The following is a 55,313-nucleotide window of genomic DNA, read 5'->3' as shown; positions in this document are numbered from 1 at the left end:
ATCGAGCCGCAGTTCGACTTCGGTGGCTCGCGCAAGGCGTCGGTGGGGCAGTTGACGCCCGAGGAGGCCGGCACCCGGATGTACACCTACGGCCAGGAGCTGATCGCCGCGAAGCGAGCAGCCCCGACCGACGACATGTTGTCTGTGGTGGCGAACGCTGGTGGCCTGTCTGATCTGGAGCTGTATCTATTCTTCAGTCTGCTGTTCAGTGCTGGCGCAGAGACGACGCGCAATTCCATCGCGGGCGGGCTGCTGGCACTGGCTGAGCATCCTTCCCAGCTAGCACTGTTGCGTTCGGATTTGTCGTTGTTGCCGGTAGCGATCGAGGAGATGGTGCGTTGGACGTCGCCGTCGCCGTCCAAGCGGCGCACCGCCACGCGCGACGTCGAGTTGGGTGGGTGTGCCATCAAGGCCGGGCAGAAGGTGCAGATCTGGGAAGGTTCGGCCAACCGCGACTCGTTGGTCTTCGCGGATGCCGATACCTTCGATATCGCGCGTAAACCGAATCCGCACTTGGGGTTTGGTCAGGGCGTGCACTACTGCCTCGGCGCTAACCTGGCCAGACTCGAACTGCGGGTATTGTTCGAGGAGCTACTTGGCCGGTTCTCTTCGGTGCAGGTGGTCAAGCCGGTCGAGTGGACGCGAAGCAACCGTCACACCGGCATCCGGCATTTGGAGGTCGCACTTCGATGACATTTGAGCAGCGCGTCTCCGAACTCGGCTTGCAGCTTCCGCCGGAGCCGTTGCTTCCACCGGGAGTCCGGATTCCGTTCGAGTGGGTGCGGGTGGTGGGTTCGCGGTGCGTGCTCAGTGGCCACGGTGCTCTTGGCTCGGATGGTGCACCCGTGGGCCCGTTCGGTCGGGTGCCGAGCGAGGTGTCGTTGGAGGATGCGCAGGAGTCCGCGCGGTTAACCGTGCTGGCGATGCTGAGCGCTATCCGTATGGCGTTGGGATCGCTTGACCGGGTGGATGATTGGGTGACGCTGAGCGGATTCGTCAACGCCGACCCGGGCTATCCCCAGACGACAGCGGTGCTCAATCCGGCGTCGGATCTACTGCTCGATGTGTTCGGCGAGCACGGCAGACACGCGCGGACCGCGATAGGCGCGGCGGCATTACCGCTGAATCTGCCCGTGATCATGTCAGCTGAGGTGATCGTTACGCCGTGAAGCCGGATTCGTTCGCGGCGGTCATGGCGACCGGCATCGTGTCGATTGCGGCTGCAGATCATGGCTTTGACGTCATCAGCGGGGTGTTGATCGTACTGGCGGCCGTCGCGTTGCCGGTGCTGATCGTCGGGGCCGCGGTTGCCTGGCGGCGAGCGTCGTGGAAGCTCACGGACCTCGATGTGTCGCTTCGGCTGTGCACCTATGTCGCGGCGTGTGCGGTGGTCGGCGCGCGACTTGCCGAGCACAGATGGGTGCTGTGGGCGCTCGCGGGAATGGCGCTGCAGGGATGGGTTTCGCTGGCGCCGATGATCGCGCGGCGCATGTGGTGCGACCGTAGGACGTTGCGCTTTCGCGCGCGTGGGGGTTGGGAACTGGCGAGCGTCGCGACGTCGGGGGTGGCAATCCTGATGGCGGACCTCAGGATCTTGTTCTGGGCCTTGGTGTTATGGGCCGTAGCCATCGTCGTCTACCTGCTGATGACGGGACTGATCGGTTGGCGGGCGGTTCACGATTCGGCCGCCCCGGAGTTGGCGCAACCGGACATCTGGATTCTGATGGGCGGCGCGGCGATTGCGACGCTGGCGGGCGATCACATTCACAAAGCCGGGTTGACGTTTGTGTGGCCCGTGACGGTGGCGACGTGGTTTGTTGCTACGGCATGGATCCCGGTGCTGATCTATGTGGTGCTGCGGCGGCGAGTCGGCCTGGCGTGGCCGGCGGTGTTCCCGCTGGGAATGTATGCGTCGGCCACCTTTGCAACTGCCGTCGAGACCGGTTGGCGGTGGCTGACGACGGTGTCACTGGTGTTCTTCTTGATCGCCCTTGCGGCGTGGGTGTTTACTGCGCTGCAAGCCCTCTCGCGAATCGGATCTCCGCCACCACCCGCTGGGGGTACTCGGTTAGATCTAGCCACGTGAATCGCAGCACCTTCCAGCCGAGCAGCGCGATCTTGTTCTGTCGTTCGCGATCTGTTTGGAAGTCTTCCTGGCTGCTGTGAAAGGCCCACCCGTCGGTCTCGACGGCGACCTTCTCGCCAGGAAACGCGACGTCGATTTTGAACCCGGCGAGCGGATGGTTGGCTTTCCATTCGGTTATGTTGTTGTCGCGCAACAGCTTGATCAGCAGGCGCTCGGCTTCTGATCGCGCACCGTCGGATGCGGCGTCCAGCAGTCGCCGCGCGGCGGGTGAGCCGTGGCGGCCCTTGTTGCGCAAGTGCGCATTCCACAGCTGTGGGAGCTCGACATGACGCTGGAGCGCCGAGTCCATCAGCTTCGCGCCGCCGCCGCGTCGCGCGGCGGCCTCGACGACCGTCAGCGGCAGCGCTGTCACCCTCAGCCCGTTCCGCTCGACAATGTCCTTGGGCGCCAGGTCGCGCCGACGCAGCTTTGTGCCGTACTTGCGTCGTAGGCGTGCAGTACGGGGAACGGTTACTTCAACGATCTCGGGCGGAAACCGTGTCAGGCCCTGCCACCAAGCTGCCGCGAGACCGCTGGCCACCGATTGAGGGCCATAGCTTCAAACGCCGACGCGGACACGCGCCTCCTCGGTGAACGGTCTGTCATCGACGAAATAAACGCCACGTGAGCACCGCAGCCATTGACTGGACCTGAGCCGCCGATTGATCGCGTCTTGACTCAGACCCGCGCACAGGGCCTGCGCATGTGTGATCACGCCGTCTTGTCGGCGCAAGTAATCGTCTAGCACATCGAGAGTGGACGCGTCGCGTCTCCAGACGGTTCCAATGCTCACGATTTCGGGAGCCACACCGGCGGTGACCGACGCTAGGACTCCACAAATCGCGGGTTAGCGGCGGCGGCGGACGCCGGCTGCGCGGAGTTCCAGCGCCGCCAGGCCCTGGATCGCGGCGCTGTCCTGGCTGCGCCAGGCACCGACGGGGTCGGAATGGATGGCCGCGAGCTTGGCCAGTGGCCGATTGGCCAGCGCGCGCAGCGCGAGCAGCTGTTCGCCGGCGGGCGTGGCCGCCAACGTCAACGCCGTCCACTTGCGACGGAAGAACCGCACCCGCACAAACAGCCAGGGCAGCGCGACGAAGAGGATCGGCGGCGCGGCCACCGCGATGGCCAGCACCCACGCCAGCCACGACGCCGTGGTGTCCAAGGTGTGTCCGCCGCCGGCGATGTCGAGCGCGGCGTCGCTGGCCGCACGCAGCGGCTTGCTCAGTGCATCGCCGATGAGCGGGATATGGCCGGTGCGGTCTCCAGCCGAGTCGAGATTGTGGGCCACGCCGTTGGCCCCGGTCTCGACCTGGCGACCGACTTCGGCGATGCTCGCAACGGCGGTGTGTACCGCGATCCCGACCAGCACCCACACGGTTGTCCAGACGATCACCACAACGTCGCTGATCAGCTGCCGGACCAGTCGCGTCGGGGTGGTGGCATAAGGCACGTAACGGGACGTCATGGGATTGATCCCAGCAGATAGGCTGGCCCGATGCGCCCGTCTCTGTCGGACTACGAACATCTGGCCAGCGGCAAGGTTCGCGAGCTGTACCGCATCGACGACGAGACCCTGCTGTTCGTCGCCACGGACCGAATCTCGGCATACGACTACATCCTCGACTCCGAGATACCCGACAAGGGCCGCATCCTGACCGCGATGAGCGTCTTTTTCTTCGACCACGTCGCGGCGCCCAACCACCTGGCAGGGCCGCCCGACGACGAGCGCATTCCGCAGGAGGTGCTCGGCCGCGCACTGGTCGTCCAGGAGCTCGAGATGCTGCCCGTCGAGGCCGTCGCCCGCGGCTACCTGACCGGCTCGGGCCTGACCGATTACCAGAAGACCGGGAAGGTGTGCGGCATCGCGCTGCCGCCTGGACTGTCGGAGGCCAGCAAGTTCCTCCAGCCCCTGTTCACCCCGGCCACCAAAGCCGAACTGGGACAACACGATGAGAACATCACGTTCAATGACGTGATCGAACTGGTCGGTGCGGTCAGGGCCAACCAGCTTCGCGAAAAGACCTTGCAGACCTATATCCAGGGCGCCGATCACGCGCTGACGAAAGGCATTATCGTCGCCGACACCAAGTTCGAGTTCGGCGTGGACAAGCACGGAAATCTTCGACTGGCCGACGAGGTCTTCACGCCCGACTCCAGCCGATACTGGCGCGCCGACGAATACCAGGAAGGCGTGGTCCAGCAGAGCTTCGACAAGCAGTTCGTCCGCAACTGGCTCACCGGCCCGGAGTCCGGCTGGGACCGCAACGGCGACAAGCCGCCACCACCGCTGCCACCCGACATCGTCGACGCCACCCGTGCCCGCTATATCGAGGCCTACGAACGCATCTCGGGCCGCAAGTTCAGCGACTGGATCAAGCCGTGAAACCACCCGAAGCCAAGAGAATCGACACTCGTCGCGAACATCACGGCGACGTGTTCATCGACCCCTACGAGTGGCTGCGCGACAAGGACAACCCCGAAGTCATCGACTACCTGAAGGCCGAGAACGACTACACCGAACACGCGACCGAGGGCCTGGCCCCGTTGCGGCAGAAGATCTTCGACGAGATCAAGGCCCGCACCAAGGAAACCGATCTGTCGGTACCGACCCGACGCGGCGAGTGGTGGTACTACGGCAGAAGCTTCGAGGGCAAGCAGTACAGCGTGCAATGCCGTTGCCCCGTCACCGATCCCGACGACTGGGTTCCGCCGCTGCTCGACGAGGACACCGAGATTCCTGGTGAGCAGATCCTGCTGGACGAGAACGTCGAGGCCGAAGGGCATGACTTCTTCGCACTCGGCGCAGCCAGCGTCAGCCTGGACGGCAACATCCTGGCCTACTCGGTGGACGTCAAGGGTGACGAGCGATACACGTTGCGGTTCAAAGACTTACGAACCGGATTGCTATACGACGACGAGATCGTAGGGATCGCCGCCGGTGCCACCTGGGCCGCGGACAACCGCACCGTCTACTACGTGACAGTCGACGAGGCGTGGCGCCCAGACACCGTATGGCGGCACCGACTCGGCGCAGGCCTGCCCGCCCAGAGGGTCTACCACGAGCCCGACGAGAAGTTCTGGCTCGCGGTCGGGCGTACCCGAAGCAACAAATACCTCATCATCGCGGCGGGCAGCGCCGTCACCACCGAAATGCGTTATGGCGACGCCGCCGACGGTGAGGCCGAGTTCACTACCATCTGGCCGCGCCGTGAGCTGGTCGAGTATTCCGTCGAGCACGCGATCGTGGGCGGCGAGGACCGGTTCCTGATCCTGCACAACGACGGTGCCGAGAACTTCACGCTCGTCGAGGCTCCCGTCAGTGATCCCAACACATTTCGCACGCTGATCGAGCATCGCGACGATGTGCGGCTCGACGCGGTGGACGCGTTCGAGGGCCATTTGGTAGTCAGCTACCGCAGCGAGGCACTGCCGCGGATCCAGCTGTGGCCGATCTACGCCGACGGCGACTACGGCCATCCCGAGGACATCACGTTCGACTCCGAGTTGATGTCGGCAGGGATTTCGGCCAACCCGAACTGGAGCTCACCCAAGCTGCGGATCGGCGCGACGTCATTCGTGATTCCGGTGCGCATCTATGACATCGACCTCGCCAGCGGTGAACGCACGCTGCTGCGAGAGCAGCCGGTGCTCGGCGACTACCACCCGGACGAGTATGTCGAGCGCCGAGACTGGGCCCTCGCCCCAGACGGCGCACGGGTGCCGATTTCGATCATCCACCGCATCGGCGTGCCCTATCCCGCGCCGACGCTGCTGTATGGCTACGGCGCCTACGAGTCGTGCGAGGATCCGCGGTTCTCCATTGCCCGGCTCTCGCTGCTGGACCGCGGCATGGTGTTCGCCGTCGCGCACGTGCGGGGCGGCGGAGAGCTTGGTCGGCCGTGGTACGAGCACGGCAAGCTGTTGGAGAAGCGAAACACCTTCACCGATTTCATTGTCGTGGCAAGCCATCTCATTCAGACCGACGTGACGCGGCCGGAGAACCTGGTCGCGTTTGGCGGCAGCGCGGGCGGGTTGCTGATGGGCGCCGTTGCCAACATGGCGCCGGAGTTGTTCGCGGGCATTCTGGCAGCGGTGCCCTTCGTCGACGCCCTGACGACCATCCTCGACCCGTCGCTGCCCCTGACAGTGACCGAATGGGACGAGTGGGGAAACCCGTTGGAAAACGAGGATGTCTACCACTACATGAAGTCTTACTCGCCCTACGAGAACATCGAGGCGAAGGACTATCCGGCGATTCTCGCGATGACGTCGTTGAACGACACCAGGGTGCTTTATGTCGAACCTGCGAAATGGGTTGCGGCGCTTAGGCATACCAAGACCGACGATCGCCCGGTATTGCTCAAGACCGAGATGAATGCCGGCCACGGCGGGATCAGTGGGCGCTACGAGCGCTGGAAGGAAGCCGCCTTTCAGTACGCCTGGCTACTGGATGCTGCCAAGGCAAACCACGACGGCAGCGGCTAGGTACACGACCTCCTCGACCGTGCGCACATCCAGCCGCGACGTCATCGACTTCGGCGGGTTGGGCATCCGCGCCGCGTAGATGTTGGCGGGCAACATCACCAGCATCAAGGCGAACAGGCCTACCGCCGCGGCAACGCGGGTCGGCGGGTACGCCAGTCCGGCCGCGCCGACCAGTTCGAGCACGCCGGTGATCGTGACGAGCAGGCCGGGGGCGGGCAGCCGCGGCGGCACGATCGCGATCATGTCGCGCCGAAGCGGGTTCACGAAGTGCGCGACCCCGGTCATCAGGAACATCGCGGCCATCCCGACCGCAAACGCTTGCGGCCAGCTGTCGACGTAGTCGACTCCGAACCAGCCGACCAGGCGAGCACCCAGCGTGCCGAGGACCAAAGTGACGATGACGGCCATTGCAAGTTCCTATCTAGACAATGTCAAGATGCAACGTAATCGAGCGATCTAGGCACTGTCAAGATTCCGGGTTATGATGGCGGCCATGAGCAGGGATTCTTATCACCACGGCGATCTGAAGGCCGTCATATTGGCCAAGGCCGCCACCCTGGTGGCCGAACGCGGCGCCGACGGGATCTCGCTGCGCGAACTCGCGCGTGAGGCCGGTGTCTCACACGCCGCCCCTGCGCATCACTTCACCGACCGTCGCGGCTTGTTCACCGCATTGGCTGCCGAGGGTTGGCGGCTGCTGGCTGAGGCGCTGAAGGGTGCCCGCCCGGACTTCATCGAAGCCGCGCTGGCGTATGTGCGGTTCGCGCTCGCCCATCCCGGCCACTACGCGGTGATGTTCGACAGCTCGCTGCTGAATCCAGACGACCAGGAGCTGATCGCCGCGGTGAGCGCCGCTGGGACAGAGCTTGTCCGGGGCGTCGGCACGCTCGACGATTCGCGCGCCAAAGGCGATCCACAGGCCGCGGCCTTGGCGGCATGGTCTCTGGTGCATGGCTTTTCGCTGCTGTGGCTCAACAAGGCGATAGATGACGACTCGGATCCGATCGCATTGGTGCACCGTGTCGCGGGAATGCTTTTCAAGAACGGTTAATGTGCCGGTATGACTTCGCTGAACGAAATCGCCCTGACGACGCTGGACGGGCGAGCCACCACGCTTGCCGAGCTCGCAGACGGCGCCGCGCTGGTGGTGAACGTCGCGTCGAAATGCGGCCTCACCCCGCAATACACCGCGCTGGAGCAGCTGGCGAAAGATTACGGCGACCGCGGTCTGACAGTCATCGGCGTGCCGTGCAACCAGTTCATGGGTCAGGAGCCGGGCACGGCCGAGCAGATCCAGACATTCTGTTCGACCAATTACGGCGTGACGTTCCCGCTGCTCGCCAAGACCGACGTCAACGGCGCCGACCGCCATCCGCTCTATGCGGAACTCACCAAGGCCACCGACGACAGCGGCGAGGCGGGCGACATCCAATGGAACTTCGAAAAGTTCCTGCTCGCACCGGGTGGCCAGGTGGTCAACCGGTTCCGGCCGCGCACCGCTCCCGACGCACCCGAGGTGATCGCGGCCATCGAGGCCGTCCTGCCGCGATAGATGGTCAACTGCTGACCACGTGTTGTAAACCGTTGGGACACCTGACGTTGCCACACTGAATACGTGGCTGGACAACTGATCGTCTCGATTTCCGGGATCAGCGATCGCACAGTGGCCGACGTCGATGCGTTTTGCCGCCAGCTCGACGAACGCGACGTGCCTGCTTCATTTCTGGTGGCGCCGCGAATCAAGGGCGGCTACCGACTCGACTCCGATGGGGCGACGGTCGAGTGGCTGGCGCAGCGACGTGAGCAAGGCGATGCGATCGTGTTGCACGGCTTCGACGAGGCAGCCACCAAGAAGCGACGCGGCGAGTTCGCGACATTGCCTGCGCACGAAGCCAATCTGCGGCTGATGGCGGCCGACCGGGTGCTCGAACACCTGGGGCTGCGCACCCGATTGTTCGCCGCACCGGGCTGGACCGTTTCACAAGGCACCCTGATGGCGTTGCCCCGCAATGGGTTTCGACTGCTGGCAGGGGTCAGCGGGATCACCGATTTGGTTCGTCAGACGACGGTGCGGGGCCGGGTGCTCGGTATCGGCGAGGGGTTCTTGAGCGAGCCGTGGTGGTGTCGGACGCTGGTGCTGTCGGCCGAACGCACGGCGCGCCGCGACGGTGTCGTCCGCGTCGCGGTCGCCGCTCGGCACCTGCGCAGGCCGGGACCGCGGCAGGCCATGCTCGACGCCGTCGACTTGGCGCTGATGCACCAATGTTCGCCATCCGTCTACCACTGGGATCCGTATCCCGCGCTGACAGACGCCGCCTGACCCGGGACCGCTACATTGGCGGCCATGGCTGACGCTGATGTGATAGTGGTGGGTGCCGGGCTGGCCGGCTTGGTTGCCGCCTGCGAGCTGGTCGAACGAGGACGGAGCGTACTGATCGTCGACCAGGAAAACGCCAACAACATCGGCGGTCAGGCGTTCTGGTCGTTCGGTGGGCTGTTCTTCGTCGACAGCCCCGAGCAGCGGCGGCTCGGCATCCGCGACAGCCACGAGTTGGCGCTGCAGGACTGGCTGGGCACGGCTGGTTTCGACCGGCCTGAGGACCACTGGCCCCGACAGTGGGCGCATGCGTACGTCGACTTCGCGGCGGGGGAGAAGCGCAGCTGGCTGCGCGAGCGTGGGCTGCAGACCTTTCCGCTCGTCGGCTGGGCCGAGCGTGGCGGCTATGACGCCCGCGGCCACGGCAACTCAGTGCCGCGTTTCCACATCACCTGGGGGACTGGCCCGGCGATCGTCGACGTTTTCGCGCGTCGGCTGTTGGGCAATGCGAAGGTGCGGTTCGCGCACCGTCATCGCGTCGACGAGCTGATCGTCGAAAACAACGCCGTCACCGGCGTGCGCGGCGCGGTGCTGGAGCCGACGACCGCGGCGCGCGGCGTGGCGTCGTCACGAAACACGGTCGGCGACTTCGAGTTCCGCGCGCAGGCGGTGATCGTCGCCAGCGGCGGCATCGGCGGAAACCATGACCTGGTCCGGCAGAATTGGCCGAAGCGGATGGGCAGGGTGCCCGAACAATTGTTGAGTGGTGTGCCCGCACACGTCGACGGACGGATGATCGGCATCACCGAAACCGCCGGGGCGCGCGTCATCAACGCCGACCGGATGTGGCATTACACCGAGGGCATCACCAATTACGACCCGATCTGGCCGCTGCACGGCATCCGAATCATTCCAGGGCCGTCCTCGCTGTGGCTGGACGCCCATGGCAAGCGGCTGCCGTCGCCGTTGTATCCCGGCTTCGACACGCTGGGCACGCTGGAGTACATCTCGCAGACCGGACAGGACTACACCTGGTACGTCCTCAACGCGCGCATCATCGGCAAGGAGTTCGGACTGTCCGGGCAGGAGCAGAACCCCGATCTCACCGGCCGCAGCGTGCGTGACGTGCTCTCCAGGGGGCGGGGAGGCGCGCCGGCACCGGTGCAGGCGTTCGTCGACAAGGGAGTCGACTTCGTCAACGCAAACTCGTTGCGGGACTTGGTGTCCGCGATGAACGCCGTCCCCGACGTGGTTCCGCTCGACTACACTACCGTCGAGGCCGAGGTCACCGCCCGCGACCGCGAGGTTGCCAACCGGTTCACGAAGGACACCCAGATCGCCTGGATCAGGCTGGCGCGCAACTACCTTGGCGACCGGGTCGCCCGCGTCGTCGCACCGCACCGGCTCACCGATCCGAAAGCAGGGCCGCTGATCGCGGTCAAGCTGCACATCCTGACCCGTAAGTCGTTGGGCGGCTTGGAAACCGACCTGGACTCGCGGGCACTTCGGGCCGACGGCAGTGTGTTCGGCGGGTTGTACGCGGCGGGTGAGGCTGCCGGGTTCGGTGGAGGCGGCGTGCACGGCTACCGCTCGCTGGAGGGCACGTTCCTCGGTGGATGTGTGTTCTCGGGCAGGGCGGCGGGACGGGCCGCAGCGCGCGAAACCGCTTAGAACTCTGTGCCGTCTTCCTCCGAGAGCACCTGGAAGTCGGTATCGGTCATCTCGGAGAGTCGCCCGTAGTAGATGCCGCGGGCGTTCGGCTCGATGATCGCCTGGTGGATCGGCACGGCGCGGGCGGGCGCGACGGCGCGTAGATACTCAACGGCCTCCGAGATCTTCATCCACGGCGCCGCGGCGGGCGTAGCGAGCACATCGACGGGCTCGCCCGGCGTGAACAACGCGTCGCCGGGATGCATCAACCGTGCGGCGTGCGAGCCATCCCCGACGAGGTACGAAATGTTGTCGATCACAGGGATTTCCGGGTGAATCACCGCGTGCCGACCGCCGACGCCGCGAACGGTCACGTGTCCGACGTTGAACTCGTCGCCGACATGCACGGCCTTCCAGGGCCCGCCGAGCTGCTCGGCAGTCTGCGGGTCGGCGTACAGCGCGGCCTGTGGGTTGGCATCAACGAGGGCCGGCAGGCGTTCCGTGTCGGCGTGATCGGGGTGCTGGTGGGTGATCAGGATCGCCGACAGGCCGGTGACGCCCTCGAATCCGTGGGAGAAGTTTCCTGGATCGAACAAGACAGTCGTGTCTTGACCTGATTCGCCCTTGAAATTTGCGAGTAAACATGAATGGCCGAAATGCGTCAATTGCATGCCTATATTGTGGCGCGCAAGGGGCGAGCGGGGGGAAGTTAAGACGTGCGATGGCTATTGGCGGTGGCCGTGGCGGCCTGCGGGTTGGCGATCGCGCCTGCAGGGTGGCCGGCGAGCGCGGTCCCTGGCGAATGTCCTCCAATTTGCGACGCCATCCCGGACTCGGCGTGGATCGCGCCGACGTCCATCCCGCTGTATCCGGTCTACCGTTGGCCCGGCCTGGAAGGGCTGGCGGTGACGGCGCCGTCGCCTCGGTTCGGATTCGAGGCGCTGTGCGGCAGCCCGTTGCTTGCCAACGACCCGCGTGCGTTCGCCGTCGCGGCGCGGTCGCCGGTGCTGCACGAGCAGGGCCAGTGGAACCTCCTGGTGCAGGTGCTCCATTGGCGCGGCGATACGGCGACCGGGGGCCCGACGGCGCTGACCGTGCTGGAGACGGCCAGGTCACGGCTGCAGGACTGCCAGTCGACTGCCTCGGCGGTTTCGCCGTCGATCACCACCGACGATCCCCGTCGCGTCGCTGCGGTGGTCAGCGATGCGGGTCATCAGGTCATGCATGAGTACCTGTTAGCCCACCCCGGCAGCAGCACCGTCGTCGAGTTGGCCATGTGGTCGTCGCTGCCGGCGCAAGTCGGCTGGCCCATCATTGCTGACGCGCAGGTCTTCGATGCGATGGCCGCGCCACTATGCAACGCGTACCTCGGATCGTGCCGGTCGGGCGGCTGACGCAGAGCCGCAGGTAGAGTGTTCGCCGTGGCAAGGGTGGTGGTGCACGTGATGCCCAAGGCGGAGATCCTCGACCCGCAGGGTCAGGCGATCGTCGGCGCGTTGGGCCGTCTCGGCTTCGGCGGTGTGTCAGATGTCCGGCAGGGCAAGCGATTTGAGCTCGAGGTCGACGACAGCATCGATGACGACACCCTGGCCGAAATCGCCGAATCTCTGTTGGCGAACACGGTTATCGAGGACTTCAGCGTCAGCAGGGAGCAGTCGTGACCGCGCGGGTGGGCGTGATCACATTCCCGGGCACGCTTGACGACGTCGATGCGGCGCGTGCGGTCCGGTTGGCCGGTGCCGAGGCGGTCAGCCTGTGGCATGCCGATGCCGACCTCAAGGGCGTCGACGCGGTGGTGGTGCCCGGCGGCTTTTCGTACGGCGACTATCTCCGGTGCGGTGCGATTGCGAAGTTCGCTCCGGTGATGGGCGAGGTAGTGCGAGGCGCCGCGCAGGGTCTGCCAGTGTTGGGGATTTGCAACGGTTTTCAGGTGCTGTGTGAGGCTGGGCTGCTGCCCGGTGCGTTGACGCGCAACGCGGGTCTGCACTTCGTCTGCCGCGATCTGTGGCTCGAGGTGGTGTCGAATTCGACGGCGTGGACATCGCGCTACGACGTCGGTGCCGACATCCTGGTGCCGCTGAAGTCCGGCGAGGGCCGCTACGTCGCCAGCGAGAAGATGCTCGACGAGCTCGACGGCGAGGGCCGAGTGGTGTTCCGCTACCGCGACAACCCCAACGGCTCGCAGCGCGATATCGCGGGCATCAGCTCGGCCAACGGTCGCGTCGTCGGCCTGATGCCGCATCCCGAGCACGCCACCGAGGCGCTGACCGGTCCGTCCGACGACGGCCTCGGCCTGTTTTACTCCGCGCTGGATCTGGTGCTGGCCGCTTAACCCGTACTGCCGAGCGTGCGAGTCTGCACACGACACGCCGGCAGGCGCAGCATTGCGAGAGCTGGTGCGGTGCTATTGGGAGCAATTGGAGTCGCGCGGCGAACTCACCGATGGCGGCGCGCTCAAGCGGCTCACGCGGATTCAGGCGAAGGGGTAAGGGATTCCCTCGCGCGCGCCTTCGTCATGCACTGAAACCGATTTCGGCCTCCGCAGTGAACCCGCCTGTCACAATTGGAGCACGCTGCAGAAGGGGCATGGCTGCGATGATCGTCTTGACAGACCACGTACACACCTGGGGCTGCTCCGTCACAGTCCACTACTCGCACGCACCTCATTCAGTCGTAGCCCAATCAACTCTGGCGCTGCATCTGGAGTTCAACTCGAATCTTCCGCCAAGTCCGATGTTTCGGAGTTATGCGCTCTTTCGCACTGCGGTAGTCGGGGGAGCGACCATCACCGTCAATGGACCCTCCCTTGTGGCGACGGATGTGACCGAGATGCATCTCGAGCTCATCTCCGACAACGGTGCGGCAGTCGCGGTTGTCAATCAATTCGATACCACGGGCGCCGTCGTCGGGCCGCCGAAGGAGCCCACTAGTGTGCGGACAGTTTCCTTTCATCGCCCCTCGAACGGAACCACCGCATACGCCCACACCACAAAGGTTTACGGCGGCGGCCGTGACATCAACGAGAACGAAGCCGTCCAGACGGCAATCGCTGGGCTGACCGTGCTCGGCCTCGATCCGGCCGGTCTGATCATGAAAGTGACGACAGAAGCTGCACACCTCGCGCGTCCGCAGCGCCTCGATCTGGATACCAACGAGCTTGTCGACGAGGTGACCGATCCGCGGATCGGGTAACCACTACGCGACGAGCGACCGCAAAATGCCGCCAAATTGCGGCGTGTCGGCGTGCAGACACGGTCGCTCGCGGAGAAACGGGCTAGGGAGTCAAGGCGACCGAGGCTTCGGCCGTGTAGCAGAGGAACGTCAGCGTCTCCTCCAGATACAGCTCCACACTGTCCGCATCATGCGACAGATATCCGATCGACACATCGGTTCCCAGCTGCAGATCGAAATCGCCGCCGCGCGTTGACAAGACGAACGCACCGTCAATCGCAGGCGCCCAGATGATGTCGCCGTCGACCAGCCTGTTCAGATGCTCGCGGATCGGATAGCCGTGTTCGGTCGTCTCGCTGACCTTCGTGTACACGTCGGCCGACAGCAGCACCGAGTACGGGCCGTCCACGCCAGCGAGCCGCAGTTCCGACAGCGCCTGTGCGATCACGTCGGGAATCTCGCGCGCGTCTTGCGGCAGCGCCAGCGCCGGATTCGAGCTGCATGCCCTGATGCCCTCGATGGATGCTGCGTCATAACCCTCGAAGATCGCCCGGTCCTCCACGAACGCCAACTTCTTCGCCGCGTCCTTCACCGGATCCCAATCCGAGTCCTGCGCGCCACGCTCGACATCGTCAATTGCGGTGCGCGACACCGTGAACGGCACCCGCAACCGCACCAGCGGCTTGCTCTCACGCAGATGCGCCATCACCCCGTCGCCGGGTGCAGCGACATCGGTCAGATGTCCCGTGCTGATCGCGGCGGTCACCGGTCCGCCCGGTTCGCTGACGTCGACCACCCGCCGTCCTGCGATGTGCCGCTTGAACGTTCGCGTCGCCTCCTCCTCGATTTGCGCCCACGCGCCTTCGGTGATCGGAGCCAGATCGCGATACAGGTTGTTCATTGGCCGGTTCCTTTCAGGCTGCCGATCCCCAGCGATCCGTTGGTGGCGACGGGCGCGACGGTGACTTCTGGATGCTCTTCTTCGGGTTCCGAATTCGGAAGCGGCGGTGGGTCATTGAGAAAGTCGACGATCGGCGTGAAGAACTTGCCCCCCGTGACCGCGGTCGAGAACTCGAGGATGTGATCGGTGTTGCCGGGCGGGTCGCCGATGAACATGTTGCTCAGCATCTGCTCGGTGACCGCCGCCGTCCGCGAGTAGCCGATGAAGTACGTGCCGTACTCGCCCTTACCGATCTCACCGAACGGCATGTTGTGCCGGACGATCTTCAGCTCGTTGCCGTCCTCGTCCTCGATCACGTTCAGCGCGATGTGCGAATTGGCCGGTTTGACATCGTCATCCATCTCGATGTCCTCGAGCTTGCTCCGGCCGATCACCAACTCCTGCTCGGTGACCGACAGTGCCTCCCAGGCCGACATGTCATGCAGATACTTCTGCACGTGCACATAGCAGCCCCCCGCGAAATCGGGGTCCTCATCGCCTACCTCGGTGGCGGACACCGCAAGCGGGCCGTCGGGATTTTCGGTGCCGTCGACGAAGCCGAGCAGGTCCCGGTTATCGAAGAACCGGAAACCGTGCGTCTCGTCGACGATGGTCACCGGCCCCAATGCCTTGACGATGCGACCCGCCAACTCGAAGCACATGTCCATCGACATCGCCCTGATGTGGAACAGCAGATCCCCTGCCGTCGCAGGCGCTTCGTGGCGTCCCCCGGTCAGTTCGATGAACGGCGTCAGCTCGGCGGGCCGCGGACCGGAAAACAGCCGATCCCACGCGTCCGATCCGATCGACGTCACCACCGACAACTTCTTGTCCGGGTCGCGGAAGCCGACCGCGCGGACCAGTCCGGCGATGTCGGGCAGCGCGTCGTGGACCTTTTGGACCGCCCCCTCCTCTTCATTGATGACGACAACTAGGAAGATGGCTGCGGGTGTCAACGGCGCCGTTACCGGTTGCGGTAGTGGTGCGGGCACCGTTTGACCCTAGCGAATCGTGCGTCGGCAATGATGGTGAACATGGTTCGGCGGGCAGGAGCGTAGCGACTTGGGGATTTCCGGGGCGAGTGCACAGGGGCTGTGCGAGTTCATCGACGCGTCACCGTCGCCCTTCCACGTCTGCGCGACGGCGGCCCTGCGGCTCGTCGACGCCGGATTCACCGAGCTCTCCGAAGCCGACGCCTGGCCCGCATCGGGTCGCTTCTTCACAGTGCGCGCCGGCTCGCTGGTGGCCTGGATCGCCGGCGGCGACGCGAACGCGCCCTTCCGCATCGTCGGCGCGCACACCGACAGCCCCAACCTGCGGGTCAAGCAACACCCCGACCGCTTTGTCTCCGGCTGGCAGGTCGTCGCATTGCAGCCCTACGGCGGGGCGTGGCTGAACTCGTGGCTCGACCGCGATCTCGGCGTCAGCGGGAGGCTATCGCTACGCGTCGGCAACACGCTCGACCATTGGCTGGTTCGCATCGACGAACCGATCCTGCGCGTGCCGCAGTTGGCCATCCACCTCGCCGAGGACCGCAAGGCGGTGTCCCTGGACCCGCAGCGGCACGTCAACGCCGTCTGGGGGGTGGGCAGCGGCAGCCGATCCTTCCTTCGTTACGTCGCCGAGCATGCAGGCGTCGCGGAAGCTGACGTGCTGGGCTTCGACCTGATGACGCACGACCTGACGCCGTCGCGGCTGGGCGGCGTTAACCAAGAACTTGTGAGCGCACCCCGGCTGGACAACCAGGCCACCTGCTACGCGGGGCTCGAAGCCCTGTTGGCCGTCGAACCCACCGACCACGTTCCGGTGCTCGCCCTATTCGACCACGAGGAGGTCGGCTCGCAGTCCGACCACGGCGCGCAATCCGAGCTGCTGCCGACAGTGCTGGAGCGCATCACGTTGGCGGCGCGCGGCAGCCGGGAGGACTTCCTTCGGCGGGCGTCGACGTCGATGGTGGCGTCCGGCGACATGGCCCACGCCACCCATCCGAACTATCCCGAGCGGCACGAGCCGGGCCATCTGATCGAGGTCAACGCGGGTCCGGTGGTCAAGGTGCAACCCAACCTGCGCTATGCCACCGACGGGCGCACCGCGGCTGCGTTCGCGCTGGCCTGCGCGCAGGCGGGCGTGCCGCTGCAGCGCTACGAGCATCGCGCCGATCTGCCCTGCGGTTCCACCATCGGCCCGATGACTTCGGCGCGCACCGGCATCCCGACCGTCGACGTCGGCGCCCCGCAACTCGCCATGCATTCCGCGCGTGAGGTGATGGGCGCCGCCGACGTCGCCGCCTACTCTGCGGCGCTTCAGGCTTTTTTGTCGCCCCTCTGATCTAGGGTCAGCGCCATGGCGCTCAATGTGGAATCGATCACGTTCGACACCACCGATCCGGACAAGGCCGCCGAGTGGTGGGCACAGGCCGCAGGTGGGCAGTTAACCCCTTATGTCCCCGGCGAATACGTTGCCGTCGAACGGCAACCGGGGCCCAAGCTGCTGTTTCAGAAGGTCGCCGACCCCACCCCGGGGAAGAACAAGATCCACCTCGATTTCTCGGCGGCCGATGTCGACGCCGAGGTGAAGCGGCTCGTCGATCTCGGTGCCAGCGAAGAGGGCCGGCACAGCATGGGCCCCGTCGCATGGGTGGTGCTGACCGACCCCGAGGGCAACGCGTTCTGCGTCACCGATGGTGGCTGATTGCCGGGGCCGCTGCACCTGATGGGCCTCGGACTCGGTGGCGGCGAGATCACTTGATGCGCTGTGCCAAGAGATGTTTGCCTGCCTCGGCACCCTTCCTGCTGTCGGCCTGTGCCTTGCGGACCAGTTCGGCAACCTCGTTGTCGCCCTCACGCTCGGCGTCGCTGATGTAGGTCTCATGTCGCGGCGCTCGCGCCATTCGTTTGCGTCTCAAAAGTCGCCTACCCGTCGCTTTTGGGGGACAAACCCGCACGCGTAAACAGTTCAGCCGCTTTGTTCTTCGCGAGTTCACTGACCACATGCCAGCCATTCGGATCGCCCTTGAGGATGGCCTCGGCCATCGATTTCATCTCGTCGTAGGTGGTGTGCGGCGGGATCGGGGGCACCTCCGGATCGGTCCGCACGTCGAGCACGATCGGCTCCGGCGTCGCCAGCGCCTGATCCCACGCCGGCCCCACTGCGTCGGGGTCGTCGACGGCAATCGCCTTGAGCCCCATCGTGCGGGCCACGTCGGCATAGGACACCTCGGGCAGTGCCTGCGACTCCTCGAATTTCGGGGCGCCGCCCATCGCGCGCAGCTCCCATGTCACATGCGACAAGTCGTTGTTGTGGAACACGCACACCACCAGCCGCGGGTCCGACCACTGCCGCCAATACCTGCGAACCGTAAGCAATTCGGCCAGCCCATTCATCTGCATGGCGCCATCGCCGACGAGCGCGATCACCGGCCGATCCGGATGCGCGTACTTGGCTCCGATCGCATAGGGCACCGCCGGGCCCATCGTCGCCAGCGTCCCGGAGAGCGAGCCCCGCATGTTCGCGCCGAACCGCAAGCAGCGCGCATACCAATTGGTCGACGAGCCCGAGTCGCCGGTGACGATCGCGTTCTCGGGCAGCCGGCTGGAAAGCTCCCAGACCACCCGCATCGGGTTCACCGGATCGGCCGACAGCATGACCTGCCGTTCCACCGTCTGCCACCATTGCGCGATGTTGGCCTCGACGGTGTCCCGCCACGACCGCTCGGTCTTGCGGGTCAGCAACGGAAGCAGTTCGGCCAGAGCGGTTTTCGCATCGGCGACGATGTTGACCTCGGTGGGGTAGCGCATGCCGATGTTGGCGCCGTCGATGTCGATCTGCACCGCGCGGGCCTTGCCGTACTCAGGCAGGAACTGGCTATACGGGAAGTTGGAGCCGACGATCAGCAGCGTGTCGCAGTCGCGCATCAGCTCATAGCTGGGCCTGGTGCCGAGCAGGCCGATCGCCCCCGTGACATACGGCAGGTCGTCGGACAGCACGTCCTTGCCCAGCAGTGCCTTCGCGACCCCCGCGCCGGTGCGTTCGGCCACCTCGTGGACTTCGCCCGCCGCACCCCGTGCGCCCTGGCCGACCAGAATCGCGACTCGAGATCCGCCGTTGAGGATGTCGGCGGCGAGCGCGATCGCGTCGGGATTCGCGGCGAGCATCGGCTCGACGTCGTGCGGCGCACTCGACGGCACCTGCTTGAACGCGTGGCCGGGCGGCTCGTAGGCCTCCTCCTGCAGATCCGACGGGATCACTACAGCCGTCGGGGCCCGCCGTGCCCGCGCGGTCCGGAACGCCCGATCAAGAGCGTTGGGCAGCTGGCTGGCGACGTTGACCTCGACCAGGTAGTCGCTCGCGACGTCCTTGAGTAACGACTGCAGATCGACCTCTTGCTGGTAGCTGCCGCCCATCGCGCTGCGTGCCGTCTGTCCGACGATGGCGACGACCGGCGTGTGGTCGAGTTTGGCGTCGTAGAGCCCGTTGAGCAGGTGGATTGCGCCAGGCCCGGACGTCGCCAGGCATACGCCGACGTTGCCGGAGAACTTCGCGTATCCGGTCGCAGCGAGAGCCGACATCTCCTCGTGGCGCGACTGGATGAACCTCGGCTGGTTGTCCGCGTTGCCGAACGCGGCGATCAGCCCGTTGATCCCGTCGCCGGGATAGCCGAAGACCTGGCCGACACCCCATTCACGCAGCCGGGACAAGACGTAATCGGCGACGGTTTGGCCCATACGCGTCGCGATACCCCCGATGATCGGGGCCAAACTAGACTGGCCGGGTGACGTCGGAGCTAACCCACGGCTTGAATATTGCTGACACCGTCGACCACGCCACCGCCACTCCCGATCATCCTCAGCCATTTCGTGAACTTGGCCTGAAGGATGACGAGTACCAGCGGATACGCGAGATCCTCGGCCGTCGCCCCACCGACGCCGAGCTGGCCATGTACTCGGTGATGTGGAGCGAGCACTGCTCGTACAAGTCGTCCAAGGTGCATCTGCGCTACTTCGGCGAGACCACCACCGATGCGATGCGTGCGGCGATGCTGGCCGGCATCGGCGAAAACGCGGGAGTCGTCGACATCGGCGACGGCTGGGCGGCCACCTTCAAGGTGGAGTCGCACAACCACCCGTCCTACATCGAGCCGTACCAGGGCGCGGCCACCGGTGTCGGGGGCATCGTCCGCGACATCATGGCGATGGGCGCACGCCCGGTCGCCGTCATGGACCAGCTGCGGTTCGGCGCACCCGACGCGCCCGACACCCGCCGGGTGGTCGACGGTGTGGTGCGCGGCATCGGCGGCTACGGAAACTCGCTGGGGCTGCCCAATATCGGCGGCGAGACCGTCTTCGACGCCTCCTACGCCGGTAACCCGTTGGTGAACGCGCTGTGCGTCGGGGTGCTGCGCAAGGAAGATCTGCATCTGGCCTTCGCGTCGGGCACGGGCAACAAGATCATCCTGTTCGGCGCGCGCACCGGCCTCGACGGCATCGGCGGCGTTTCGGTGCTGGCGTCAGAGACGTTCGGCGGCGACGAGAGCGGGGCGCCGGGCCGTAAGAAGCTACCTTCGGTACAAGTGGGCGATCCCTTCATGGAGAAGGTGCTCATCGAATGCTGTCTTGAGCTGTACGCCGCGGATCTGGTGGTCGGCATCCAGGACCTCGGTGGCGCTGGATTATCCTGTGCCACATCTGAACTCGCGTCGGCTGGCGACGGCGGCATGCGCATCGAATTGGACACCGTTCCGCTGCGCGCCGCCAACATGACGCCGGCCGAGATCCTGTCGAGCGAGTCGCAGGAACGGATGTGCGCGGTCGTCACGCCCGAGAATGTCGACAAGTTCATGGCGGTGTGCCGCAAGTGGGAGGTGCTGGCGACGGTCATCGGTGAGGTCACCGACGGCGACCGGCTTCAGATCACCTGGCACGGCGAGACGGTCGTCGACGTGCCACCCCGCACGGTCGCGCATGAGGGGCCGGTCTACGAGCGTCCCGTGCAGCGTCCCGACACCCAGGACGCCTTGAACTCCGACACGTCGGCCAACCTGCCGCGGCCGTCGACGGGCGACGAGCTGAAGGCGACTTTGCTTGCGCTGGTTGGCAGTCCGCACCTGTGCAGCCGGGCTTTCATCACCGAGCAATATGACCGCTACGTTCGCGGCAACACCGTGCTCGCCGAACACGCCGACGGCGGCGTGTTGCGCGTGGACGAGGCCAGTGGCCGCGGCATCGCGGTATCCACCGACGCATCGGGCCGCTACACCCAGCTCGACCCGTACACCGGCGCACAGCTCGCGCTGGCCGAGGCGTACCGCAACGTCGCCGTCACCGGCGCGAAGCCGGTGGCGGTGACCAACTGCCTCAACTTCGGTTCGCCCGAGGACCCCGGCGTCATGTGGCAGTTCAGCCAGGCCGTCCGCGGCCTCGCTGACGGCTGTGTGGCGCTTGGCATTCCGGTCACCGGTGGCAACGTCAGCTTCTACAACCAGACCGGCACCACACCGATCCTGCCGACGCCGGTGGTCGGCGTGCTCGGTGTCATCGATGACGTGAAGCGCCGCATCCCGACGGGCCTCGGCGCCGAACCGGGGGAGACTTTGATCCTGCTCGGCGAGACCCGCGACGAGTTCGACGGGTCGATCTGGGCTCAGGTCACCGCGGATCACCTCGGCGGGGTGCCTCCGCGGGTGGACCTTGAACGCGAGAAGTTGATCGCCGAGGTGCTCGCCGCCGGGTCACGCGACGGGCTGGTGTCCGCCGCACACGATCTGTCGGAGGGTGGCCTGATGCAGGCGGTCGTCGAGGCTGCCCTTGCGGGCGAAACCGGTTGCCGCATTGTGGTTCCCGAAGGCTTTGAATCAGGCACAGGTGCATTTACGTTCTTATTTTCCGAGTCCGCGGGTCGGGTGCTGATCGCTGTGCCGCGCACGGAGGAGAGCAGGTTCAGCGCGATGTGTGAAGCGCGCGGACTGCCCGCAGTGCGCATCGGCGTGGTGGACGACGGTAGCGACGCGATAGAAGTACAAGGCTTGTTCACGGTTTCCCTGGAGGACCTGCGCAGCACGTCGGAGGGCGTGCTTCCCGGTTTGTTCGGGTGACCTTCGGGTGACTGGGGCGCCTCGCGAACGACATCCGCTACTGGTCTGGGCGTGGAGCCTGGTCCACCTCGACTTCACCGGAATCGCATTCGGGGCGCTGTTTTTCTGCCTATCGCTGACCCCGTCGCTGTTGCCGCGTGACTGGCTGTTCCAGGGTTTGATCGGCGGGCTCAATGCCGCGATCGGCTACGGCATCGGCGCATTTCTGGAAAAGGTGTTGCGGCGCTTCGTATTACGTCGCCGCGAGTGGTGGCCACCCGCTAAGCGGGTGATGTACGCGGTGAAGGCGGTGATCGTTGCCGGATCCGCGACGGCGTGTGTGCTGATGATGATTCCTTCGGCGGTGTGGCAGCGTCAGGTGTCGGCGGTGATGGGCATGCAGGGCCCGACCACGCTGGGCTACATGCGCACACTGATCGTCGCGGTGTTGGTGGGTGCGGTGTGCGTCGGGGCGGCGCGGGTGCTGCTCGACCTGATCAAGGTGATGGCGCGGTTCCTCATCAGGCGCTGGCATCTGCACGACGAGATGGCGTTGTTCATCGGCACCGCGATTGTCGTGGTGCTGGCCATCACGCTGATCAACGGTGTGCTGGTGCGCGGCTTCCTGGCAGGCGCCAACCGGGTGTTCCAGCCGCAGAACACCACGACCCGCGAGGGCATCGTGCAGCCGCAACAGTCCGAACGGTCCGGCAGTCCAACGTCTTTCGCGCAGTGGGACACCCTTGGATTCCAGGGACGCAACTTCGTGGCCACCGGTCCGCACGCCGACGAGCTCACCCGTTTGAATGGCAAACCGGCCAAGGAGCCGGTGCGCGTGTATGTCGGTCTCAACACCGCAGAAGACGACGAAAGCCGAATGGCGGTGCTGCTGAGTGAACTCGAGCGCACCGGCGCCTTCGATCGCAAACTGCTCGTCATCATCCCGACGACCGGCACCGGGTGGATCAACCCGATCGCCGCACGAGCGCTGGAGATGATGTACAACGGCGACACCGCGCTGGTCGGATCGCAGTATTCGTTTCTGCCGAGCTGGATTTCGTTCCTCGGCGACAAAGCGAAGTCGATGCGATCGGGCCGGATGATGATCGACGCCATCCACGATCGATGGCTGAAGTTGCCACCCGATCATCGGCCGAAGCTGGTGCTCTACGGCGAAAGCCTCGGCTCGATGGCCGGACAGGGCGCGTTCGACTGGCTGCCGGACATCTCGCAGATGGGGTTCTCGTCGGTGCTGTGGGTGGGTCCGCCCAACGCCAGTCCGCTCTGGAGCGGAATCATCGCGCGGCGCGATCCGGGTACCACGGCGGTCGACCCACGCTACGACAACGGGCGCACTGTGCGGTTCTCGCAGGGCATCAACGCCAACGAGATTCACAACGACACCATGTCGCCGTGGGAGGGCACGCGAGTGCTGTTCCTGCAGCATCCGTCGGACCCGATCGTGTGGTGGTCGCAGGACCTGCTCCTCAATCGGCCGGACTGGCTGAAGGAGCCGCCGGGCCGCGACCGCACCGCGTCGATGCGCTGGTATCCGATCATCACGTTCTGGCAGGTTGCCGCCGACATGACGAACGCCTCGTCGGTGCCCGGCGGCCACGGCCATAACTACGGCGACTTCGTGCTCGACGGTTGGGCCGCCGTTGCCCCGCCCGACGGCTGGACGCCGCACGACACCGAACGCATCCGCGTCGCACTGGAGAAGACGGAATCCGAAGACGGGCCCGAATACTGATGCGGCCCAGCAAGTTACGCGCGGTCGGGTTGGCCGCGGCGATGGTGGGATGGAGCTTCGCGGCACCGCGCGTGCGCTGGCATCCGATTCCGAACGCGTCGCTGGGCACCGGACTGGTCGCGGTCACCCGTTCGCCGCTCGGCCTGCGGCCGCCTGCGTTGTGGTCCGGCATCCGCTACGGCGTCGTGGCAGGCGGCGCGGCGGCGCTCGGAGTCTTCGCGATCAGTACGTTGCCACCCGTACGCAGGGCGATGGCCGTGCGCGATCTGCCCGAGCACCGCGGCCGCTGGCTGCTGTTGAGCATCCCGATCGGCACCGTCTGGCCCGAGGAAGCCGCGTACCGCGCCGCGCTGGGCACCGTCGCCGAGTCGGCGTTCGGGCCCACCCGCGGCCGGTTGCTGCAAGCTGCGGCCTTCGGGCTGTGGCACATCGTCGATGCGCGAGTGACGGGCCAACCGGTGCTGGGCACCGTGGTCTTCACCGGCATTGGCGGCTGGTTGTTCGGCTGGCTGCATGCCCGGTCGGGCAGTCTGGCCGCGCCGATGCTGGCGCACCTGGCGGTGAACGAGGCCGCTGGGCTGGCCGCACTTGGCGCACAACGGCGCGCGCGGCGGCCAGGGTCGCCCGCGGACGGAAGGAGCACCGATTGACCAGGGTCAATGCTGATCGCGCGCGTTCGCGCACATTCGTCGTCACTGGAGCCGCGTCGGGCATCGGCCTTGCGACCACTCGTCGGCTATTGGCCGAGGGCGGGACCGTCGTCGGCACCGACTTGGCCGCCCCGCCAGACGATCTCGGCGCGCAGTTCGAGTTTGTGACGGCCGACATCAGCGACGAATCTGCCGTCGGCTCCGTGTTCGGCGCGGTACCTGATCGACTCGACGGCGTTGTTCACGCGGCGGGTGTGGCCGGTGGCGGTCCGGTCCACCTGCTTCCGCGCTCCGAATGGGAACGCGTGATCGCAATCAATCTGACCGGGACGTTCCTGGTAGCCAAGGCCGCGCTGGCCAGGATGATCGACCAACCGCGAGTCGACGGCGAGCGCGGTTCAATCGTCACGCTCGCCAGCGTCGAGGGCCTCGAAGGCACCGCAGGCGGCAGCGCGTATAACGCCTCGAAGGGAGGCGTTGTGTTGTTGACCAAGAACATCGCACTTGACTACGGCCCCAGCGGAATTCGGGCAAATGCCATCTGCCCCGGGTTCATCGACACTCCGATGCTGACCAACGTGATGGGCCTCGAGGGCATGGAAGGCCCGTTGCAGTCCATCACCGAGGAGCATGCGCTGGGCCGTCGTGGCCAGCCGGACGAAATCGCCGCCATGGCGGCTTTCCTTGTCTCCCTTGATGCGTCGTTCGTCACGGGCCACGCGATCGCGGTGGACGGCGGCTACACCGCGGGCCGCGATCACGGCGTCGTCAAGCTGTTCGGCTTCCCCGACTGACGTCAGACGTCGCGGCGATCCGCCTGCAGTTGATGCGGTTCGCTCACTTGATCGTCGATGCCGAAGCTGATGATGCGCCGCGGCGTCACCCGGATGATCGCGGTGTCGAGCTCGTCTCCGGCCGCCCCATGCGACGGCGGGATCTCGGCCTGTTCGGCGGTGCCGCGGATCTCCAGGCAGCGCACCCGCCACGGGTCGCGTGAGGTGATGTCGTCGACGACGAACGCCACCTTGTTGTTGTGCGCGATGTTGCGGAACTTCTGGCTCTTCGACATCCGGTAGCCCGCGATGTCGATGGTGCCCAGTTCGTCGTTGTAGGTGAAACCCACCGGGCTGTTCTGCGGCGTGCCGTCGGGCTGGATGGTGGCCAACCGGCCGAGGTCTGCCTGCTTCAGGAAATCGAGTTCATCCGATTTGAACGTCATGACCCCAACGTAAAACCTCAACAATTGTTGAAGTCAACCGTCACGGGTTGATCGTGTATTCGCCGACCTGCCTCCCCCACACGTAGTCGACGAACAATGGCTGACCGAGTCCGACGTGGTTGTACGGCGCGATCGATGCGCCGGTGTCCATCACCAGATACGGCGCAGGCCACAGGTCCCGGGTGATGTCCTGCCAGCAGCCGGGACGGCCCTCGGGACCGCCGCGCGCGTTCACCCGAGGCAGATTGTCGGGGTAGACGTAGGGATTGCCTGCGCCGGCGAGCGCCCCGGACTCCGAGGCCAGCGAGTAGCCGTTGCCGCCGAGCACCGCGGCCGAGCGCTTCTGCACATCCGAGAACTTGCGGATCGTGCAGAAGATCTCGCCCTGGTAGTCGTTGAGCAGGTGCGTCGTCGCGACGAGATCGGCGGCGCCGCGAACCAGATACGGGCCGCCGCGTTCGAAGCTGTCGGCGGCGTCGGTGGCGAAGCCGACCGCGGCCATCAGCGCCTCGTCGATATCGGCGCGGTGCTCATTGAAGGTCTGCGCGGTCCGCACCGCGTTGTCTACTCCGTTCCACAAATCCGGCGACGCGGCGGCGTACACATCGGCCAAGTCGGCCACCGCGCGGTTGTCAGCGGCGATCTGTGACATCTGCGGATTCAGGTCGCCGACGATCTGGTTGCCGTTCTCCAGCGATTCGCCGAACCGGTCGCCAAGCCCGGTCAGCGCTTCGGCCGTCGCCGTCAGCGTCTGATTGAGCTTGATCGGATCCACCTGCTCGGCGATCGCCGTGACCGTCTCGAACAACGTGTTGAACTCCGTGGTCACCGACGACGCGTCGATCACATCCTGAGACGTAATGCGTTGTGGTGAGGGATTTTTCGGCGAACTAAACGAGATGTATTTGTTGCCAAACACCGTAGTGGCCTGGATCTCGACCGCGACATTGGCCGGAATGTATTTGAGGTAGCCAGGTTTCACGTCCAGCGTCAGTTTGGCCATCGGTGTGCCGCGCTCGTCGGTCAAGCCGATACGCGTGACACGGCCGATCTGAACGCCGTTGTAGGTCACCTTCGCACCCGGTTCGACGACGAGGCCGGCGCGTGGTGACAGCAATGTCAGCTGAGTCTTCGTGTCCAGCGCCCCACGAAATTCCAAATAGCTGAACGCTGAGGTGGCCGCCACGATCAGCAGAAAGATCGCACCGGCCGTTTTGTAGGGCGGTCGGTGGCGGTCGACAAGCACTTTGAGAATCTAAGGTATGGCCGCCCGCCGCAGTATCGATCCGGCGAAGACCCGCGCCGCGGTGTCCAGCCTTGCCGAGTGGTTGCGCGACCCCGGCCGCCGCCCCGAACCGGGTCGATCCGAACTGGGCGATGCGGTGCGGTTGACCGCGCGCACACTGGCGGCCGTCGCTCCGGGGTCAAGCGTCGAGGTGCGGGTGCCACCGTTCGTTGCGGTGCAATGCATTTCGGGACCCGAGCATCGGCGGGGCAATCCGCCCAACGTCGTCGAAACCGACGCGCGCACCTGGCTGCTGCTGGCCACCGGCCTGCAGACCGTCACTGACGCCGCGGCAACCGGCGCTCTGCAGCTCTCCGGGTCACGTGCCGGCGAGATCGGGCAGTGGCTGCCGCTTGTCGCTATCGATGGCGGCTAGTGGAAATGTCGCGGCCCGACAGTTTGTTGTGGTGTCACGCGACACCCTGCCGCGATTCCGTGATTACCGGTTGGTAGCCGTAGACTGAACACGTCTACCCACCCCGCCCTGGGAGCAGCCATATTGTGACCGGCCCGCAGACCGATCCAGAACCCCGCGAAGAGTGTGGCGTATTCGGCGTCTGGGCGCCGGGCGAAGAAGTCGCCAAGCTCACTTACTACGGCCTGTACGCGCTTCAGCACCGCGGCCAAGAGGCGGCAGGCATCGCCGTCGCCGACGGCTCGCAGGTGCTCGTGTTCAAGGACCTCGGCCTCGTCAGCCAGGTTTTCGATGAGCAGACGCTGGCCGCCATGGAAGGCCACGTCGCCGTCGGCCACTGCCGCTACAGCACCACCGGCTCCACCACGTGGGAAAACGCCCAACCGGTGTTCCGCAACACCGCCGCAGGCACCGGCGTCGCGCTCGGTCACAACGGCAACCTTGTCAACGCCACCGAACTGGCCGCCCGGGCCCGCGAGGCGGGCCTGCTCGGCACCCGCGGCGCTCCCGCTGCGACGACGGACTCCGACATACTTGGCGCGCTGCTCGCCCACGGCGCTGCGGACTCCACGCTCGAGCAGGCGGCCCTGGAGCTGCTGCCGACCGTGCGCGGCGCGTTCTGCCTGACGTTCATGGACGAGAACACCCTGTACGCGGCCCGCGACCCCTACGGCGTCCGGCCGCTGTCGCTGGGCCGACTCGACCGCGGCTGGGTCGTCGCTTCGGAAACCGCCGCGCTCGACATCGTCGGCGCGTCGTTCGTCCGCGACATCGAGCCCGGCGAACTGCTGGCCATCGATGCCGACGGTGTCCGCTCCACGCGGTTTGCCAACCCCGAACCGAAGGGTTGCGTCTTCGAGTACGTCTACCTGGCCCGGCCGGACAGCACGCTGGCTGGCCGCTCGGTACACAAGACGCGCGTCGACATCGGCCGGGAACTGGCCCGAGAGCACCCGATCGAGGCCGACTTGGTGATCGGCGTGCCCGAATCCGGCACGCCCGCGGCGGTTGGTTACGCCCAGCAGTCAGGCATCCCCTACGGGCAGGGCCTGATGAAAAACGCTTACGTGGGACGGACTTTCATCCAGCCGTCGCAGACCATCCGGCAGTTGGGCATTCGGCTCAAGCTCAACCCGCTCAAGGAAGTGATCCGCGGTAAGCGGCTGATCGTCGTCGACGACTCGATCGTGCGCGGCAACACGCAGCGGGCGTTGGTGCGGATGTTGCGCGAGGCGGGAGCCGTCGAGGTGCATGTGCGGATCGCCTCGCCGCCGGTGAAGTGGCCGTGCTTCTACGGCATCGACTTCGCGACGCCGGCCGAGCTCATCGCCAACGCCGTCGAAAGCAAGGGCGAAATGCTCGAGGCCGTCCGGCACGCAATCGGCGCCGACACGCTGGGCTACATCTCTCAGCAGGGCATGATCGCCGCCACCGAGCAGCCCGCGTCGCGGTTGTGCTCCGCCTGCTTCGACGGTAACTACCCGATCGAACTGCCCGGCGAAACGGCCCTCGGCAAGAACGTCATCGAGCAGATGCTCACCACCGCGGCGCGCACCGGCATTCCGCTGCAGGTCGACAACGACAACGCCTCAGCGCTGCGCAGGCCCTAACGCCCGACGTGCGCCCACTGCGGATCGGTTGGTAATGGACCGTTCCGCAATGCGCGTGCGACGGCGTCTCGGTATCCGATGAGCCCGTCCGTCGGTGGGGGTATCACCGAGTCGATGTCGTGGTCAGCCATGACCGCATCGACTTCCAAGGATTCGATCAAAGGTCGCGCCAGGCCGGGAGGCATGGGCGTAACCAGCCCGATCCACAAACTGGCGATCGTCGGAGTCAGAAACGGTATCGCCACAATCAGCCGTCTGCGCAGGCCGGCGACCTCGGCGTAGCCCTGCATCGCGTCGCCGTACTCAAGCACATCCGGCCCGCCGATATCCCACGTGCGTGATGCCGGCACCGTGACCTCGGCTGCCTCGGCCAGATAATGCAGCACGTCGTCGATCGCAATCGGCTGAATGCGGTTGTGCACCCACTTCGGGGTCGTCATCGCTGGCAACCGGTTGGTCAGGTGCCGCATCATCTCGAATGACGCTGAGCCAGCACCGATTACGATCCCAGCCTGCAGCACCACTGTTTCGATATCTGATTCGAGCAGGATGTCACCGACCGCCGTCCGGGATTGCAGATGAGGGGACAGGTCGACGCCGGGCGGATGCAGCCCGCCCAAATACACCAGTCGCTTGACATGCGCGCGGCGCGCCGCCGTGACGACGTTGCGCGCTGAGCTGGCTTCCTCGGCCACGAAGTCCTGCGAAGTGCCCATCGAGTGCACGAGGTAGAAGACGACGTCGACACCTTCGAACGCGGCTGTCAGCGAATCCGGTTCGCCGAGATCACCGCGCATCACCTCCACGCGTTCCCGCCACGGCACTGCGGCCAGTTTGTCCGGGTTGCGTGCCAGCGCGCGCACCACATGGCCACGGTCCAGCAGCACCGGCACCAACCGGCCACCGATGTAGCCGGTTGCTCCCGTTACCAGGCAGCGGGTCTTTTCGGTCGACACCGACGCCGGATACCCAAATTCTGGTCAGGCGACGCCGCAGCCCGGATCGGGCACATCCACCGCCTGTGGGCTGCCGGCCGGCGCGATGTAGTCGATCCACAGCTTCACCGGGACGGGGCCCAGGTTGCGGCCGATGTGCACGTGATTCGGCCCGCTGTCCTCGGTGACCGCCGAGCCCTCAGGGGAGACGACATCCGTGCAGTCCGCCATGGTGCGGGTGAGCGTGCCCTCTCGGACCACGCCGAACACCCGGCCGTCGTGATAGTGCCAGCCGGTGCTGCCGCCGGGCTGGATGGTGATCTCCTTGGTGGTGTAGTCGGTTCCGTTGACGGTTGCCTGCGAGATGACGACCGCGTCGATGTTGACCCCCGGGGTCGCCGACGCGGTCGCGGACAGGACCGTCGAAGCCGGCACGATCGCCGTGGCAACGAGCGCAAACCAGCGAACTGTTTTCATGGTCGGTCACGTTCTCACACCGCACCCAATCGCGCGAGGCGATCTGCGGGAAGCGACGATGATCGACTGGTCACCGACCGGTGGGCAACGACGGTAGCCTTGCTGTCGATGACGGATCAAGCCGAACAACACGGAATCTCCTACGCATCGGCTGGGGTGGACATCGAAGCCGGTGACCGCGCCGTCGAGTTATTCAAACCGCTGGCCAAGAAAGCCACCAGGCCCGAAGTGCGCGGTGGGCTCGGCGGATTCGCCGGACTGTTTGCGCTACGCGGCGGCTACCGCGAGCCACTGCTGGCGTCGTCGACCGACGGTGTTGGCACCAAGCTGGCCGTGGCCCAGGCCATGGACAAGCACGACACGGTCGGTATCGACCTGGTCGCGATGGTCGTCGACGACCTCGTGGTGTGCGGTGCCGAGCCGTTGTTCCTGCAGGACTACATCGCCATCGGCCGCACGGTTCCCGAACGGGTCAGCGAACTGGTGTCAGGCATCGCCAACGGCTGCGTGATGGCCGGCTGCGCGCTGCTCGGCGGTGAGACCGCAGAACACCCTGGGCTGATGGCGCCCGACCACTACGACATCTCGGCAACCGGCGTCGGGGTCGTGGAGGCTGACGACGTGCTCGGACCGGAGCGGGTCAAGCCCGGCGACGTGATCATCGCGATGGCCGCGACGGGTTTGCATTCCAACGGCTACTCGTTGGCGCGCAAGGTGCTGTTGGAGATCGACCGGATGAACCTGGCGGGCCACGTCGAGGAGTTCGGTCGCACCCTTGGCGAAGAGCTGCTGGAGCCGACCCGCATCTACGCCAAGGATTGCCTTGCGCTGGCCGCTGAAACCCAGGTGCGGACGTTCTGCCACGTCACCGGTGGCGGGCTGGCCGGGAACCTGGAACGGGTCATCCCACCGGGCCTCGTCGCGGAGATCGACCGCGGGACGTGGACCCCCGCGCCGGTGTTCGGGATGATCGCGCAGCGTGGCCGCGTCGACCGGGTCGAGATGGAGAAGACATTCAACATGGGTGTTGGCATGGTGGCCGTTGTCGCGCCGGAGGACACCGACCGCGCACTCGCCGTGTTGACCGCTAGGCACCTGGACTGCTGGACCCTGGGCACCATCAAGAAGGGCAGCAAGGACAGCCCCCGTGCCAGCTTGGTGGGCCAGCACCCCCGCTTCTAGGGATTAACGCCGCCAGTCGTCCTCGTCGGGCGCCCACTCGTCGGTAGACCCGTCGGTGCCATTGAGATCGTCAGAGCCGTCCGACCCAGCCAGCTCGCGCTGAAGTTGGGTGAAATCCGTCTGCGGTGAGCTGTATTTGAGCTCACGAGCAACCTTGGTCTGCTTTGCCTTAGCCCGGCCGCGGCCCATGGGGGTACCCCCTCGCGCAATAACGGAGCGGCCCAATTTTTAGGCGGCTCCGATCTGTGTGTCTTTATTGTCCTGCCAATACTTTACCGTGCCCGGCTGTCGTGTGCTGGCAGGCCCATCCACGGCTGAGCCGTGAGTCAGGCAATTGGCTCAACGCCCGCGACCGCGCAGCTGTTCCACCGCGAGTCGACCGGCCCCGACCGCATCGGCGGGCGGGAGCGAATCGGGATCGATCACCGCGGCGACCTCCGTCTGCCCGCCGGTGGTCAACGGAGTGTCGGCGGGCAGGCCACGCTTGAGCAACGCCAAGGCGATGGGGCCCTCGTCGACGTGGTCGACAACTGTGCCCAGCCTTCCGACGTTGCGCCCGCCGGTCAGAAGCGGATCACCGGTGGCAGGCCGGTCCGTCGAACCGTCGAGCTGGACGAGCACCAGCATGCGCGGCGGTCTGCCCAGGTTGTGGACGCGAGCGACGGTTTCCTGGCCGCGGTAGCAACCCTTGTCGAGGTGGACAGCGGTGCCGATCCAGCCGACCTCATGGGGGATGGTCCGCTCGTCGGTGTCGACGCCGAGGCGCGGCCGCAGCGCCGCCACCCGGTGCGCTTCATAGGCCCACACACCCGCGGGCCGCACACCCGCGTCGACGAGTCGCTGCCGCCACTGCGCGGCCTGATCGCGGGGCACCACGAGGTCCAACTCGATGCCGTCGGCTGGCATCCGGCGTAGAAACCCGCCGCTCTTCAGTGCCACCGCGGTGTTTTCCGTCGGCAGCTCATCAACGCCGAACGTGGCGAGCACCTGCGTGTCGGCCAGCCTCGGGCCGAGCATCGACAACACCGCCAATTCGGCCGGCTCGATCGCGACGTCAGACCAAAACACCATCTTGCGCAGGAAGCTCAGCAGCGGTTCGCCGCGCCATGGCTCGGTGTCCAGATAAGTGACGCCGTCCAGCTCGGTCTGGGTCCAGTGATCTTCGACACGGCCCTGCCCGTCGAGGCTCAGATTCTGCGTGACAGCGCCGTCGGGAAGGTCGCTGACGTGCTGTGAGGAGATGTTGTGCAGCCAGCTCTTGCGCTCATTGCCGGTGAGCGTCAGCACGGCCCGATGGGAGCGATCGACGACGACGGCGTGGTCAGCGGCCGAGCGCTGCTCGCCAAGCGGGTCGCCGTAGTGCCACACGGCACCTGCGTCCGGTCCGGTCTCAGGCGCGGGAACTGCGGACATGACTCCAACTTTACGGGTCTACGCTTCTACGCCATGGCGAGCCAACCCGGGATCGTCGTCACCCTCGACGGCGAACTGCGCGACCCTGCGGCACCGCTGCTTTTCGCGGATGACCTGGCGGCGGTGCGCGGTGACGGTGTCTTCGAAACGCTGCTTGTGCGCGACGGTCGACCCTGTCTGCTGGAGGCGCACCTGGCGCGGCTGACGCAGTCCGCGCGGATGACCGACCTGCCCGCCCCCGACCTGCCGCGGTGGCGGGCGGCCGTCGCTGCAGGAGTCGAGCGCTGGATCGCCGACGGGGGCGGCGAGGGCGTGCTGCGGCTGGTCTACAGCCGGGGCCGGGAGAGCGGATCGCCGCCGACCGCCTTCGCGACGATCGGGCAGTTGCCCGCGCGGGTCGCCGAAGCCCGGCGTCAGGGCGTGGCGGCGTTGACGCTGGCGCGGGGCCTGGCCGCCGACGGCGCGGCCGATATGCCGTGGCTGCTGGCGGGCGCGAAAACGTTGTCGTACGCGGTGAACATGGCCGCGCTGCGGCACGCCGAGCGGCACGGGGCCGGCGACGTGATCTTCGTCAGCTCCGACGGTCACGTGCTCGAAGGGCCGCGATCGACGGTGGTAATTGCGACCGAACTCGATGGAAGCCCCGCGCTGTTGACACCGCCGCCGTGGTATCCGATTCTGCGTGGCACCACGCAGCAGGCGCTCTTCGAGGTGGCGCGCAACAAGGGTTACGACTGCGATTACCGAACGCTACGACCCACCGATCTCCTTGCAGCACAAGGAGTTTGGCTGATTTCGAGCATCACGCTGGCGGCGCGGGTGCATACGCTGGACGGCAAGCTGCTGCGCTCAGCGCCGTTGGCCGGCGAAATCACCGAACTGGTCGACGCGGCAATCGTGTCGGATCGCTGACCGCGCTGTTGAAAGTGCGCCATTCTGGATGAGTGGGGGACGGTTCGACAGGTCAACGGCTGACGCGCTACCAGCGGATGGCGTTGCGGCGGTTGGTAAGGCACGCCGGACTGCGGCCCGGCCAGCCGCTGACGTCAGATGACTGGCAGGCCTACTTGGAGTTCTCCACGGTCACGAGCTCGCGGGCGGTCCATCGTGTGCTGCGCTCACTGCCGTCGAGCCCGCGGTGCGGCATGTGCGGCGCGCCGTTCGCCGGCATCGGCAGCCGCTTCGTGCGGCCATTGGGCTTTCGCCCGTCGCGGAAGAATCCGAACCTGTGCGCGACGTGTGTCGAGTTGGCGCCGCCGGGTGGCATCACGACAGAGGTCGGTGTCATGTTCGCCGACGTGCGCGGGTTCACCACGCGTTCGGAGTCCATCACGCCGCAGGAGGCCAGCGCTCTGTTGCGACGCTTGTATGCCGTCGCCGAGGACGTGCTCTTCCCCGAAGCGCTGATCGACAAGCTGATCGGCGACGAGGTGATGGCGCTGTATCTGCCCATTTTCGTCACCAGAAGCGCGTGGAGGCCTGAGGACGAGGATCGCCGGACGGTGGCGAAGGTGATGCTGGACCATGCGCGCCTGCTGCTCGAAGGTCTTGGCTACGGCAGCCTCGACGGTCCCGTGCTCGACCTCGGCATAGGCCTCGACTACGGCGAAGCGTTCGTCGGCAACATCGGCGGGAAAACCGCAGTCAGTGACTTCACGGCCATCGGCGATGTCGTGAACACCGCGGCGCGGTTGCAGTCCTTCGCCAGTGGCGGCGAGGTCGTGGTGGCGCAGCGCCTCGCTCAATTTCTGGACGAACCGGCCGGACCGCTCGAGCAGCTGTCCGTCAAGGGCAAGCACGAACCAGTCGCTGCCCAGCGGGTGCGCTGGTTCGAGCGTCCGAATGCGCCCTAAATCGGTTGTCGCCGTGCGGATGCGCGGGTACGGTCGGCCGTACACAAGGAAGGAGGTGGTCCGACCAATTGATTGACTTACGGACATGTGAGGTGGCTGCGAGCTAGCAGCGCCAGGGGAGTCACCTGCGCGCGCTGGCGAATTCCCCGCAGTCACCCGGCCCCCGAGCCACTCGGTTTTGTCCAACCAGGTACTACGGCTCGGGGGCCGCTTCATATCTGGTCTCGGTTAGCCGGTGATGAAGGCAAGCCCGACGATGCCGATGACGTAGAGCACCAGCACAACGATCGAGTCCAGCCCCATCCGCAGCCATTGACGCTCGGGCCGAAACACCAGACCGACCATGTAGACCACGGTGAGGAGGGCAGCCAGCGCGGTGAGGTAGATGTCGGTGTGGTGTGCCAACGGCAGAACGGCCGATCCCGACAGCACCCCGGCGAGCAGGAAGAGCACCGGGAGGAAGGCGTTTCCGCCGAAGATGTCGCTGACCGCCAATTTGTAATCGCCGAGACGAGTCGACGCCAGGCCAGTGGACAGTTCCGGCAACGAGGTGGCGGCCGCCAAAACCGTCGCGCCGAAGACCACGCCCGACATGCCCCATCGCCCGAACACCTCTTCGCCGCTGCGTTCGATGTAGACGCCCGCGACAAGGGTGGCAACCGCCGCGACGGCGAACACCAGCACCGTTCGTCGCGTGCTGACGCCTCCCTGAGTTGCCTTGTCGGCGTTGGCCTTTGCAGAGTGGCCGGGTGGCTTCTGCTGGCTGTCGGGTGCATGGCCGCCCTCATGCCAGGGCAACTCGCGGTCAGCACGGCGCACCAATAGCAGACCAGCTGCCCAGATCACGACTATCAACGCGGCGCCCGGCGTGACTCGCCAGACGATCAGGGACGGCGGCAATTGCGTCGACATCACCACCACGACCAACAAGGCGACCACCAATGCGCCCTCGAGGACGAGGGTGAGCGATGCCGCCAGGTAAGTCAGCGGCTTACGCGGCCGCACACCGGCGGCGTCGAGCGCGACCAGCACAACCGTCTGAATGGCGATGCCGCCGAGGATGTTGCCGACCGCGACGTCGAGTTGATGCGCCAGCGCCGCACTGGTCGTAATCGCGATCTCAGGCAGGTTGGTGGCAATCGCCAGCAGGATGACCCCGCCCAACGCCGAACCAAGGTGCCAGCGGTCGGAGAGCACGTCGGTGGCGTCCGACAACTTGACCCCGGCGGCCCATATGACGATGGCGCAGAGCACGAAAACGCAGAGCAACAGCCACGACGGCAACGAGGTCACGCCGACGGCATACCCCCTTGACGGCCTCCCACCCCTGTGATGCTGGCGTGAGTTAGCTAGGTGCGCGATGATGCGCCCCATGGGCAACGCGTGGAGGCTGGCCGTGGCGGCCGTCGCAGTGCTCACCGCGTGCGCGCCGATCTCCGACCGGACCGCGACAGGCACGGCCGAAAAGTGCACAAAAGACAACCTCGGCACGCTGTATCCCGGCATCTTCACCTTCGGGACGGACCAACCGGTGTATCCGCCGTGGTACATGGGCGACAACCCTGCCAGCGGTGAAGGGTTCGAGGCCGCGGTCGCCTACGCTATCGCGGCCAAGATGAAGTACACCGGCGACGACGTCCGGTGGGTCCGGGTGCCGTTCAACACCGCGCTGGCTTTTGGGCCAAAGACGTTCGACGCCAACCTATCTGAGTTCTCGATCACCGAACAACGTAAGGCCGCAGTAGATTTCTCCTCGCCGTATTTCGACGTGACGCAGGCCGTCGTCACGGTCAAGACATCGCGGGCGGCGGCGGTAAAGACGGTGCAGCAGCTCAAGGCGCTGCGATTGGGCGTGCAGGTGGGCACCACCAGCTACACGGCGGCAGCAACAGTGAAGGGCGACTTCCCTGTCGAGGTCTACAACACCAACGGCGACGCGAAGATGGCCTTGAGCAACGGCGAAATCGATGCGCTGGTGGCCGATCTGCCGACGGCATTTTCAGTTGCCAACGAGCTGCGCAACGGGTTGATGGTGGGCCAATTGCCAAGCGCCTCAGGCGATGTCGAGCAGTTCGGGATCGTGCTCGACAAGGGCAGCGCACTGACGCGCTGTGTATCCTGGGCTGTCGACAGCCTTCGCGGGGACGGCACGCTGGATCGGTTGAAGCAGCAATGGCTGACCGACGCGGGCAAGGCGCCGGTGCTCGCTTAGCTTGCCGGCCCCGGACCAGGCGCCAGCGACGAGCACGCCTGCATGGCGCTGTGCCAGGTGCTCTGGTCGACGCCCGCTGGGGGACCCACGGCCGGACCCGGCGCGGCGGGCACCCCGTGCTCGTTCAGGCAATGCGCGAAGCTTCCGTGGCCTTGCGGAGTCGCGGACGTCGACGGCTGTTCCGGCGGCGGCGTGCGCGACGAGCACGCCGCCAGGAGTCCGGCCGCGGCGAGCCCCACAGCCATCGATAGCACCCGCATCAGCCGACGAACCTCGACAGTCGGGCGGACAGGTGCGGCACCAGGCCGCCGTCGGCGTCCACCCGTTCCTCCACATAAGCCAGGTCGCCGCCTTCGACGATGCCGTAAAGCCGCTTCGCCCCGCCGACCAGCATTCCGGACTTACTGCGCGCCAGCGCGTCGGTGACCAGCTCCCAGGAGGATTGGTTGCGCGGGCTGCCGTAGAACAGTTCAACGTAGCCCGCGGAATGCGCGAGCAGCAGCTCAATGGCCTGCGACTCAGAGGGGTCGGTCGGGTCGTCGACGAACCGCCAGAATCCGGTTTCCCGCAGACCGGGTGCCTCGTAGTCGCCGCTGTCGGTCAGCCGCCATGACCGCGCCTCCCAGTTCAGGTAGTCACCGCCGTCGTGCGAGACGACGATCTGCTGACCGAATCGGTAGTCACGGCCCGCCTCGCGGCCCTCGCCCACGCCTCGCCACACACCCACAAGGGGCAGCAGCGCAAGCAACGCGTCGTTGAGGTTGGCGCCCTCACGCAGGTTGGCGGTGTCGGCGGGCAACGGCAGGTCCTCGAAGACCGGGATGTTGCGGGTCGCGGTTGTCCTGGCTCGTTCGGCTGCCGCCGCGACGGCGTCGTCGCCTGACGTCACGACTCGTCGGTGATGAGGCGATAGAGCGCGTACAGCGCGAACCACGTGATGACCACGACGGCCGCGACGAGCATGATCTCGAAGAACAGCACCACGGCAGCGAGTCTAGCTGCCGGGGCCCCAACGGTTCTCGTCGGCCGTCGTCGTGCGAATCACCCGAGTTGCCCCACGAACTCGGGGCACAACGAGGAGGTCGCGGTGGTGACGAACGTCGCGGCGAGCTCTGGCTGCCGCCGAGACCGCGGCTAGCGATGCCTGTCACAGCGCGTTTGAAGCTGTCGCCGTTGGCAGAACTCCCCGCGGCGAGGACGGCGAACACCGTCGTCGCGATTATCCCAAGTGCCAATTTCATGATCCGCCCTGTTCATGGTGGTTGTTCCCGCGCAACAGCGCAGGAACTAACCACCTGGTGGACCGAAGCAGCTAATTTTCGGAGCGGTACGCTACGAAAGCTGAGCTGCGGCCGGTGGCCGACCGCAGCGTCGTCCTCAGGCGACCTTGACGTCGACCTCGTGGATGCCCGCGCCGGACGGCGCCACGCTGGCGTCGCCGTTGCCCGCGGGGGACAGGGCGCGCAGCGTCCACGTACCGGGCGCGGCGAAGAACCGGAAGTCACCGGTAGCCGACGCGACGACCTCGGCGGTGAACTCGTCGGAGGCGTCCAGCAGGCGCACGAACGCGCCGCCGACCGCCTGACCCGACCCGTCGACGACGCGGCCGGTGATCACCGTTTCCTTCTCGAGGTCGACGCTGGCAGGCAACGTCAGTCCTTGTTTCGGTGCAGAGCACATATCAACTTCCCAACTCAATCGGGACCCCCACCAGGGAGCCGTATTCCGTCCAACTGCCGTCGTAGTTCTTGACGTTCTTGTGTCCCAACAGTTCCTGCAGCACGAACCAGGTGTGCGACGAACGCTCACCGATCCGGCAGTAGGCGATGGTCTCCTTCTGGCCGTCAAGGCCGGCCTCGGCGTACAGCTTGGCCAGGTCCTCATCGGACTTGAACGTGCCGTCCTCGTTGGCCGCCTTGCTCCACGGAACGTTGATGGCGCTGGGGATATGCCCGGCGCGCTGGCTCTGTTCCTGCGGCAGGTGTGCGGGAGCGAGGATCTTTCCGGAGAACTCGTCGGGTGAGCGCACGTCGACCAGGTTCTTGGCGCCGATCGCGGCGATGACCTCGTCGCGGAACGCACGGATCGCGTTGTTGGGGTCCTTGGCGGTGTAGCTGGTCTGCGGCCGCTTGACCGGATCAGCCGACAGCGGGCGCCCATCGAGCTCCCACTTCTTGCGGCCGCCGTCGAGCAGCTTGACCTTGTCGTGGCCGTACAGCTTGAAGTACCAGTACGCGTAGGCCGCAAACCAGTTGTTGTTGCCGCCGTAGAGGATCACGGTGTCGTCGTTGGAGATGCCGCGTTCGGACAGCAGCTTGGAGAACTGCTGAGCGTCGACGAAGTCGCGCTTGACGTGGTCCTGCAGATCTTCTTTCCAGTCCAGCTTGATGGCGCCGGCGATGTGGCCGCCGTCGTAGGCGCTGGTGTCCTCGTCAACCTCGACGAAGACGGTGTTCGGCGCGTCGAGATTGCTCTCGGCCCAGTCGGTACTGACCAGGACGTCGGAGCGTGCCATGGACGAAATCCTTTCGGTTGCTTGCTGTTTGAGCGTTATGCGGGGGACGGTGCCCGGCGAAGCCGTGCGACGAGCGGATAAATCTGGCAGCCAAGGCAGATGCCGAAGGCAGCGTTGAGAAAGGCTGCCACGAGCGCAAAGCCAGTGGCGATCAGGCCGAGAAGCGTTATGCCGGAAGTGAATCCGATGACACCGGCGACCGCGAAGACGAAGCCGACCAGCTGTGCGAACTTCAACGGCGGTACGGGTTCCTTCTCGGTGACAGGTCCGAGGCGGGGCAAGACAAGACGGCCGAAGATCAGGCCGTAGGGATGATGACGCGGCCCGCGCCACGCGCCGATGGCGAAAACGACGGCCTGGACACCCAGGATCACGCCCGCGGCAAGCGGGCTGACCGCCGCCGCCAGCAGCGTCGCCACGAGCACTGCGGTGGTGACCCATGCGGCGAACCTCGGACCGCGCACATCCACCTGGGTGGTCGTGGTGTTGGTCGACATGAAACAGACTCCTGTTGCGTTGGACGGGCTGGGGATGAGCAGGCCAAAACGGCTGCTCCGAGCGAGCGCGCTAGATCGCGCAGCCGCGCTCAGCAGCTACAACAACAACAGCAACAACCCGCAACGCGGCACAGATCGACTGCGCGGCGCTTGGTGAGCATCGGCTCGAGGCGGGTTGACACGCCCCACAGCCTACCCAATGACATGGTGATCAAGCCAACAGCGGTTCGACGGCCGAGCGCAGGTCAGCGGCCTTGGGCACACCAGTGGTGCGATAACGCGGACGGCCGTCGGCATCGAAAATCAACGTCGTCGGCAGCGACATCACCGAAAGCCGTCGGGCCGCTTGGGGATTGGCGTCCATGTCGATCTCGACGTGCGCCACGCCGGGTAGCTCGTCGCACACCTGATCCACCACGCGGCGCACGGCGGCGCACGGTCCGCACCAATCCGCGCTGAAGTGCACGATGGTCGGCCCGGTATCGGAAAGCCCGAGGTCGGAGGTGTCGACATTGCTTGCCTCAGAGGCCGCCTTCAGCATCCCCGCACGCAGCGTCACCAGCCGGCCTATTACGAAGGCCACGCCCAACGCGGCGATCAACACCGTGATCACCATGACTACCGACGAGCTCATGACAATTTGAACCGATCGAGCGGAATGGTTACTCCCCGAGTGATTCCCTCGATGATGATGTCCGAACCGCGGGCGCCCTCGCTGGTGGGCCGAACGCCGAAGGGCAGCTTCTGGCCCGGCATGCTGGTGCTGAACGCGCTTAGAACGGCAGGCAGCGTCTCCTCCGGAATTTGCTGGTCAGCGGTGCCCGCACCGGTCAGCACGCCGGTCGCGGTGAACACCAGTGTGGTCTGGTCCGGCCCGGCGATCGACAGGTCGACGGCGATGCTGACCTTCTTGTCGTAGCCCGCCTTGTGCGGCGTGCCGGTAAAGACCAGCCCCCGGTTGCTGGAGATGCCGGACTCGGTGGTGCCGCCCGTCGCGTCGTTCGTCTCCCGCGACGGGGCCTCGACCAGCAGGTCGGGAATGCCCATGAACCGCCCGACGTGCGTCGAGTCGACGATGATGCGACTCTCCAGCTTGCCGACCGGCAGCTTGGCGTCGGGCGGAATGAGCCACGACGCGTCGGCGACGTCGACCGAATGCAGGGTCGCCTCCAGCCCCACCTTGCCGACGACTGGGTGATCAACGCCACTGGCCTTGATCTCGATCTCGTTGTAGCGATCGCGGGTGGCCTGCGTGATGAATGGAAACCCGAGGATGCTGACCCACGGGTCGAAGCTCAGGTTTGCGGCGGTGCGCACGCTCCTGGCCAGGTGGTATTCGGCGTAGATCGCCGCACCGAAGTCGGCTCCGACGGCGCCGACCACCACAACGGTCACGGTCGAGATGGCACCGATCAGCAGCTTTCGCACCCGGACATTCTGGCCCACTGCGGCGGGTCTCCCTGCTCGGCGCGGCTAACCAGCAGGTGGCGCGCTATCGTTATGTGACCATCGGCCGGGTAACGGCTGTATGTCAGGCGTGAATCTGGGAAGTCACCACCGACATCGTTGTCCGGGCGAGGTCCCTATGGCTGTTGGAGGGCCAGTTGGATCTATTGCTACTGACCGTCGACCCCCATCCCGAAACCGTGCTGCCGTCGTTGGCCCTGTTGGCCCACAATGTGCGGACAGCACCGACTGAGGTGTCCTCGCTTCTCGAGGCGGGCACCGCGGATGTGGCGATCGTCGACGCGCGTACAGATCTGGCCGCCGCCCGCGGCCTGTGTCGGTTGTTGGGCACGACGGGGACTTCGGTGCCCGTCGTAGCTGTCGTCAACGAGGGCGGTCTTGTTGCCGTCAGCGTCGAATGGGGACTCGACGAGATCCTGCTGCCAAGCACCGGCCCGGCCGAGATCGACGCCCGGCTGCGGCTGCTGGTTGGGCGTCGCGGCGGCGTGGCGAATCAGGAGAACGTCGGCAAGATCAGCCTGGGCGAGCTCGTCATCGATGAGGGCACGTACACCGCGCGGCTGCGCGGCCGTCCGCTCGACCTCACTTATAAGGAATTCGAACTGCTGAAGTATCTGGCTCAGCACGCCGGCCGGGTGTTCACCCGGGCACAGCTGCTGCAAGAGGTGTGGGGTTATGACTTCTTCGGCGGCACCCGGACGGTCGACGTACATGTGCGACGGCTGCGCGCCAAGCTGGGCACCGAATACGAATCCCTGATCGGCACTGTGCGCAACGTCGGTTACAAAGCGGTTCGGCCCGCGCGCGGCAGGCCGCCGGCTGCAGGGGCGGACGTCTCCGACGACATGGTCGACGAGGCGGGCGGCTACGACGCGCCCGACAGCCTGCCCGACGCGCTGGTTGACCCGCTTCGCAGTCAGTGACTCGCCCCGACGTCGCCGGCGCCCCGGCTCCGGAAATCGGCTGGCGCGCCGGTCTTTCCGACGAGGATCAGCGCCGGATCCGGGAGCTGATTGCGGCGGCTGAACAAGTAGATGGCGTCGCGCCCGTCGGCGATCAGGTGCTTCGCGAGCTCGCGCACGACCGCACCCGGCATCTGCTGGCCGTCGACGGTGACGACACCGTCGGCTATTTGAACCTCACCGCGGACCCGGCGATGGCCGAGCTGGTGGTGCGTCCGGACGCCCGACGTCGGGGCATCGGCTCCGCTATGGCGCGCATCGGCTTGTCTGAAGGTGGCGACGACGCGCGCATCTGGGCGCACGGCAACCACGAGGCCGCCCGTGCGACCGCCAAGGCACTTGACCTCGTGGTGGCGCGCAAGCTGCTCCAGATGCGTCGGCCGCTGACGGACTTGCCGCCGGTGACCGCTGTCGACGGCGCGCGCATCACCACATACTCCGGCCCGGCCGACGACGCCGAACTGCTGCGCGTCAACAACGCCGCGTTCGCATGGCATCCGGAGCAGGGCGGCTGGACGGATGCGGACATCGCGGAGCGTCGCGGCGAGCCGTGGTTCGACCCTGCCGGTCTGTTCATGGCTTTCGACGAGCAGAGCAGCGCACTGTTGGGCTTTCACTGGACGAAGGTGCACAACGCCGATCTTGGTGAGGTGTACATCGTCGGGGTCGATCCGGCCGCGCAGGGCCGCGGGCTCGGTGCCACGCTGACGTTGGTCGGATTGCACCACCTCGCCGACAAGCTTTCCGAAAGTACGGGGCCATCTGCTCGACCGCGGGGCTCATCGCCACCGACGGTGATGCTTTACGTGGAGGCAGATAACTCCGCGGCGGTCAAGACGTATGAGCGGCTGGGTTTCGACGTATTCAGCGTCGACGCCGCATACGCCGTCCAACTCCCCTCGGCAGCTTCGCTACCTGGGGAACCCCGGATTCAGTAGCGGGACCTGTTCACCTTCCGTTCACTTTCCATCTGAGATTCGTCCACCACGGCCGCATACGTTGCCGTGGAGTTCAAAGCCGTCAACCGAAAGTGGGATCAGTGAAGCTCAACAGCATTGGCAAGAGTGTAGGCACGCCGCTTCAAATGGCCGCGGCTGCGACGGCGATCGCCGCGCTGACGCTGACCGCATGTGGTAGCGACAACAACGCCTCGGGTGGGGGCACTAGCGCGTCCGGCTCGGCCACCAGCGGCGCGGGCACCGCGGCCGCCAAGGCTGATTGCGGCGGCAAGAACTCTGTCACCGCCGAGGGCTCGACGGCTCAGCAGAACGCGATCGCGGAGTTGAACAAGGTGTGGGGCCAGGTCTGCTCAGGCAAGACCCTTGCGTACAACCCGACGGGCTCGGGCGCGGGCGTTGACCAGTTCATCGCCAAGCAGGTCGACTTCGCCGGCTCCGACTCGGCGCTCAAGGACGATCAGGTGAAGAAGGCTGCCGACCGTTGCGGTGGCAACCCGGCGTGGAACCTGCCGCTGGTCTTCGGCCCCGTCGCGCTGGCTTACAACATCGACGGCGTCGACAAACTGGTCGTGAACGCGGATGTGCTGGCGAAGATCTTCCAGGGCCAGATCACCAAGTGGAACGACCCGGCCATCGCTGCGCTGAACAGCGGCACCAACCTGCCGGACTCGGACATCAAGCCGGTCTACCGCTCGGACTCCTCGGGCACCACCGACAACTTCCAGAAGTACCTGGCCGCCGCGGCTCCGCAGTCGTGGACCAAGGGTGCCGGCAAGGAGTTCCAGGGTGGCGCCGGCGAGGGCGCGCAGAAGTCGTCCGGCGTGGTGCAGGCCATCCAGGCGACGCCCGGCTCGATCGGCTACGTCGAGAAGAGCCCGGCCGCGGCTGCCGGTCTGAAGAACGCGGAGATCGACAGTGGGGCCGGTGCGGTAGCTCTGACTGACGACTCGACCAAGGCCGCCGTGGCAGCGGCGAAGGTCAAGGGCGACGGCAACGATCTGACGCTGGACCTGAACGCGCTGTATGCCAGTAAGGAACCGGGCTCCTACCCGCTGATGCTCGCGACCTACGAGATCGTGTGCAGCAAGGGCTACGACGCCGACACTGCCGCCGCGGTGAAGTCGTTCCTGACGGTCTCCGCCAACCAGGGACAGGCCAACCTGTCGGCCGCCGGCTACGTGCCGCTGCCGGACTCGTTCAAGGAGCGTCTCCTCAAGTCCGTCGACGCAATTGCATAGTTGCCCTGCGTGACAGCACGATTGCGGTGAGGATGGGTTCCGGGACCGATGACCGATAGGCTCGATGTGACAACGCCTAACCCAGCCGACGCGGGGTCGGGTGAAGTTATTGCTTCACCCTTCCCCGAGCCGGAACCTATCTCCACCGACCCTTCCAAGGGCGGGAAGGTCCGGTTGGGAGACCGGATTTTCCGAGGCCTCGCGGAGGGCTCAGGAATCCTGATCGTCGTCATCATCGCGGCGATCGGGGTTTTCCTGCTGTGGCGCGCGGTACCCGCGCTGGCTCGCAACAAAGAAAACTTCTTCCTCTACGGCGGAAACTGGGTCACCACGGACACGTCGGCGATGCACTTCGGCATCCTCGACCTGCTGCAGGTGACGGTCTTCGTATCCCTTTTCGCGTTACTCCTCGCCATGCCAGTGGCGCTGGGCATCGCGATATTCCTGACGCATTACTCGCCGCGGCGACTCTCGGGTCCGTTGGCCTACATGGTCGACCTGCTTGCAGCGGTGCCCTCGATCGTCTACGGCGTGTGGGGCCTCTACGTGCTGGCCCCGGTGCTCAAGCCGTTTGCGTTGTGGCTCAACAAGAATCTCGACTGGCTGTTTTTGTTCAAGACGGGCAACGCGTCGGTGGCGGGCGGCGGAACGATCTTTACGGCGGGCATCGTGCTTGCCGTGATGATCCTGCCGATCATTACCGCGGTGACGCGCGAGGTGTTCATCCAGACCCCCCGCGGCCAGATCGAGGCCGCGCTGGCGTTGGGTGCGACCCGGTGGGAGGTGGTCCGCACCACGGTGCTGCCATTCGGCCTTTCGGGTTACATCAGCGGTGCGATGCTGGGCCTCGGCCGCGCGTTGGGTGAGACGATCGCGTTGCTGATCATCCTGCGCGGCACACAGAAGGCGTTCAGTTGGACGCTATTTGACGGCGGCTACACGTTTGCGAGCAAAATCGCCGCCACCGCAAGCGAATTCAACGATCAGTACAAGGCGGGCGCATACATTGCCGCCGGTCTGGTGCTGTTCATCCTGACGTTCGTGGTGAACTCGCTGGCCCGCGCCGCGGTCGCCGGAAGGGGGGCAAAGTGACCTCCACGCTGGACCGCCCGGTCAAGGCCACCACGTTCCAGGGCGTGAGCCTGCGCCGCAAGGTGACCAACAACGTTGCGACCGTGATGGTTACGGCGTCATTGTTCATCGCGCTGGTGCCGCTGCTGTGGGTGCTGTACTCGACTATCACCAAGGGGATCAAGGCGCTTACCTCGCCCGTCTGGTTCACCAACTCGCAGGCGGGCATGACGGCCTTCGAGGCCGGCGGCGGCGTCTACCACGCGATCATCGGCACTCTGCTCCAGGGCGTCGTGTGTGCGATCATCTCGATTCCGATCGGCATCTTCGTCGCCGTCTATCTCGTCGAGTACGGCGGCGGCACGCGACTGGGCAAGCTCACCACCTTCATGGTCGACATCCTGACCGGTGTGCCGTCGATCGTGGCCGCGTTGTTCATCTACGCGCTGTGGGTGGCCACGCTGGGATTCCAGCGCTCCGGCTTTGCGGTGTCACTTGCATTGGTGCTGTTGATGATTCCGGTCATCGTGCGTGCCACCGAGGAGATGCTACGCATCGTTCCGATGGATCTTCGTGAGGCCAGTTACGCACTCGGCGTGCCGAAGTGGAAGACCATCATGCGCATCGTCATCCCGACGGCGTTGTCGGGCATCGTCACCGGCATCATGCTGGCGTTGGCCCGGGTGATGGGTGAGACCGCACCGCTGCTGATCCTGGTTGGCTACGCGCAGGCGATGAACTTCGACATGTTCAACGGTTTCATGGGATCGCTGCCCGGCATGATGTACGACCAGATTTCGGCAGGCGCAGGCGCCAACCCGGTTCCGACGGACCGGCTCTGGGGCGCGGCGCTGACATTGATCCTGTTGATCGCCATACTCAATATCGGGGCGCGGTTCATCGCGAAGATCTTCGCCCCCAAGAAGGTTTAGGAGGTCCCAAGTGGCCAAGCGGTTGGACCTCAAGGACGTCAACATCTACTACGGCTCCTTCCACGCCGTCGCGGATGTCGCACTGTCCGTTCAGCCCCGGAGTGTAACGGCGTTCATCGGGCCGTCGGGCTGTGGCAAGTCGACGGTGCTGCGGACGCTGAACCGCATGCACGAGGTGATCCCCGGTGCCCGCGTCGAGGGTTCGGTGCTGCTCGACGGCGAGGACATCTACGGCGCGGGCGTCGATCCGGTCGGTGTCCGCAAGACCATCGGGATGGTGTTTCAGCGGCCAAACCCGTTCCCCACCATGTCAATTCGCGACAACGTGGTCGCCGGGCTCAAGCTGCAGGGCGTGCGCAGCAGGAAGACGCTGGACGACGTGTGTGAGCGTTCGCTCAAGGGCGCCAACCTGTGGACCGAGGTCAAGGACCGTCTGGACAGGCCCGGCGGCGGACTGTCAGGTGGCCAGCAGCAGCGGCTCTGCATCGCCCGCGCGATCGCTGTCCAGCCTGATGTGTTGCTGATGGACGAGCCGTGCTCGGCACTCGACCCGATCTCGACGCTGGCCATCGAGGATCTGATCGCAGAGCTCAAGCAGGACTTCACGATCGTGATCGTCACGCACAACATGCAGCAGGCCGCCCGCGTCAGCGACCAGACCGCGTTCTTCAACCTGGAGGCGACGGGTAAGCCGGGCCGCCTGATCGAGATCGACGACACCGAGAAGATCTTCTCCAACCCGAACGAGAAAGCCACCGAGGACTACATCTCCGGCCGTTTCGGCTGACACGAAGCGTCAACCTACAGCTGAGTTCTCCTGCGCGAGCAGACGCAAAGTGCGCCAAACCTTCGGCGTGTCGGGACATTTTGCGTCTGCTGGCGCAAATCAGCGGCGGCAGCTGCTGAGCAGCCAAAAGCGGTGATGGTCAATGGATTTGGCTAAGGCCCTTGATGAGCAGATCCAATCCGAAAGAAAATTCGACCTCAAGCGGTATGGGCATGGCGTCGGCAACGGCCAGGGTGGCGGGGAACCGTGAGGGGTCGACGTCGCGAAACGCGTCGGCATCCTTGGCCGCGTGTGAATCGGGATGACCGGAGTACTGGATGGCAAAGCCCAACACGTAACGCGCCAACGTCGCGTAGATACGGGCGGACATATCAGCAGTGAACCCGCTGGCGAGCAGCATCGCTAGGCAGGCTTCTCGAATCGCCAATGCGTTGGGGCCCAACGGGATCTGCTCGAGCATCAGTCGCGTGACATTCGGATGGCGTTTCAACGCCGCGTACATGCGGTGGACGACGGTTTCACACGCTTGCTGCCAGCTCCTGGTGGCCAACTCGTCAGCGTCAAGGTGCACCTCACCGAACACGTAATCCACGACGTCGGCCACCAGTGCCGACCGGTTGGTGAAGTGGCGGTACAGGGTGGCGGTGCCGGAGTTCAGCTGCTGAGCCAGTGTCCGCATCGATAGCGCTTCGGCACCGTCCGCGTCCACCAGGGCCAGTGCCGCCGCGACGATCCGGTCGGGCGGCATCGCCGGGCGTCCTCGCGAACGCCGCGCCGACGCTTGCTCCATGCCGGTGTTGGACGCCTTCACGCTGCTCAGTATGACCATCCTTGACATTCTGAGCAATATCGGCGACGCTGTATCCATTATGTTGGGTGCCATCGGTAGATCACAGTTCATCGACGTCGACGGCCTGAACCTGCACTACAAACGTGCCGGTGACGGCCCCGTGTTGCTGCTTTTGCACGGCACCACCAGCTCGCTGGATCACTTCGACCGCGCCACCGCGATCCTGCAGAAAGACTTCGACGTCATCCGCCCCGACCTCCCCGGCTTCGGGCTCACCGGGCCGCGCCCATACGGCGACTACCGGGTGCGGACCTACGCCGCCACCGTCGCGCAATTCATGCAGCATCTCAACATCGACCGCTACACGGTGGCCGGCAATTCGTTGGGCGGGAACATCGCGTGGAATCTGGCTCTTGATTACCCGCAACGCATACGCGCCCTGGTCTTGGTCAACGCCACCGGCTACCCGGAAAAGTCGCTGCCGATTGGCATGCGACTGGCCCGCAATCCCGTTGTGCGGCCGCTCATGCGCGCATGGATGCCGCGCCGGATGGTCGAGCGTGGCTTGCGGCAAGCCGTTGGGCCACACGCCACCATCGTGAATGACGCGATGGTGTCACGGGTGCACCACCTGTGGAATCAACCGGGAAACCGTTCGGCCTTCATCGATTTCGTCAACACCGATCAACTCGACCGCACCGCAGAAATCAACACCATCACAGTGCCCACCCTGGTGCTGCGCAGCGCCGGCATCGACGGCCAGTACTTCGCCGGCGATATTCCCGGTGCCCGCGAGGCCGTCCACCCTGATGGCGGACACCTTCTGCCCGAAGAAGATCCAGTCTGGTTCGCCAAGCAGGTCAGCACTTTCCTGGACGGCCTCGGCGATAAGGGCGCGTCATGAAGTACTTCACGGTAAGCGCAGAGAGTCGCCGGCTCGACGGCATCACCCGTCGTGAGCTGCGCGGAGAGTTCATCGAGCTCAGCGACGGCGTCACGCACTACGAATTGCGCGGACCTGGCGACGGTCCTCTCGTGGTGCTGGTGCCGGGATTGACTGTGCCGCTGTCCTATTGGGACGCCTTCGCCGATCAACTGCACGCCCGGGGCCTGCGAACCTTGGCATTCAGCGCTTACGGGCGCGGCTACTCCGACCGGGTCCCCGGCCGTTACGACGAGGCACTGTTCGGACGTCAACTACGCGAGATCATCACTGCACTCAAATTGCCGGCTCGCCAACACATTGTCGGAACGTCGATGGGCGCGTTGATCGCAATGGGGTATACCGCAGAGCATGGCGATTCCGTGGCGACGCTCACCCTAGTGGGACCAGCCGGGCTAGCAGACGCCGCAGGGCGCCAGCGGTGGCTATTGCGCAGCGATGCGCTCGCCACACTCGTGGCAAAACTATTCGGTCGGCGCATCCTGCTGGGCCATCTCGGTCACAACGTCTCCGACCCGGCGCTGGCCGAGCGGTTGACCGCCATGATCGCTGATACCTATCTCTACGAGGGCTCGATGTTTGCGTTCTTCTCGACGCTGCAGAATTTCCCGCTCTCGGGGCGGGCTCCCTTGTTCCGCCGCATTGGCGAAGGCGGAGTTCCCACGATGCTGGTGTGGGGCCGCGACGACCAGGTCACCCCAATCAGCGGCATGGAGACCGCCCGCTCCCTGCTGCGCCCCGCCGAAACCCACGTCATCAACTGCGGCCATATGGCGCCGTATGAGCGGCCCGCCGAGGTCGCCGAACGGCTGGCGACATTCACGGCTGCACACACCGATCGGATCAAACCATGACCAAACCCGACCTTGATGTCCTCGTCGTCGGCGCGGGCCCCGTCGGCGCGGCGCACGCAATCGAACTGGCCCGTCGCGGAATCACCGTGCGCATCATCGACAAGGCCGAACACGCCTTTGAAGGCTCCCGCGCCAAGGGAATTCAGCCCCGCTCGCTCGAAGTGCTCGAAGACCTCGGAGCCCTCGACGAGGTGCTGGCGGGCGGATCCACCTACCCGCCGCTGGGCATCCACCTTGGACCGGTCACGGTCCCGTTGCGGATGATGCGAAGCCCGCAAGCCGGCGACGATGTGCCATTCCCAAATACCTGGCTGATCCCACAATTCCGCACCGATGGCGCTTTGCACAACCGCCTGCGCGAGCTGGGGGTCGAAGTCGAATACCACAGGGAACTTGCCGAACTCAGCCAAACGCCCGATGTAGTGAAGGCCGCGGTGACGAGCCACGACGGAGTGGAGATGATCACCGCTCGGTACGTCGTAGGAGCCGACGGCGGCGGCAGTGCCGTACGCAAGCAGGCCGGCATCGAATTCATCGGATCAACTGACGAGGCCGACCGCATCCTCATCGTCGACGCTGAGATCGAGGGGAATCTATCGCGCGACCGGTGGCACGTTTGGCCGGGATTAGGGGGCCGTTTTGTCGGCGCCTGTCCACTGCCCCACAGCGACTTGTTCCAATGGATGATCCGGCTGGCCCCCGACGAATCAGTGCCGATGGATGAAACGCAAATCACCGAGCGCATTCGCAAGCAGACCGGCAATCAGCGGCTGGCTGTGCACACCATCGCGTGGAAGTCGATATTCCGCCCGAATATCCGGTTGGCACAGCAGTATCGGCAAGGACGGGTCTTCGTCGCCGGAGACGCTGCGCATGTGCACACCCCTGCCGGCGCACAAGGACTGAACACCGGGATTCAGGATGCTTACAACCTCGGCTGGAAGCTCGGCCAAGTCCTCGCCGGCGCGCCACAGGAACTGCTCGACACCTACGAAGGCGAACGGCAGCCGATAGCCGCCGGAGTACTGGGTCTGTCCACCAAGAAATACGGCGGGATGGGGAAATTCAACCCCTCCAGCCTTCGGCGGGGTAAGGACGAACAGCAGCTCGCCCTCAACTACCGTGGCGGCCCGCTCGCCCCCATCACCTCCGAACGCACAGCCACGCTGCACCTGGGCGACCGCGCGCCGGACGCGCTGTTGCGTGACTGCGAGGGAAAGCCGGTGCGACTCTTCGATGTTTATCGCGGACCGCATTTCACCGCGCTGGCCCACGGGCGGCACGCGGCGCACGAGCTCGAGTCGTTGGCGTGGCCGACCGCTGGCGCTCCTTTGCGGCGGGTCGCCATCAACACCGAATCAGCTTGTGCCGACGTCGTATTGCGCGACCCGACCGCGGCAGTCAAGAAGAACTACGGCCTCAGCGGCGACGCCCTGTTGCTAATCCGGCCCGACGGCTACGTCGCAAGCATCGCCACCCGCGACATGCTTGCCACAACCTGCTCGGCGATCAGGAAGCTGGCCCCGCAGATGCAGGAGTCCCATCCATGACCCGCCCTCTTTTGCTCAGCAACGCGAACGTGCTGACGATGGACGACAACATCGGCGATCTCGCGCGCGGCGATGTGCTGATCGAAAACGGCGAAATCAGCCGCGTCGGGGTTGATCTCGATGCCAACGCGGACGCGGACGTACTGGACTGTGCCGACAAGATCGTGTTGCCGGGCTTTGTCAATTCGCATCTGCACATGTTCCAGACCGCGCTGCGCGCATATTGGTGTGATGCCGTGGCCGAGGACTACTTCACTCAGTCAAGGACAGGCCGCGACGGCATCTTTCACCAGTACACGCCCGAGGACGTGTACTGGGGCGAGTTGGGTGGTGCCCTCGAAAACCTTTCGGCAGGAACGACGACGGTGGTCGACACATCGCAGTGCTCCTACACTCCTGAACACAGCGACGCTGCGCTCGATGCGATCCGCCGGTCGGGGATTCGCTGCGTATTCAGCTTCACACCGGTTTTCGGCCACGAGCCGGCCCCAACATATAACTACCCCAACGACATTCGCCGCCTGACGGAAGCTACCGACAAGTCCGATGACCGCGTGAGTCTTGCGCTGGGCTACCTGGTCGATGCCAACGACTTTCGGCTTGCGCGCGAACTAGATCTGCCTGTCTTCGCGCATATCAACAACGAGTGGTTCGGTCGGACGCTCGAGGAACTCGACGGCGAGGGTCTTCTGGGGCTGCGCAATACCTATATTCACTGCCTCGGCTTGAATGATTCGACATGGCAGGCGATTGCCCGCACCGGGGGCAAGGTTTCGCTTTCATGCTTTGTCGAGCACGCTCTCGGCATGGGGCGCCCCGCAATTCAGCGTGTGCTCGATTACGGCATCCCAAGCGGCCTGGGCACCGATGCCGCCAGTCTCGGGCCCGTCGACATGTTCACCCAGATGCGCGCGGCGTTCCAATCAGCTCGCCAAGCCGACACCAACCCTGCAAGGCCGGCCACCACACGCGACATTCTCCGGATGGCCACACTCGGTGGCGCGCAAGCCGCACACCTCGATCACCGCATCGGTTCTCTTACACCAGGCAAGATCGCAGACATCGTGGTGCTCAACGCACGCACGCTCAACACTGTGCCGGTGTTGCACGCATCGGGTGCAGTCGTCCACCACATGGACACCAGCAACGTCGACACGGTCATCGTGGGCGGTGACATCGTGAAGAGTCACGGACGGCTGCACAATGGCGAGGTGGAGGCGACCCTCAACGGGTTGACGAAATCCGCCGAAAGTCTCCTCAGCCGTTCTCGGGAATAGTGCGAGACGACGTGCTGTCGTAGCTCCTATGGCAAAGGCAGTGCAGTTTGATTCCTACGGCGGCATCGATGTCCTGGAGGTTCGCGACATTCCCAGACCGGTGCCCGCCGCGGGCGAGGTGCTTGTGGAGGTGAAGGCCGCCGGGATCAATCCGGGTGAGGCGATGATCCGCCAGGGCCTCCTGCACGATCGCTTCCCGGCCACCTTCCCGTCGGGACAGGGCAGCGACCTGGCAGGCGTCGTCGTCGAGATGGGTCCTGGCGTCGACAGCGTCACCGTCGGCGACGAGGTCATCGGGTTCAGCGAGAACCGGGCGAGTCACGCCGAATTCGCTGTGGTGCCAGCGAATCAGCTCACCCGGAAACCGGCCGACGTCAGTTGGGAGGTGGCCGGGGCGTTGTTCGTCGCGGGTACCACTGCGTACGCCGCGGTGCGCGCTGTCGGGTTGAAGCCCGGTGAGACGGTCGCGGTTGCAGGCGCCGCGGGGGGAGTGGGCACCATAGCCGTCCAACTCGCTAAGCGTTCCGGCGCAACAGTTCTCGGTATCGCCGGTCCCTCGAACGACGACTGGCTCGCCGCCCACGACGTGGTCCCGGTCAACTACGGCGACGGATTGGCGAACCGGCTTCGCGAGGCGGCGCCAGACGGGCGGATTGACGCGTTACTGGACTTTTTCGGAGGCGGCTACGTCGAACTGGCGGTGACGGAACTCGGCATCGATCCACAGCGGGTGGACACCATCATCGACTTCCCGGCCATCGAGCGGTTCGGCGTCAAGGGTGAGGGAAATGCCGACGCCGCCGACGCCAATGTGCTGGCCGAACTGGCGAAGCTGAGCGCTTCAGGCGAGCTCGAGGTGCCGATCGCCGCGGTGTACCCGCTGGCCCAGGTGAAAGAGGCGTACCGCGCGCTGGAGCAGCGGCACACCAGGGGAAAGATCGTGCTGCGGCCGTGACGCAGATCAGCGTGGGGCGGGGACTCAGCGTGGGGCGGGGATCTGTTCCTCGTCGGGGTGGTTGCCGGTGACCTGGAAGATGACGCGGCGAGCCACCTCGACGGCGTGGTCGGCGAACCGCTCGTAGAAGCGGCCGAGCAGCGTCACGTCGACGGCTGCGGCGACGCCGTGTTTCCATTCCCGGTCCATCAGCACCGTGAAGAGGTGGCGGTGCAGGTCGTCCATCGCGTCGTCTTCTTCACGGATCCTCGCGGCCTTCTCGGGGTCGCGGGTGAGCAGGACCTCTTGGGCGCTGTTGCCCAATTCGACTGCGACGCGGCCCATTTCAGCGAAATAGCCGTTGACCTCTTCGGGCAGCGCATGCTGGGGGTGGCGGCGTCGGGCGATCTTGGCGACGTGTAGGGCCAGCGCGCCCATCCGGTCGACGTCGGCCACGATCTGAATGGAGCTGACGATGGCCCGCAGATCGCCCGCCACCGGCGCCTGCAGCGCCAGCAGCACGAATGCGCTTTCCTCTGCGCGGGCGCTCATGGCGGCGATCTGCTCGTGGTCGGTGATGACCTGCTCAGCCAGCACCAGATCGGCCTGCAGCAGGGCCTGCGTGGCGCGTTCCATGGCAGCGCCCGCCAGCCCGCACATGTCGCCGAGCTGGCCTGTCAGGGCATCCAGTTGCTCGTGGTACGCGGTCCGCATGCGCCAAGCCTACGGGGTCTGTCGTCGGTACGTCACGACGCCAGCGGTGAACGAAAGGTGAATGCCACCTGCCTAAACGGGGCGAGGCTGGCGCTCGTACAGCCTTATTCGCAACTAGTGTCGGCGGCGTTGGTGACCGTCAGATCTTCGGGTAGATGCGTTGGCGCGGTGCTGGTCCCGCGCACGACGTGAACCTGCACAGGCGAGCCGCTTGGCGACGGCGGAGTCACCGACAGGAAGTCGCTTCCGAGCACAACGCGCACCACGTCGCCCAAGCCGCTGACCCGTTCGATGGTGGGGTTGGTGAAGGACGAGGCGACCGTCGCCGCGGCCTGCTCATTGCCCGGCGAGAAGAAGACCGTCGTCGAGGTCAGCGGCCCCGGGTAGTCGTCCGGGCTGGTCACGTTGAAGCCGTGCGACTGCAATTCGCCCGCCGCGGTCGACGCGAGCCCATTCTCGCCGGTGGAGTTCGACACCCGGACGGTGATGTCCTGCGGATTGGTGGTCACGGCACTCACCAACTCGGCGCTCTCCGGCGCGGGTGTGGGAGCTGCCTCGGGGGTACTGGTCTTCGACTGCGGCGTGCCAGGCACCGGGGTGTTGTCCGGGTTCTTCTCCTCAGGCAGCGGGTCGTCGTTGATGATCGCGTCGAACAGCGCCCGCATGTCGTCGGTGCGGGGCGTCTCGTTGCCGTACTCGTCGGCGTATCCGACGGTCGGCACGGTCACGAACGTGATGCGGCCGGCATTGACGCCCTGCACGGACTGGCCGAGGTCGACAAGGTCCTTCGTATTGATGTTGTCCACGAAGCTGTCGTTGATGAACATGTTGACCACGTTGTTGAGCTTGGACAGCGAGAAGAACACTTCCTTGGAAATCATCGAGCGCAACAGTGACGACAGGAACAGCTGCTGGCGCTTGATGCGACCGTAGTCGCCGTTGGTCTCGGTGGTGACTTGGCGGGCACGCACGTACTGCAGCGCGGTGTGACCGTCGACTATTTGCCGGCCCGCGTTGGCCAGCACGGTGCCCAGTTCGTAGTCCTCCAGCGGGGTGGTGCTG

At 65.6% G+C, this 55,313-nt stretch carries 61 protein-coding genes and 1 pseudogene (2 of these 62 running past the window's edge); 36 read left to right on the top strand and 26 right to left on the bottom strand.

Features of this window, described 5'->3' with window-relative positions; all coding sequences use genetic code 11:
- The 3 genes in view from MYCSM_RS27295 to MYCSM_RS27285 are tightly spaced (each overlapping or abutting the next) and all read left to right on the top strand, a layout consistent with a single transcriptional unit that may run on beyond the window.
- On the top strand, window positions 1–693 hold the 3' portion of the coding sequence (locus tag MYCSM_RS27295; protein WP_442928546.1) for a cytochrome P450. Its footprint begins 516 nt before the window's first position; 693 of the gene's 1,209 nt are visible here — the last part of the coding sequence; its start codon lies off the left edge, out of view; it ends in the stop codon at window positions 691–693.
- The gene (locus tag MYCSM_RS27290) at window positions 690–1,169 is read left to right on the top strand and encodes a RidA family protein (RefSeq protein WP_015309409.1); all 480 of its coding nucleotides are present in this window, start codon (window positions 690–692) and stop codon (window positions 1,167–1,169) included. Before MYCSM_RS27295 ends, MYCSM_RS27290 begins: the two co-directional genes overlap by 4 nt.
- Window positions 1,166–2,086, top strand: coding sequence for a tellurite resistance/C4-dicarboxylate transporter family protein (locus tag MYCSM_RS27285; protein ID WP_015309408.1), 921 nt, complete (start codon window positions 1,166–1,168; stop codon window positions 2,084–2,086). The genes MYCSM_RS27290 and MYCSM_RS27285 overlap by 4 nt, the downstream gene beginning before the upstream one ends.
- Here the strand turns inward: MYCSM_RS27285 and MYCSM_RS27280 are convergent.
- Together MYCSM_RS27280 and MYCSM_RS27275 are read right to left on the bottom strand one after the other, a co-directional pair.
- A pseudogene (locus MYCSM_RS27280) lies at window positions 2,007–2,873 on the bottom strand (DUF559 domain-containing protein). The gene MYCSM_RS27285 and the pseudogene MYCSM_RS27280 overlap by 80 nt on opposite strands.
- A 99-nt stretch (window positions 2,874–2,972) precedes the next feature.
- Window positions 2,973–3,590 carry a hypothetical protein gene (locus tag MYCSM_RS27275; protein WP_015309407.1) on the bottom strand — a complete coding sequence of 206 codons (618 nt, stop codon included), beginning with the start codon at window positions 3,588–3,590 and terminating at the stop codon, window positions 2,973–2,975.
- Between the two features lie 30 nt (window positions 3,591–3,620).
- Between MYCSM_RS27275 and MYCSM_RS27270 the strand changes: the two genes are divergently transcribed.
- Window positions 3,621–4,508 carry a phosphoribosylaminoimidazolesuccinocarboxamide synthase gene (locus MYCSM_RS27270; RefSeq protein ID WP_015309406.1) on the top strand — a complete coding sequence of 296 codons (888 nt, stop codon included), beginning with the start codon at window positions 3,621–3,623 and terminating at the stop codon, window positions 4,506–4,508.
- Entirely contained in the window at window positions 4,505–6,610 is a 2,106-nt protein-coding gene (locus MYCSM_RS27265) for a S9 family peptidase (protein ID WP_015309405.1), read from the top strand. Before MYCSM_RS27270 ends, MYCSM_RS27265 begins: the two co-directional genes overlap by 4 nt.
- Here the strand turns inward: MYCSM_RS27265 and MYCSM_RS27260 are convergent.
- Window positions 6,569–7,018: a DoxX family protein gene (locus MYCSM_RS27260; protein ID WP_015309404.1), complete on the bottom strand. Its 450-nt coding sequence runs from the start codon at window positions 7,016–7,018 to the stop codon at window positions 6,569–6,571. The two genes, MYCSM_RS27265 and MYCSM_RS27260, sit on opposite strands and share 42 nt — an antisense overlap.
- An 85-nt stretch (window positions 7,019–7,103) precedes the next feature.
- Between MYCSM_RS27260 and MYCSM_RS27255 the strand changes: the two genes are divergently transcribed.
- From MYCSM_RS27255 to MYCSM_RS27240, 4 genes are all read left to right on the top strand, one after another.
- The gene (locus MYCSM_RS27255) at window positions 7,104–7,661 is read left to right on the top strand and encodes a TetR/AcrR family transcriptional regulator (RefSeq protein ID WP_041315099.1); all 558 of its coding nucleotides are present in this window, start codon (window positions 7,104–7,106) and stop codon (window positions 7,659–7,661) included.
- 9 nt (window positions 7,662–7,670) lie between these two features.
- Entirely contained in the window at window positions 7,671–8,162 is a 492-nt protein-coding gene (locus MYCSM_RS27250) for a glutathione peroxidase (protein ID WP_015309402.1), read from the top strand.
- A gap of 63 nt (window positions 8,163–8,225) precedes the next feature.
- Entirely contained in the window at window positions 8,226–8,930 is a 705-nt protein-coding gene (locus tag MYCSM_RS27245) for a DUF2334 domain-containing protein (RefSeq protein WP_015309401.1), read from the top strand.
- 24 nt (window positions 8,931–8,954) lie between these two features.
- Window positions 8,955–10,598 carry an FAD-binding dehydrogenase gene (locus MYCSM_RS27240; RefSeq protein ID WP_015309400.1) on the top strand — a complete coding sequence of 548 codons (1,644 nt, stop codon included), beginning with the start codon at window positions 8,955–8,957 and terminating at the stop codon, window positions 10,596–10,598.
- On the opposite strand, the gene MYCSM_RS27235 is transcribed toward MYCSM_RS27240, so the two are convergent.
- Window positions 10,595–11,248, bottom strand: coding sequence for an MBL fold metallo-hydrolase (locus tag MYCSM_RS27235; protein ID WP_015309399.1), 654 nt, complete (start codon window positions 11,246–11,248; stop codon window positions 10,595–10,597). The two genes, MYCSM_RS27240 and MYCSM_RS27235, sit on opposite strands and share 4 nt — an antisense overlap.
- Before the next feature lie 45 nt (window positions 11,249–11,293).
- Between MYCSM_RS27235 and MYCSM_RS27230 the strand changes: the two genes are divergently transcribed.
- The 4 genes from MYCSM_RS27230 (at window position 11,294) to MYCSM_RS27215 (ending at window position 13,769) form a co-directional block, all read left to right on the top strand.
- Window positions 11,294–11,971, top strand: a complete 678-nt coding sequence (locus MYCSM_RS27230) for a hypothetical protein (RefSeq protein ID WP_015309398.1) — start codon at window positions 11,294–11,296, stop codon at window positions 11,969–11,971.
- A gap of 27 nt (window positions 11,972–11,998) precedes the next feature.
- A complete protein-coding gene (purS, locus tag MYCSM_RS27225) occupies window positions 11,999–12,238 on the top strand; it encodes a phosphoribosylformylglycinamidine synthase subunit PurS (RefSeq protein WP_015309397.1) in 240 nt (79 codons plus the stop codon).
- On the top strand, window positions 12,235–12,909 hold the full coding sequence (gene purQ / locus MYCSM_RS27220; protein ID WP_015309396.1) for a phosphoribosylformylglycinamidine synthase subunit PurQ: 675 nt from the start codon (window positions 12,235–12,237) through the stop codon (window positions 12,907–12,909). The genes purS and purQ overlap by 4 nt, the downstream gene beginning before the upstream one ends.
- A gap of 476 nt (window positions 12,910–13,385) precedes the next feature.
- Window positions 13,386–13,769, top strand: coding sequence for a hypothetical protein (locus MYCSM_RS27215; RefSeq protein ID WP_041312748.1), 384 nt, complete (start codon window positions 13,386–13,388; stop codon window positions 13,767–13,769).
- A gap of 82 nt (window positions 13,770–13,851) precedes the next feature.
- Here the strand turns inward: MYCSM_RS27215 and MYCSM_RS27210 are convergent, their stop codons facing one another.
- Both MYCSM_RS27210 and MYCSM_RS27205 read right to left on the bottom strand, forming a co-directional pair.
- Window positions 13,852–14,649: a family 1 encapsulin nanocompartment shell protein gene (locus MYCSM_RS27210; protein ID WP_015309394.1), complete on the bottom strand. Its 798-nt coding sequence runs from the start codon at window positions 14,647–14,649 to the stop codon at window positions 13,852–13,854.
- Entirely contained in the window at window positions 14,646–15,680 is a 1,035-nt protein-coding gene (locus tag MYCSM_RS27205) for a Dyp-type peroxidase (RefSeq protein WP_015309393.1), read from the bottom strand. Before MYCSM_RS27205 ends, MYCSM_RS27210 begins: the two co-directional genes overlap by 4 nt.
- A 76-nt stretch (window positions 15,681–15,756) precedes the next feature.
- On the opposite strand from MYCSM_RS27205, the gene MYCSM_RS27200 reads away from it, so the two are divergent.
- Together MYCSM_RS27200 and MYCSM_RS27195 are read left to right on the top strand one after the other, a co-directional pair.
- The gene (locus MYCSM_RS27200) at window positions 15,757–17,016 is read left to right on the top strand and encodes a M18 family aminopeptidase (protein WP_041315096.1); all 1,260 of its coding nucleotides are present in this window, start codon (window positions 15,757–15,759) and stop codon (window positions 17,014–17,016) included.
- A gap of 15 nt (window positions 17,017–17,031) precedes the next feature.
- Window positions 17,032–17,379 carry a VOC family protein gene (locus MYCSM_RS27195; RefSeq protein ID WP_015309391.1) on the top strand — a complete coding sequence of 116 codons (348 nt, stop codon included), beginning with the start codon at window positions 17,032–17,034 and terminating at the stop codon, window positions 17,377–17,379.
- Window positions 17,380–17,428: 49 nt separating this feature from the next.
- On the opposite strand, the gene MYCSM_RS35375 is transcribed toward MYCSM_RS27195, so the two are convergent.
- Window positions 17,429–17,578, bottom strand: a complete 150-nt coding sequence (locus MYCSM_RS35375; protein WP_157681407.1) for a hypothetical protein — start codon at window positions 17,576–17,578, stop codon at window positions 17,429–17,431.
- 22 nt (window positions 17,579–17,600) lie between these two features.
- Window positions 17,601–19,412, bottom strand: a complete 1,812-nt coding sequence (locus MYCSM_RS27190) for a thiamine pyrophosphate-requiring protein (RefSeq protein ID WP_015309390.1) — start codon at window positions 19,410–19,412, stop codon at window positions 17,601–17,603.
- 77 nt (window positions 19,413–19,489) lie between these two features.
- Between MYCSM_RS27190 and purL the strand changes: the two genes are divergently transcribed.
- Genes purL through MYCSM_RS27170 form a run of 4 tightly spaced genes read left to right on the top strand, consistent with a single transcriptional unit; the run spans window position 19,490 to window position 24,954 of the window.
- Window positions 19,490–21,778, top strand: coding sequence for a phosphoribosylformylglycinamidine synthase subunit PurL (gene purL, locus MYCSM_RS27185; protein WP_198345125.1), 2,289 nt, complete (start codon window positions 19,490–19,492; stop codon window positions 21,776–21,778).
- 7 nt (window positions 21,779–21,785) lie between these two features.
- Window positions 21,786–23,510, top strand: a complete 1,725-nt coding sequence (locus MYCSM_RS27180) for an alpha/beta hydrolase (protein ID WP_015309388.1) — start codon at window positions 21,786–21,788, stop codon at window positions 23,508–23,510.
- On the top strand, window positions 23,510–24,160 hold the full coding sequence (locus MYCSM_RS27175) for an Rv0804 family intramembrane glutamic endopeptidase (RefSeq protein WP_015309387.1): 651 nt from the start codon (window positions 23,510–23,512) through the stop codon (window positions 24,158–24,160). Before MYCSM_RS27180 ends, MYCSM_RS27175 begins: the two co-directional genes overlap by 1 nt.
- Window positions 24,157–24,954 (top strand): SDR family NAD(P)-dependent oxidoreductase, encoded by a 798-nt coding sequence (locus MYCSM_RS27170; RefSeq protein WP_015309386.1) that lies wholly within the window; start codon window positions 24,157–24,159, stop codon window positions 24,952–24,954. The genes MYCSM_RS27175 and MYCSM_RS27170 overlap by 4 nt, the downstream gene beginning before the upstream one ends.
- Before the next feature lie 2 nt (window positions 24,955–24,956).
- Here the strand turns inward: MYCSM_RS27170 and MYCSM_RS27165 are convergent, their stop codons facing one another.
- The gene (locus MYCSM_RS27165) at window positions 24,957–25,379 is read right to left on the bottom strand and encodes a PPOX class F420-dependent oxidoreductase (protein WP_015309385.1); all 423 of its coding nucleotides are present in this window, start codon (window positions 25,377–25,379) and stop codon (window positions 24,957–24,959) included.
- A 40-nt stretch (window positions 25,380–25,419) separates the two neighbouring features.
- The gene (locus MYCSM_RS27160) at window positions 25,420–26,625 is read right to left on the bottom strand and encodes an MCE family protein (protein WP_015309384.1); all 1,206 of its coding nucleotides are present in this window, start codon (window positions 26,623–26,625) and stop codon (window positions 25,420–25,422) included.
- A gap of 16 nt (window positions 26,626–26,641) precedes the next feature.
- Here MYCSM_RS27160 and MYCSM_RS27155 point away from each other — a divergent pair, with 16 nt between their 5' ends.
- Together MYCSM_RS27155 and purF are read left to right on the top strand one after the other, a co-directional pair.
- The gene (locus MYCSM_RS27155; protein ID WP_015309383.1) at window positions 26,642–27,040 is read left to right on the top strand and encodes a sterol carrier family protein; all 399 of its coding nucleotides are present in this window, start codon (window positions 26,642–26,644) and stop codon (window positions 27,038–27,040) included.
- A gap of 125 nt (window positions 27,041–27,165) precedes the next feature.
- On the top strand, window positions 27,166–28,689 hold the full coding sequence (gene purF, locus MYCSM_RS27150; RefSeq protein WP_015309382.1) for an amidophosphoribosyltransferase: 1,524 nt from the start codon (window positions 27,166–27,168) through the stop codon (window positions 28,687–28,689).
- Here purF and MYCSM_RS27145 read toward each other — a convergent pair.
- Window positions 28,686–29,645, bottom strand: a complete 960-nt coding sequence (locus MYCSM_RS27145; RefSeq protein ID WP_015309381.1) for an NAD(P)H-binding protein — start codon at window positions 29,643–29,645, stop codon at window positions 28,686–28,688. The genes purF and MYCSM_RS27145 overlap by 4 nt on opposite strands.
- A gap of 24 nt (window positions 29,646–29,669) precedes the next feature.
- Entirely contained in the window at window positions 29,670–30,101 is a 432-nt protein-coding gene (locus MYCSM_RS27140) for a cupin domain-containing protein (protein ID WP_015309380.1), read from the bottom strand.
- 108 nt (window positions 30,102–30,209) lie between these two features.
- Between MYCSM_RS27140 and purM the strand changes: the two genes are divergently transcribed.
- Complete coding sequence (gene purM / locus MYCSM_RS27135; RefSeq protein WP_015309379.1) at window positions 30,210–31,283, top strand: phosphoribosylformylglycinamidine cyclo-ligase; 1,074 nt, start codon at window positions 30,210–30,212, stop codon at window positions 31,281–31,283.
- 3 nt (window positions 31,284–31,286) lie between these two features.
- Here purM and MYCSM_RS27130 read toward each other — a convergent pair whose 3' ends face one another.
- Both MYCSM_RS27130 and ygfZ read right to left on the bottom strand, forming a co-directional pair.
- Window positions 31,287–31,472 carry a DUF3073 domain-containing protein gene (locus tag MYCSM_RS27130; protein ID WP_015309378.1) on the bottom strand — a complete coding sequence of 62 codons (186 nt, stop codon included), beginning with the start codon at window positions 31,470–31,472 and terminating at the stop codon, window positions 31,287–31,289.
- A 150-nt stretch (window positions 31,473–31,622) separates the two neighbouring features.
- Window positions 31,623–32,696: a CAF17-like 4Fe-4S cluster assembly/insertion protein YgfZ gene (ygfZ, locus tag MYCSM_RS27125; RefSeq protein ID WP_015309377.1), complete on the bottom strand. Its 1,074-nt coding sequence runs from the start codon at window positions 32,694–32,696 to the stop codon at window positions 31,623–31,625.
- Window positions 32,697–32,729: 33 nt separating this feature from the next.
- On the opposite strand from ygfZ, the gene MYCSM_RS27120 reads away from it, so the two are divergent.
- Together MYCSM_RS27120 and MYCSM_RS27115 are read left to right on the top strand one after the other, a co-directional pair.
- On the top strand, window positions 32,730–33,608 hold the full coding sequence (locus tag MYCSM_RS27120; protein ID WP_015309376.1) for an aminodeoxychorismate lyase: 879 nt from the start codon (window positions 32,730–32,732) through the stop codon (window positions 33,606–33,608).
- Between the two features lie 32 nt (window positions 33,609–33,640).
- Window positions 33,641–34,549, top strand: a complete 909-nt coding sequence (locus tag MYCSM_RS27115) for an adenylate/guanylate cyclase domain-containing protein (protein WP_157681406.1) — start codon at window positions 33,641–33,643, stop codon at window positions 34,547–34,549.
- 228 nt (window positions 34,550–34,777) lie between these two features.
- Here MYCSM_RS27115 and MYCSM_RS27110 read toward each other — a convergent pair whose 3' ends face one another.
- The gene (locus tag MYCSM_RS27110) at window positions 34,778–35,842 is read right to left on the bottom strand and encodes a sodium:calcium antiporter (protein WP_015309374.1); all 1,065 of its coding nucleotides are present in this window, start codon (window positions 35,840–35,842) and stop codon (window positions 34,778–34,780) included.
- 79 nt (window positions 35,843–35,921) lie between these two features.
- Between MYCSM_RS27110 and MYCSM_RS27105 the strand changes: the two genes are divergently transcribed.
- Entirely contained in the window at window positions 35,922–36,761 is an 840-nt protein-coding gene (locus MYCSM_RS27105) for an ABC transporter substrate-binding protein (protein ID WP_232425675.1), read from the top strand.
- Here the strand turns inward: MYCSM_RS27105 and MYCSM_RS27100 are convergent.
- The 8 genes from MYCSM_RS27100 to lmeA all read right to left on the bottom strand — a co-directional run bounded on the left by MYCSM_RS27100 (window position 36,758) and on the right by lmeA (window position 41,219).
- The gene (locus tag MYCSM_RS27100) at window positions 36,758–37,021 is read right to left on the bottom strand and encodes a hypothetical protein (protein ID WP_015309372.1); all 264 of its coding nucleotides are present in this window, start codon (window positions 37,019–37,021) and stop codon (window positions 36,758–36,760) included. The genes MYCSM_RS27105 and MYCSM_RS27100 overlap by 4 nt on opposite strands.
- The gene (locus tag MYCSM_RS27095) at window positions 37,021–37,650 is read right to left on the bottom strand and encodes an FABP family protein (RefSeq protein ID WP_015309371.1); all 630 of its coding nucleotides are present in this window, start codon (window positions 37,648–37,650) and stop codon (window positions 37,021–37,023) included. Before MYCSM_RS27095 ends, MYCSM_RS27100 begins: the two co-directional genes overlap by 1 nt.
- A gap of 488 nt (window positions 37,651–38,138) precedes the next feature.
- On the bottom strand, window positions 38,139–38,441 hold the full coding sequence (locus MYCSM_RS27085; protein WP_015309369.1) for a DUF1416 domain-containing protein: 303 nt from the start codon (window positions 38,439–38,441) through the stop codon (window positions 38,139–38,141).
- 1 nt (window position 38,442) lies between these two features.
- Entirely contained in the window at window positions 38,443–39,276 is an 834-nt protein-coding gene (locus MYCSM_RS27080) for a sulfurtransferase (RefSeq protein ID WP_015309368.1), read from the bottom strand.
- Between the two features lie 35 nt (window positions 39,277–39,311).
- Entirely contained in the window at window positions 39,312–39,773 is a 462-nt protein-coding gene (locus MYCSM_RS27075; protein WP_015309367.1) for a DUF4395 domain-containing protein, read from the bottom strand.
- A gap of 89 nt (window positions 39,774–39,862) precedes the next feature.
- Window positions 39,863–39,979: an Ms5788A family Cys-rich leader peptide gene (locus tag MYCSM_RS39160; RefSeq protein ID WP_442928506.1), complete on the bottom strand. Its 117-nt coding sequence runs from the start codon at window positions 39,977–39,979 to the stop codon at window positions 39,863–39,865.
- 5 nt (window positions 39,980–39,984) lie between these two features.
- Window positions 39,985–40,407, bottom strand: coding sequence for a thioredoxin family protein (locus MYCSM_RS27070; RefSeq protein WP_015309366.1), 423 nt, complete (start codon window positions 40,405–40,407; stop codon window positions 39,985–39,987).
- Window positions 40,404–41,219 carry a mannan chain length control protein LmeA gene (gene lmeA / locus MYCSM_RS27065; RefSeq protein ID WP_015309365.1) on the bottom strand — a complete coding sequence of 272 codons (816 nt, stop codon included), beginning with the start codon at window positions 41,217–41,219 and terminating at the stop codon, window positions 40,404–40,406. The genes MYCSM_RS27070 and lmeA overlap by 4 nt, the downstream gene beginning before the upstream one ends.
- Window positions 41,220–41,377: 158 nt before the next feature.
- Between lmeA and MYCSM_RS27060 the strand changes: the two genes are divergently transcribed.
- The 6 genes from MYCSM_RS27060 to pstB all read left to right on the top strand — a co-directional run bounded on the left by MYCSM_RS27060 (window position 41,378) and on the right by pstB (window position 47,189).
- A complete protein-coding gene (locus MYCSM_RS27060; RefSeq protein WP_015309364.1) occupies window positions 41,378–42,163 on the top strand; it encodes a winged helix-turn-helix transcriptional regulator in 786 nt (261 codons plus the stop codon).
- Complete coding sequence (gene mshD, locus MYCSM_RS27055; protein ID WP_015309363.1) at window positions 42,160–43,140, top strand: mycothiol synthase; 981 nt, start codon at window positions 42,160–42,162, stop codon at window positions 43,138–43,140. Before MYCSM_RS27060 ends, mshD begins: the two co-directional genes overlap by 4 nt.
- A 101-nt stretch (window positions 43,141–43,241) precedes the next feature.
- Window positions 43,242–44,399: a phosphate ABC transporter substrate-binding protein PstS gene (gene pstS / locus MYCSM_RS27050; protein ID WP_015309362.1), complete on the top strand. Its 1,158-nt coding sequence runs from the start codon at window positions 43,242–43,244 to the stop codon at window positions 44,397–44,399.
- Window positions 44,400–44,447: 48 nt separating this feature from the next.
- The gene (pstC, locus tag MYCSM_RS27045; protein WP_015309361.1) at window positions 44,448–45,491 is read left to right on the top strand and encodes a phosphate ABC transporter permease subunit PstC; all 1,044 of its coding nucleotides are present in this window, start codon (window positions 44,448–44,450) and stop codon (window positions 45,489–45,491) included.
- The gene (pstA, locus tag MYCSM_RS27040) at window positions 45,488–46,402 is read left to right on the top strand and encodes a phosphate ABC transporter permease PstA (RefSeq protein WP_015309360.1); all 915 of its coding nucleotides are present in this window, start codon (window positions 45,488–45,490) and stop codon (window positions 46,400–46,402) included. Before pstC ends, pstA begins: the two co-directional genes overlap by 4 nt.
- A gap of 10 nt (window positions 46,403–46,412) precedes the next feature.
- Window positions 46,413–47,189 carry a phosphate ABC transporter ATP-binding protein PstB gene (gene pstB / locus MYCSM_RS27035; RefSeq protein WP_015309359.1) on the top strand — a complete coding sequence of 259 codons (777 nt, stop codon included), beginning with the start codon at window positions 46,413–46,415 and terminating at the stop codon, window positions 47,187–47,189.
- A gap of 139 nt (window positions 47,190–47,328) precedes the next feature.
- Here the strand turns inward: pstB and MYCSM_RS27030 are convergent, their stop codons facing one another.
- Complete coding sequence (locus MYCSM_RS27030; RefSeq protein WP_015309358.1) at window positions 47,329–47,937, bottom strand: TetR/AcrR family transcriptional regulator C-terminal domain-containing protein; 609 nt, start codon at window positions 47,935–47,937, stop codon at window positions 47,329–47,331.
- A 73-nt stretch (window positions 47,938–48,010) separates the two neighbouring features.
- Here MYCSM_RS27030 and MYCSM_RS27025 point away from each other — a divergent pair, with 73 nt between their 5' ends.
- The 5 genes from MYCSM_RS27025 to MYCSM_RS27005 are packed head-to-tail and all read left to right on the top strand — an operon-like array spanning window position 48,011 to window position 53,558.
- Entirely contained in the window at window positions 48,011–48,883 is an 873-nt protein-coding gene (locus MYCSM_RS27025) for an alpha/beta fold hydrolase (protein WP_232425674.1), read from the top strand.
- Window positions 48,880–49,776 (top strand): alpha/beta fold hydrolase, encoded by an 897-nt coding sequence (locus tag MYCSM_RS27020; RefSeq protein ID WP_015309356.1) that lies wholly within the window; start codon window positions 48,880–48,882, stop codon window positions 49,774–49,776. The genes MYCSM_RS27025 and MYCSM_RS27020 overlap by 4 nt, the downstream gene beginning before the upstream one ends.
- Window positions 49,773–51,326: an FAD-dependent oxidoreductase gene (locus MYCSM_RS27015; RefSeq protein WP_015309355.1), complete on the top strand. Its 1,554-nt coding sequence runs from the start codon at window positions 49,773–49,775 to the stop codon at window positions 51,324–51,326. The genes MYCSM_RS27020 and MYCSM_RS27015 overlap by 4 nt, the downstream gene beginning before the upstream one ends.
- Complete coding sequence (locus tag MYCSM_RS27010; protein WP_015309354.1) at window positions 51,323–52,603, top strand: amidohydrolase family protein; 1,281 nt, start codon at window positions 51,323–51,325, stop codon at window positions 52,601–52,603. The genes MYCSM_RS27015 and MYCSM_RS27010 overlap by 4 nt, the downstream gene beginning before the upstream one ends.
- Window positions 52,604–52,631: 28 nt before the next feature.
- Entirely contained in the window at window positions 52,632–53,558 is a 927-nt protein-coding gene (locus tag MYCSM_RS27005; RefSeq protein WP_015309353.1) for an NADP-dependent oxidoreductase, read from the top strand.
- A 24-nt stretch (window positions 53,559–53,582) separates the two neighbouring features.
- Here MYCSM_RS27005 and phoU read toward each other — a convergent pair whose 3' ends face one another.
- Both phoU and MYCSM_RS26995 read right to left on the bottom strand, forming a co-directional pair.
- Complete coding sequence (phoU, locus tag MYCSM_RS27000; RefSeq protein ID WP_015309352.1) at window positions 53,583–54,251, bottom strand: phosphate signaling complex protein PhoU; 669 nt, start codon at window positions 54,249–54,251, stop codon at window positions 53,583–53,585.
- 104 nt (window positions 54,252–54,355) lie between these two features.
- Window positions 54,356–55,313, bottom strand: the end of a protein-coding gene (locus tag MYCSM_RS26995; RefSeq protein ID WP_041312743.1) for an LCP family protein. It continues 1,121 nt past the right edge of the window; the window shows 958 of its 2,079 coding nt (coding positions 1,122–2,079); its start codon lies beyond the right edge, outside the window; the stop codon is at window positions 54,356–54,358.

Origin of the sequence: Mycobacterium sp. JS623, from assembly GCF_000328565.1 — a bacterium.
GTDB lineage: Bacteria > Actinomycetota > Actinomycetes > Mycobacteriales > Mycobacteriaceae > Mycobacterium.
The sequence above is the reverse complement of the archived record's forward strand: the minus strand, read 5'-3'. Positions and strand labels throughout refer to the sequence as shown.

Bases quoted from the DNA above. Each gene is read 5' to 3' on its own strand.
- MYCSM_RS27290 (WP_015309409.1), top strand. From the start codon at position 690: ATGACATTTGAGCAGCGCGTCTCCGAACTCGGCTTGCAGCTTCCGCCG.
- MYCSM_RS27275 (WP_015309407.1), bottom strand. From the start codon at position 3,590: ATGACGTCCCGTTACGTGCCTTATGCCACCACCCCGACGCGACTGGTC.
- MYCSM_RS27270 (WP_015309406.1), top strand. From the start codon at position 3,621: ATGCGCCCGTCTCTGTCGGACTACGAACATCTGGCCAGCGGCAAGGTT.
- MYCSM_RS27260 (WP_015309404.1), bottom strand. From the start codon at position 7,018: ATGGCCGTCATCGTCACTTTGGTCCTCGGCACGCTGGGTGCTCGCCTG.
- MYCSM_RS27255 (WP_041315099.1), top strand. From the start codon at position 7,104: ATGAGCAGGGATTCTTATCACCACGGCGATCTGAAGGCCGTCATATTG.
- MYCSM_RS27250 (WP_015309402.1), top strand. From the start codon at position 7,671: ATGACTTCGCTGAACGAAATCGCCCTGACGACGCTGGACGGGCGAGCC.
- MYCSM_RS27240 (WP_015309400.1), top strand. From the start codon at position 8,955: ATGGCTGACGCTGATGTGATAGTGGTGGGTGCCGGGCTGGCCGGCTTG.
- MYCSM_RS27235 (WP_015309399.1), bottom strand. From the start codon at position 11,248: ATGCAATTGACGCATTTCGGCCATTCATGTTTACTCGCAAATTTCAAG.
- MYCSM_RS27210 (WP_015309394.1), bottom strand. From the start codon at position 14,649: ATGAACAACCTGTATCGCGATCTGGCTCCGATCACCGAAGGCGCGTGG.
- MYCSM_RS27195 (WP_015309391.1), top strand. From the start codon at position 17,032: ATGGCGCTCAATGTGGAATCGATCACGTTCGACACCACCGATCCGGAC.
- MYCSM_RS35375 (WP_157681407.1), bottom strand. From the start codon at position 17,578: ATGGCGCGAGCGCCGCGACATGAGACCTACATCAGCGACGCCGAGCGT.
- MYCSM_RS27190 (WP_015309390.1), bottom strand. From the start codon at position 19,412: ATGGGCCAAACCGTCGCCGATTACGTCTTGTCCCGGCTGCGTGAATGG.
- MYCSM_RS27175 (WP_015309387.1), top strand. From the start codon at position 23,510: ATGCGGCCCAGCAAGTTACGCGCGGTCGGGTTGGCCGCGGCGATGGTG.
- MYCSM_RS27165 (WP_015309385.1), bottom strand. From the start codon at position 25,379: ATGACGTTCAAATCGGATGAACTCGATTTCCTGAAGCAGGCAGACCTC.
- MYCSM_RS27155 (WP_015309383.1), top strand. From the start codon at position 26,642: ATGGCCGCCCGCCGCAGTATCGATCCGGCGAAGACCCGCGCCGCGGTG.
- MYCSM_RS27140 (WP_015309380.1), bottom strand. From the start codon at position 30,101: ATGAAAACAGTTCGCTGGTTTGCGCTCGTTGCCACGGCGATCGTGCCG.
- purM (WP_015309379.1), top strand. From the start codon at position 30,210: ATGACGGATCAAGCCGAACAACACGGAATCTCCTACGCATCGGCTGGG.
- MYCSM_RS27130 (WP_015309378.1), bottom strand. From the start codon at position 31,472: ATGGGCCGCGGCCGGGCTAAGGCAAAGCAGACCAAGGTTGCTCGTGAG.
- ygfZ (WP_015309377.1), bottom strand. From the start codon at position 32,696: ATGTCCGCAGTTCCCGCGCCTGAGACCGGACCGGACGCAGGTGCCGTG.
- MYCSM_RS27120 (WP_015309376.1), top strand. From the start codon at position 32,730: ATGGCGAGCCAACCCGGGATCGTCGTCACCCTCGACGGCGAACTGCGC.
- MYCSM_RS27105 (WP_232425675.1), top strand. From the start codon at position 35,922: ATGGGCAACGCGTGGAGGCTGGCCGTGGCGGCCGTCGCAGTGCTCACC.
- MYCSM_RS27100 (WP_015309372.1), bottom strand. From the start codon at position 37,021: ATGCGGGTGCTATCGATGGCTGTGGGGCTCGCCGCGGCCGGACTCCTG.
- MYCSM_RS27085 (WP_015309369.1), bottom strand. From the start codon at position 38,441: ATGTGCTCTGCACCGAAACAAGGACTGACGTTGCCTGCCAGCGTCGAC.
- MYCSM_RS27080 (WP_015309368.1), bottom strand. From the start codon at position 39,276: ATGGCACGCTCCGACGTCCTGGTCAGTACCGACTGGGCCGAGAGCAAT.
- MYCSM_RS27075 (WP_015309367.1), bottom strand. From the start codon at position 39,773: ATGTCGACCAACACCACGACCACCCAGGTGGATGTGCGCGGTCCGAGG.
- MYCSM_RS39160 (WP_442928506.1), bottom strand. From the start codon at position 39,979: ATGTCATTGGGTAGGCTGTGGGGCGTGTCAACCCGCCTCGAGCCGATG.
- MYCSM_RS27070 (WP_015309366.1), bottom strand. From the start codon at position 40,407: ATGAGCTCGTCGGTAGTCATGGTGATCACGGTGTTGATCGCCGCGTTG.
- pstC (WP_015309361.1), top strand. From the start codon at position 44,448: ATGACCGATAGGCTCGATGTGACAACGCCTAACCCAGCCGACGCGGGG.
- MYCSM_RS27030 (WP_015309358.1), bottom strand. From the start codon at position 47,937: ATGCCGCCCGACCGGATCGTCGCGGCGGCACTGGCCCTGGTGGACGCG.
- MYCSM_RS27025 (WP_232425674.1), top strand. From the start codon at position 48,011: ATGACCATCCTTGACATTCTGAGCAATATCGGCGACGCTGTATCCATT.
- MYCSM_RS27020 (WP_015309356.1), top strand. From the start codon at position 48,880: ATGAAGTACTTCACGGTAAGCGCAGAGAGTCGCCGGCTCGACGGCATC.
- MYCSM_RS27015 (WP_015309355.1), top strand. From the start codon at position 49,773: ATGACCAAACCCGACCTTGATGTCCTCGTCGTCGGCGCGGGCCCCGTC.
- MYCSM_RS27010 (WP_015309354.1), top strand. From the start codon at position 51,323: ATGACCCGCCCTCTTTTGCTCAGCAACGCGAACGTGCTGACGATGGAC.
- MYCSM_RS27005 (WP_015309353.1), top strand. From the start codon at position 52,632: ATGGCAAAGGCAGTGCAGTTTGATTCCTACGGCGGCATCGATGTCCTG.
- phoU (WP_015309352.1), bottom strand. From the start codon at position 54,251: ATGCGGACCGCGTACCACGAGCAACTGGATGCCCTGACAGGCCAGCTC.